Below are 57,671 nucleotides of genomic sequence, written 5' to 3'. Positions count from 1 at the left end.
GGTTTCCGGGCTGAAGGGTTTTTCCAGAAAGTCGTAGGCGCCGTCGCGCATGGCTTCGACCGCCATCGGCACATCGCCGTGGCCAGTGAGCAGAATCACCGGCAGGTCGGCATCCCGGCGCTGCACCTCGGCCAGCAGTTCAAGACCGCTGAGGCCAGGCATGCGTACGTCGCTGACAATCACCCCGGCAAAATGCGCCGGCAGCGCCGCCAGGCATTCCTCGGCGCGGCTGAACAGTTGCACCTCGAAACCGGACAGGCTCAGCCACTGTTCGACGGCACTGCGAATGCTGCTTTCGTCATCGACCACCATCACCGCATTGAGCATCAGATGTGCGCCTCCAGATCGATCGGCAGGGTCAGGCTGAACACTGCGCCGTTGTCGCCATTGTCGGCGCTCAGGCGCCCGCCGGATTCGTGGACGATGGCAAACGACACCGCCAGCCCCAGACCGAGGCCGTCACCCACCGGTTTTGTGGTGAAGAACGGATCGAACACCTGGCCCAGATGCTCTTCGGCAATGCCGCCGCCGTTGTCGATGACACTCAGGCGCCACAGTTGCTCGTCGGCTTCCAGACGGATTTCCAGACGCTTGCAAGGTTTGCCCTGCATAGCGTCGAGGGCGTTGCGCAGCAGGTTGATCAGCACTTGTTCGAGACGGATCGCATCGCCGCGCACCCAGGCCGGGCGGGTCAGATGCAGCACAAGGCTGACCTGTTCGTCGCGCATTCTTGCGTCGAGCAATTGCAGGGCCTGATCGACCACTGTCGCCAGATCCAGCCGCTCGCGCAAACCGCTGGGGCTCTTGCGGGCGAAGGTTTTCAAATGACCGGTCAGGGCCGCCATGCGCGTGAGCATTTCATCGACCGGTTTGAGCGCCTTGTAGGCGTCATCGACGCGGCCATGATCGAGCAGCAGGCGCAAGGTCGCCAGTTGCATGCGCTGAGCGGTCAGCGGCTGATTGATTTCGTGGGCCAGCGCGGCGGACATCTGCCCGAGTGCCGCCAGTTTGGCCGACTGCACCAGACCGTCCTGGGCGGTACGCAAGTCGCGGGTACGTTCTTCGACCAGTTGCTCAAGCTCTTCGCGGCTACGCTGGCGCATCTTCGCCAGGCGCCAGCGCTGGTTGAGGAACAACAACAGGAACACCAGCGCCAGCCACACCCCGGCAGCGGCGAGCCCGGCATTGCGCTGGTCTTCGAAGGACAGTTGCGGGCGTCGCAGCAGGTGCAGGGTCCAGCCTTCGGCGGTCAGCGGCAGCGATTCCCACAGGTAATCCGCTGTGCCTTGCGGGCCTTCGACACGGCGCAGATCACTGTTGTCGTCGAAGCGACGCAGCGACAGATGAGTCAGCGGCACCAGCGACTGTTTGTCGTATTGGCGGGTGGCCTTGATCTCTTTGTAATCGGCCGGGCTCAGCGGGTGCAGGAGGCGATAGCGCCAGTCGGGCTGGTTGGCGATAAAAATGATTCCGCGCGCGTCACTGACCAGCAGGGTGTCGCTGCCCTGGCTCCATTCGCGTTCAAGTTCCGGGAATTCGAGCTTGACCACCATCGCCCCGAGGAACTCGCCGTTGTCGCCGAGCACCGCGCTGGACAGGAAATAACCGGGAATCCCGCTGGTCACGCCGACTGCGTAGAAACGCCCGGTGCCCTGGGTGCGGGTCTGACTGAAATAGGGGCGAAAGCCATAGTTGTGGCCGACGTAACTGCTGGGCAGACGCCAGTTGCTGGCCGCCACCGCGAGGCCGGTGTGATCGAGCAGTTCCAGCGTCGAGGACTGCGCCGCACCGTTGATCTTTTCCAGTTTCAGGTTGAGCGCCGCTTGCTGTTCGGCGTCGACCGGGCCGGCCAGTGCCGCACGCAATTGCGGGTCCAGCGCCAGCACGGCGGGCAGGGCGCGATAGCGGTCGATCAGGGTGTGCAGCGAGTTGGCGTACAGCGCCAGTTGCTGATTGGCCCGCGCGGCGTCTTCTTCCAGTGCCTGGCGCTCGGCATGGCGGATCGCAAGCGTCGCGGCGAGGGCGGCACCGGCGATGATCAGCAGGGTGTACAACGACAGACGCAAGGTACGGGAAGTCGGCAGCATGCTGGGGCAAACGGATGGCAGGACGGGCGGGCACGATACCACGACGTCGAGCGGCTACAGTGCTATCGCTGCATAAAAGCCGATTGGTCACACGACCGCTTTTGAGTCAGGCATCCTAGGTGCGACGAGTCCTTGTATGGAATCGTCGGCGACGGATTGGCAGACCTCAACTGACATCAGCAGTCAGGGAGCATGTGTGCCGTTAGATTTGGTCCACCAGTTGTAAAACCTTGAGTGTTTTTCCGGGGTATGACGCAGCTGGCGTTGCAAAAACAGGTTATCGGTGGACCTCGACTCCCTGTAAGCGGCAATGGAAGCTTTCGCCCGGCTGATGTTGGCAAGTGTCTCGCGGGTTTGCTGTTGCAGGTCTGAGCGGCTGATCGGAGTATTTCCGTCCGGGTTCAGAACATCGATGCCTAATGCATCAAACGCTCCCTCTGCTGTGGCGGAATAACTTTCGACGGCCGCTTGCCAGTCAGAGAGCATTGTCTCGATCTTGCCAATCTTCACCGGATCGAGCCCGTTCTTGATGTCTTCGACTTCCACTGCTCGAGCAAACATGGCGAGAGTGGCGGGGATAATCGATATCCACGACGCCATCACTCGGTTCATGAGAAATTCAGGCATCTGACGGGTCAGATCATCCGAGGTCTCTCGCCACGTTCTGCTTTGTCTTCCGGGATCCGTGATCCCTAACCCGTTATTGATTTCACTGACTGACATTGTCGACGTTTGCGGGATCTGCGGGCCGAGAATAATCCCGGTTCTGGAGGCGATTTCGTTTGTGAACGGGTCAATCATCGCGCCGGCGATGTCACCGCCGATGTTTCCACCAATCAGCCCGCCAGTTGTCAGGTAGGGGATAAAGGACTGGGGGCTCGGAAGCGCCAAGTCAACGAGCCCTCCGCCGAAAACGCCTGCTTCGTAGCCAGCAACACCTTTGACCGTCTCGACTGCGAGGTTTGCCATCAGATTTCTTTTGATGTTTTTCTTATGACTGATGTTGTGAAGCTGCAGGAGCAAATGTTCGGAGTGTCCGGAGACGACGGAAATGAAGTCTGAATAATGTCTGATTGCGCTTTCCGATTTGGATGATCCGACGGTGTCAACGTAACGCAGCGGGTTATTCCCTACAAACGCATACCGGTTCAGCCCGTCCACATCCCCCGCCGGATCGGCACTCACCCAGCGACACAACCACGGCGCGTAATACCGCGCTCCGTAGTAATAGAGCCCGGTGACATCCATTTCCTTGCCCGAATAGCGGATGAACTTGTAGTCCGCTTCGATCTGCGAGCGGGCAGCCATCGTCGCGGTGTTGCCAAAGGCGTAGTAGCTTTCGCGGCTGATCACCTGCGCCCGTTGATCAATCTGCGTCACGCTCGATCCCAAGTGATCGGAATGGGAATAACACACCTGATCAGCATCGATACCGGGTGGTTTGCCCGCGACCCAGTGCAGACACATCACCTCGCCGACACCGGTGGCGACGGTGATCCGGTGTAACTCTTCTCCGCTGCTTTTGGTGCGGATTTCCAGACTCCCTACGTAATGCACTTCAGCGATATGGCTGACTGTGCTGGCGTGGGTTTCATGGCGTTTGTAGACCCTTGCGCCCTGGCTGTAGTGATACAGCTCCTGGTCGGGCGGACCGCTGGTGTGCTCTACGAGGATCAGCGATTGCAGCTGATTGCGGCTGTTCCAGTCCATCGGCTGGCCGGGTTGTAGGGCTAAAAGACTGCCGGCGCGATCGAACAGGGCCCTGAAGTCAGGCGCCGGATCCCCCGGTTTCCAGCGCACACCGCGATTGCTGGCGGTGTCGATGAACATCTCGCGGGTGTAGGTGTTGCCGTCGCGTACGTGGGTCAGTTTTTTCAGGTTGTTGCCGTCGTCGTATTCGAAAGACTCGACATAGTTGCGTCGGTCATTGGGATCGGTGGGTTGCGGCCGACCGGGATTGTCCGCGGGCGGGGCGTCGCTGTAACCGGTGGCGCGGGTCAGGCGGTACACCGAGTCATAGCCAAATGTGCGCTCACCGTCGACCCGCTGGTTGCGGAAAAACGTCGGTGTGTAGGTGTGGTCGACAATGCGGAGGGTGTTGCCCACCAAGTCATATTCATACTCGAGATCCTGAATCGCCGGCTCGGAAGCCTTTTGCGCGTACTGCCGAAGCAGGCGACCGTCGGCCTCCCGGTAATGCCAGTGGCTGGTCACACCATTGCCGAGCCGTTGTTCGGTGATCTGGCCGGCGGCGTTGTAATCTGCGCCGTTCAGAATGTCCTGGAAGGTTTGCCCGCGGAGTTGCAGTTGCACCCGGACAAGTTGTCCGGCGATGTCGTAGGTCGATTGTTGTACATGCCCGCCGGCGTCGGTGGTTTGCAGCAGCGCACCGACGGCGCTGAAGCGCTGGCGGCTGGTGCAGACCTTGCCGTCCTTGAAGGTGCGTGTTTCTTCCAGTGACGGGCCGCTCATGGTGAAACTGTTGAATTGCACTGTGCCCGATGGATCATTCAGCGCCGTCATTTGTCCGCGCAGGTTGTGTGACGGATCGGCCGAAGCCGTTTCATAGCTGAACGTTTCAAAGCCGGTCACCCCGATTTCTGTGACGCTCCGCAAACGCAGTTGCAGGTCGTAGGTCATCTCCCGGTGATTGCCGTTTGCATCCCAATTCTGCAAAAACTCGCCGCCGAGTCCAGGCAGAACCGTGTTTTCGCCACCGTCAACGTTGTGGGTCTTGAGCGCCATGCCGTCCAACCGGAACACCGTTGTTGTATTGGGCGTGGGCAGACGCGGGTCCCGCTGTGCAACCAGGTGACCGGCAGCGTCATATTGCAGCTGGCTGATGAGCGCTCGCCCCTTTTCTCCGGCCATCGTGCGCAGGTAATCGATTTGTCTGACGGCTTCGCCGCGCGGGCCGATAACCGACATCGTCGGTGTCAGATGGTGCACGCTGGCGTTCATGACTTGACCCGTTTTGCAGGTTTTTCAGGTTTTGAAGGCCTTGCAGGTATCGGTTTTCTTGCGGGTGTGGCCGGTGTCGGTTCTTCCGTGTCGTTGTAGTCATAGCTGAGCTTGAACCATGGATGCAGAATCTCGAACGCCAGATGACCGAGTGCATTGATCGTCTGGATCGGCCGCCCCAAAGCGTCGTAGAACATCTGGTCGTGGTAGCCGTGCTCACGCATCGCACTGTCATTGATGCAGCGATGGGTATTGAGGAAATACGAGCGATAGACCCGGATCGTCTCACCCTTGTGGTTGTATTCGACACGACCCTGGACTCGCCAGCGCCGGGTGGCCGGCAGTTCGATCGGCTTGCCGTCGGCGCCGGTCGCGAGGTCGTCCTCGGGGGTGGCGACAAAGGCATCGCCCGGCGGGACGAGCTGTTTGCTTTGCAACGGGCGGCCGAAGCCGTCGACGTAGGCGATGGTCTTCTGAATCTGTTGCAGAGGGTCGTCGTGGTAGCGGTCGGCGACCATGCTGAGGCTGTGCACCGGCTGCCTGAGGGCCGTGTGAATGATCTTGAGCAGGGTCTGCTCGCTGGCGGTGCGTTTTTTTCGCTGGTTCAGCCAGCGCAGTGCCGAGGCGCGTACGTGGCCGTCGGGCAGAATCAAGCCGTTGGCGATCCATTGCTTTCTTTTTAGTCGTGCCGTTTTGTGCGGGAGCAATGGCATCCAGCTGAACAGTTCGGTGCGTACCGCGCTGGCGGCGGACGCGAGCACGGTTTTCGGATTGGCGAGGGCAAACTCGACGCTCGGATCAAGCTGTGGCGGATAAGCGGACAGCGGTTCGAAACCGGCGCGCACTCCCTCTTCGGTGCCATGGAAACTGTGGGCAATCGGTTGACCGCCCGGTTCGTACAGCACTTCCTGAATGTTCTCGTTGGGGTCTGTGACGCTCTGCGGCAGCAGGGTGTGCGGGTCATAGGTCACTGTCGTGACGCAGCGGTCCGGCTGGCTGATGGCAATGACATGGAGATGGTTGGCATCCCATTTGATATCGGTTTTACCATGACTGGTGGTCTGCCGTACTGCGGTGACGTGGTAAAAACCGCTGGCGTCGGCGTAGGTGAAAAGGCCGCTCCAGGCTGACCACAGGTTCAGCAGCAGGTCCTGTGCCGGGTCCGTCGGGAAGAACAGCTTCATGGGGGTGTAGCCGATTTTTTTCAGCTCATCCCGGATGACAATCGGGACGTCGCGGTAGGCCTCCAACGCGTCTTTATCGAACACGGCCTGCTCGGTCGGCCCCGGCAACGGCGGGTAGCACATCTTGCCGGCCTCCTCCTGATACGTTTGTTGCGAAAGCGAGGTCAGTTCGCGCGCGGCTGTCCATTCAGGGCTGTCTTTATGTCGATCAAAGTTTTCGAAACTGATGTCCGCTGAGCGCAGCCCGCCCGGCAGTGCTCCCTTGGGTAGCATCAGTGCATTGCTGCGCTGGCGCCAGGGCAGGCCGAGCAACCAATGACCTTCATCGGTCAGGTGAGTGAACCCGGCGAGGGCTTCCGTCAGATAAAAGAACTGCTGTTGCTCATCGAAGCTGTCCACCCAGGCGCACCGCTGATCTTCTGGATCGAAGGGCGGTTCATCAGTCTCGGTGCGGCGGCGAGCACAGGCGACCGTGACACCGTGAATCAGATGACCGAATACGTCCCATGCCAGATTGACCGTGTGTTCAACGCGTGGGTCGTCCATGAAGCGTTCGTATTGATGGCTGCGGTTTTCCAGTTCCAGCACTAGCAGGCTGGACGGGCTTTCGTCTGCCACCCGAACCAGATAGCGAAATTCGCTCAGGGAAAACAGTCGAACGGGGGCGGGGTCGTCCGCCTGACAGATCTCGGTGCGAAGCAGACGGCCGGCCAGGGCGTAGGCGATTTCGGGATCGTCACTCTTGCGCCGTTTACGAATTCGTTCCTTGCGGCGTTTGGCGTCGAACGCTGAAACGACTGTGGGCCCCAGTGGCGTGATTTCACCGTCGAGTTCGCAGACAGCTTTCAAGACGGGATCGATGCTTTGTCCGGTGTGAAACCAGTGCGTCGTCAATTTCGGCAGCGTATGGCCACGTTTGGCCGTGCCCGGTTCCAGTTCGCTGTCGATCTGACAGACCTGCCCGAATCCACGAAACTCTCGCTCCCTGCCGTCGTAATAACCTTCACGGTATTCGAATGACTGCTTCAGCTGACTGCCGGTGATTTCGTCGTCCTGCTGCAACCAGCCAAGCACCATTTGCGGAAACGGCAAATGGCACACCGGTTTTCTGCGGGCGACCAATCCCCGGCGTTTTTCATCCAGCCAGAATTGTGCGCTGCTGCGATAACTCAGTGTCGCGCTGTACCCCATATTGTTATTGCAACCGGTAAGCAGGTACGGCCGCTCGCTGACGAAGTGATAAACAAAATGCTGCGGTTTCATGTGCGGCAGGGTCAGCAGCAGGCTGGCACAACCCCGGCCTTGCAGGTCGGCGAAGGTGACCTGGCAGAGGTTGTCGTAGCGCACGCCTCTGGGCCATGGAACGCGCACCGGCGTCGAGGCCAGGCCATTGCCGCCGTGGTTGAACCAGATTTCGAAGTAATCCGAGGAAAGGTAAATGAAGGCAGGTGCACCGGAGCCGTCGAGATCGGCAATGCGGACCCGGTCAGCGTCGAACTCGCCATAGTTGAACGGCAAGTCGCTCAGCTTGAAACCTTCTCCAAACCGGCCATGACCCAGACTGATCCAGCAGCGAATTTCATCATGACGAATCCGGCACAGCTCCATGCCACTGGCGCCCATGCCGCTGAACGACACCAGTTCGCTACGGGCGTCACTGAACAGCGGCAATCTGTCCGGGGCGTGGGGCACATCCTGGCCGGGAGCAAAGCCTTTTTCCCGCAGGTTGGCATACACCCGCACGCTGGTCGGACCGATCAGGGCCGTGGAGTTCAGCCCGTCCCCGCTCAAGTCACCCAGTCGGGCCAACTGATGAAAAAATTCCACGGGAAACTGGCTGAATGGTTTGAACGGCGACCAGGTGCCATCCGGGTTGAGTGTGTAATAACCACTGCCGCCGGGTTGCGCGACGATCCAGTCCAGACGCCCGTCGCCGGTGAGGTCCATGAGGATCTGCACCACCGGTTTGCTGCTGTCGGCGTTCGGAATCAGTGGCAGCAAGGTCCAGGGACCATAGATGATTTCGTCCGTGCCGGGTGTGCCGCGCATGGGCTCTCGGTAATACCAGGCGTTGTTGTACTGGCAGAGAATTCCGGGCACGCCTTCGCCGAAGAGATCGACGCAATGATAGGGCTGGCCGTCGTTGAGGCCGGGCATATGATCTAGCGCCAGGAACGTCTGGGGAAAGGTATTGAGCTTGAACGCTTCATAAAAGTACTCAAGCGGAGGGGAGTGCTTGACCCGGCCGGCGGCGTCGTAACTCATGTAATGCGCGGCTTTCAGCTGGTTGTAATTCAGCGGCGTGGTTTCGTGTTCCAGCAACAGGCGATTGACCAGTACCGGATCGGGGCCGATGTGGTTGAACAACAGAAACTGCCGGCACAGGCGCCGGGTGCCTACCTCGAAACCGAAACGATGGTTGCGAAACGGGTCGCTGCGAAGCGACCATCTATGTTCCGGGGCTAAAAAGGATGGGATCGCCTCTCGCCGGGTGACACGCTCCCCGTAGTCAACGATCAGTCGGAACAGCCAGTCGAGTAATTCGGGTTGCGCGTGATCCAGACAATACAGGCCTGTACTGGCTGTCTTGTTGCAATAGCAGACCTGCCGCAGATAACGCTGGGCCTGATAATCAAAACGTGCGTCGGCGACTTTGTCATCGGCCTTGTATTCGAAAAAGATGTTTTCCCCCACCGCGTTCCTGACTTCCACCAGCAGCCACGCGGCGATGCGTGTCGGGTCTTCTGGGTCGTAAATGCATGAGGCCGGGGTGTTGCCGTAGCAATGCTGCGAGCCGTCGGCGCGGGATACCACCCAGAAGGGGTTACCGTCGACAGGTGTCCAGAGTTCATAGCGGTCGAACGTGCTTTCCAGGCGTGGGATGTAACGCACCACGGAAAGCTTTCTGGCCCGCCGGCCTTTGCCTCGTGTACGCCGGGTTACCTTGATCTTTCCGCGAGTTGTCCGCTCGGGTCGAAGGTCGGTACCGTCCGCCTGCATGACGTCGTCGGCGGCGTATTTCGGTACGCCCTTGCTGGTCTTGCGGGAGATGGAGGAATACGGCAGATCCCAGCCAAGGCCGCATTTGCCGTTGCCGGAATTACCGTCGTAGACCAGATCTAACTCGGGATTGAGCGTGCGTGCGTTCAGGATCGGTAATGGCAAGGTGTAAGACCGTTGCCCGGTCGCACCGATCTCCCCCCAACTGCGTCCGTTGGTGGCAATGGACGCCGTCTTGGCAATGGAAGGAGGAGTGACGAGTGCATCCGCATCAAGAGCCATGTCAACGCAACCTGTGGACGTCGAGGTTTCACGCTAACAGAGCGGATCAAGCCCGGCACCTGTCAGATCTGACAGGTGCCGGCGCCTGCACTTTATGGCAGACGAAAAAAAGGCCGGGCGATCATTGCTGACTGCCCGGCCTTTTTACCAACGGATGAAGCGCTTACTGCACTTCCACCGCCAGGCTCTCGCTGATCTTCTGTTGCCAGATCGCAGGACCGGTGATGTGGACCGATTCACCTTTGCTGTCCACCGCGACGGTGACCGGCATGTCCTTGACCTCGAACTCGTAGATCGCTTCCATGCCCAGTTCGGCGAACGCCAGTACCTTGGACTTCTTGATCGCTTGTGCCACCAGATAAGCGGCGCCGCCGACGGCCATCAGGTACACAGCCTTGTTGTCCTTGATCGCTTCGATCGCAGTCGGGCCGCGCTCGGATTTGCCGATCATGCCCAACAGGCCAGTCTGCTCGAGGATCTGACGGGTGAACTTGTCCATCCGCGTGGCGGTGGTCGGGCCAGCAGGGCCAACCACTTCGTCACCGACCGGATCAACCGGGCCGACGTAGTAGATGAAGCGACCTTTCAGGTCCACCGGCAGGGTTTCGCCCTTGTTCAGCATCTCGACCATGCGCTTGTGCGCGGCGTCGCGACCGGTGAGCATCTTGCCGTTGAGCAGGACGGTTTCGCCCGGCTTCCAGCTCTGCACGTCTTCCGGGGTCAGGGTGTCGAGGTTGACACGACGGGCCGACGGACCTGCTTCCCAGACGATTTCCGGGTAGGCGTCCAGCGGTGGCGCTTCCAGCGAGGCCGGGCCGGAACCGTCGAGCACGAAGTGCGCGTGACGGGTGGCGGCGCAGTTCGGGATCATGCACACCGGCAGCGAGGCGGCGTGGGTCGGGTAATCCATGATCTTCACGTCGAGCACGGTGGTCAGGCCACCGAGGCCCTGGGCGCCGATGCCCAGCTGGTTGACCTTCTCGAACAGCTCCAGACGCATTTCTTCGATGCGGTTCTGCGGGCCACGGGCCTTGAGCTCGTGAATGTCGATGGATTCCATCAACACTTCCTTGGCCATCACAGCGGCTTTCTCGGCGGTGCCGCCGATGCCGATGCCCAGCATGCCCGGTGGGCACCAGCCGGCGCCCATGGTCGGAACGGTCTTCAGCACCCAGTCGACGATCGAGTCGGACGGGTTGAGCATGGCCATTTTCGACTTGTTCTCGGAACCGCCGCCCTTGGCCGCCACGTCCACTTCCACGGTGTTGCCCGGGACGATGGAGTAGTGGATGACCGCCGGGGTGTTGTCCTTGGTGTTTTTACGAGCGCCCGCCGGGTCGGCAAGGATCGAAGCGCGCAGGACGTTTTCCGGCAGGTTGTAAGCCTGGCGCACGCCTTGGTTGATCATGTCGTCCAGGCTCATGGTCGCGCCATCCCAACGCACGTCCATGCCCACACGCACGAACACGGTCACGATACCGGTGTCCTGGCAGATCGGCCGGTGGCCGGTGGCGCACATGCGCGAGTTGATCAGGATCTGCGCCATCGAGTCACGGGCCGCTGGCGATTCTTCGCGCAGGTAGGCTTCGTGCATCGCCTGGATGAAGTCCACGGGGTGGTAGTAGGAAATGAATTGCAGGGCGTCGGCAACGCTCTGAATCAGGTCGTCTTGCTTGATCACGGTCATGAGTCGCGCTCCTCTAAAAGACGGGAACATTCAATAAGGTGCCTGCGGCTTGGGTGCATCGGTCGGTCGCAGACACCTTTCAAGGCACGCCGGGGCTGCTGGCGCGACGCTAAAAAGGCGCGGCAGTATACCGCGCCTCCCTGGTGGTGACACGCGCCGGTAGTCATTCGTTGGTCGCATGGCGGGAGCTGGTCGATGTGGTCTGCAAGCGCTGCGTCCGGTTCGCTGTTTGCGGACGGCGAAGGCCGACAAAAAATCACGCGCGGCCGGCGCTATTGGCGGGCGCTCCGGGAACCCGGGAGGGACGGGCCCAAGGGCTTTTTTGACGCCAATTATCCGGCCCGAAAATCAATGGTCATTTATCGACTACGCCACTAAAGTGGCAGCCGGTCTGTAGAGTAGGACACTCGGTCAGCCTCTTATCGCACGGTGAGTCAACGATTGACCCATAACGCCATTCAACGTCTTTTGCTCAAACGCTTCGCCCTCGCTGCAGCCACCTATGGATTGGCCTTGCTGCTGCTGTGGCTGGCGTATTTCACCGGACACTACGAAGATTCGCTGACAGGCGTTGCCGTCGGCAGCGCCCTGGTGGTCATCAGCCAGGCGACCCTGTTCGCGGTGTTTTTCTCAGGCGCCAACCTGCGGTTCTCCGACCCGAGCCTGACCGAAGCGCAAGTGCTGCTCGGCCTCGGCTGGCAGACATGGCTGATCGCGCATCTGGAAGAAGCGCGGGGCGAGTTTCTGGTCTTCTATGTGCTGATCCTGCTGTTCGGCCTGTTCCATTTGTCGCGGCGGGCCTTTGTGCGCTGCGCGATGCTGGTGTTCTTCAGCTTCTGCGCCATCACGCTGTGGGACGGTTATCACTTCCGCTTGCACGATCCGGCGCTCTCCGCGTTGCAGGCGTGCATTCTGTTGATCGTGCTGGCATGGCTGGTGATTTACGCACGTTTCGTCCAGACCTCGCGCCAGCGCATGCGCCAGCGCCGGTTTGCCTTGCAGGCGCATCAGGACACCCTGCGCGGGATGATGCGCCAGCTCGAAGACCTGGTGGCCACCGACGAACTGACCGGGCTGTTCAACCGCCGACATTTCCTGCGCCTGGCCACCCGCGAATTGAACGCGATGGAAGCCGACGTGGTGCACGGTCTGGCGCTGATCGACCTCGACCATTTCAAACGCATCAATGATATACACGGTCATGCAGCCGGCGATCAGGTGCTGCAAGCCTTCGCCGGAGTGGCCGGTGCCTGTCTGCGTGACGGTGATGTGCTGGCCCGTTATGGGGGTGAAGAATTCGTGGTGTTGCTGCCCGATTGCAACGCCGAGCGGCTGACCGCCTGTTGCGAACGGCTGCGCATCGCCTTCACCGACGTTGAACTGGTGGGCCTGAATGTGAAAAACCTTAGCCTGTCTGCCGGCATGACCCTGCTGGAACTGGGCGATGATCTGGATGACGCCTTGCAGCGCGCCGATCAGGCGCTGTACCGGGCCAAACGCGACGGGCGCAACCGTTGCGCAGCCGCGTGGGAGAAAGTCGATGCCTGAACTGCGGGTCGGTGAACGACAGTGGTCGGTGGCGGCGGGCAGCAACCTGCTCGATGCCCTCAATCAGAACGGTGTGGCGGTGCCTTACAGCTGCCGCGCCGGCAGTTGCCATGCGTGTCTGGTGCAATGCGTGCAGGGCTTGCCCGCCGACAGTCGGCCTGATGCCTTGAGCGCCGAACAGCGTGATCAGGGCTGGCGCCTGGCCTGTCAGTGTCAGGTGATCGAGGACTTGCAGGTGCATACCTTCGATCCCGTCACCGATGGTCGCCCGGCCTCGGTCGAAGCGCTGGACTGGCTCGGCGACAGCGTGCTGCGGTTGCGCCTGACACCCCAGCGACCGTTGCGCTACAGCGCCGGCCAGCATCTGGTGCTGTGGGCCGGCCACGTTGCGCGGCCGTATTCGCTGGCGAGCCTGCCGGAAGAAGACCGTTTTCTTGAATTTCACCTCGATTGCCGCCAGCCCGGTGAATTCAGCGATGCCGCGCGCCGCTTGCAGATCGGCGACCCGATCCGCCTCGGTGAACTGCGCGGCGGTGCGTTGCATTACGACCCGGACTGGCACGACCGGCCGCTGTGGCTACTGGCGGCGGGCACCGGACTAGGCCCCTTGTTCGGTGTGTTGCGCGAAGCCTTGCGTCAGGATCATCGGGGCGCCATTCGCGTCATTCATCTGGCCCATGATGCCGACGGGCATTACCTGGCCAAACCCCTTGAAGCACTGGCCGCGCAGCGGGAAAACCTCAGCGTCGAATTGTGGACGGCGGCCGAGTTGCCGGCCGCTTTGGCGCAACTGCGCCTTGTCTCCCGACAAACGCTGGCCTTAGTCTGCGGCTCGACTGCCAGCGTTGACGCGTTTGCCAAGCGTCTGTTCCTGGCCGGACTGCCGCGCAATCAACTGCTGGCCGATGTCTTCCTGAGCCGTGGTTGAGCGCTGATTCTTCAGACGCGAGACCTGCCATGCCCGAAGCCATCCTGCTGCACCGCGAACGCGGTTTGCTGACCCTGCGCCTCAACCGCCCCGACAAGAAAAACGCCCTGACCCGCGCCATGTACAGCCAGTTGGCCGAGGCGCTCAAGCAGGCCAATCAAGACCCCGAGATCAACGCGGTGCTGATCACCGGCAGCGCCGAGTGCTTCACCGCCGGCAACGACATCGCCGACTTTATCCAGCAACCGCCGAGCGACCTCGACAGCCCGGTGTTTCACTTCATGCTTGAACTCCTCGAATGCCGCAAACCGGTGATCGCCGCCGTGGCCGGGGCGGCGGTGGGGATTGGCACGACGCTGCTGTTGCATTGCGATCTGGTGTACGTGGCGCGGGATGCACGGTTGCGCATGCCGTTCGTCAATCTCGGGTTGTGCCCTGAGTTCGGTTCCAGCCTGATCCTGCCGCGTTTGCTCGGGCAGGCCAAAGCGTCGGAGCTGTTGCTGCTCGGTGAAGGCTTTACCGGTGAGCAAGCGGCGCAGTGGGGGATCGCGACTGAGGCACTGGGCAGTGGCGAAGCTGCGTTGGCCAAGGCGCGGGAGATGGCACTGCGGTTTGACGAGCTGCCGGCCGAGGCGGTGCGCATCAGCAAACAGTTGATGCGCGCGCCGGATCGCGAGTTGATCCGCAAGGTGATCGAGGAAGAGGGCGCGCTGTTCACCCAGCGGCTGCGCTCGCCGGAGGCGTTGGCGGCGTTGACCGGGTTTATCAAGCGGCATTGAAAGTCCTGAAATGAAAAAGCCCCGCCATTCACATGGCGGGGCTTTTCGTTTTCAGCAACCGGTCACTCAGACCTGCGGGTCGCCCACGTGCAGGATCTTCATGCCGTTGGTGCCACCGGTGGTGTGGTAGCTGTCGCCCTTGGTCAGGATGACCCAGTCACCCTTCTGCACAACGCCGCGCTTGACCAGCTCGTCGATGGCTTTCTGGCTGACTTCGTTCGGGGCCAGCGAAGCCGGGTCGAACGGCACGGTGTACACGCCACGGAACATCGCTGCGCGGGCCTGGGCTTCGCGGTGCGGGGTGAAGCAGTAGATCGGCACCGACGAACGGATACGCGACATGATCAGCGGGGTGTAGCCGCTTTCGGTCAGCGCGATGATCGCTTTCACGCCCGGGAAGTGGTTGGCGGTGTACATGGTCGCCAGCGCAATGCTCTCGTCGCAGCGCTCGAATTCCTTGCCGATGCGGTGGCTGGAGGTCTTGCTGGTCGGGTGCTTTTCAGCGCCGACGCAGATGCGCGCCATCGCCTGTACGGCTTCCAGCGGATAAGCGCCGGCAGCGGATTCGGCGGACAGCATCACGGCGTCGGTGTAGTCGAGCACGGCGTTGGCCACGTCGGACACTTCGGCGCGGGTCGGCATCGGGTTCTGGATCATCGACTCCATCATCTGGGTCGCCACGATCACAGCCTTGTTGTGGCGGCGTGCGTGCAGAATGATTTTCTTCTGGATGCCCACAAGCTCGGCGTCGCCGATTTCCACACCCAGGTCACCACGGGCAACCATCACGGCGTCGGAAGCCTTGATCAGACCGTCGAGGGTTTCGTCGTCGGCCACGGCTTCGGCGCGTTCGATCTTCGCCACCAGCCAAGCGGTGCCGCCGGCTTCGTCGCGCAGTTGACGGGCGTAGTTCATGTCGGCGGCGTCACGCGGGAAGGACACGGCGAGGTAGTCGACTTCCATTTCCGCGGCGAGCTTGATGTCGGCCTTGTCTTTCTCGGTCAGGGCCGGAGCGGTCAGGCCGCCACCGCGACGGTTGATGCCTTTGTGGTCGGACAGCGGACCGCCGATGGTCACGGTGCAGTTCAGTTCGGTGGCGGTCGCGGTATCAACGCGCATCACCACGCGGCCGTCGTCGAGCAGCAGCTCGTCGCCCACGCCGCAGTCCTTGACCAGGTCCGGGTAGTCGATACCGACAACCTGTTGGTTGCCTTCGGTCAGCGGATGGCTGGTGGAGAAGGTGAACTTGTCACCGATCTTCAGCTCGATGCGCTTGTTGGCGAATTTGGCGATACGGATTTTCGGGCCTTGCAGGTCACCCAGCAGGGCGACGAAGCGGCCGTGCTTGGCAGCGAGGTCACGCACCAGCTTCGCGCGAGCCTTGTGCTCGTCGGGGGTGCCGTGGGAGAAGTTCAGACGGGCGACGTCCAGGCCAGCCAGAATCAGCTGTTCGAGAACTTCCGGCGAGTTACTGGCCGGGCCAAGGGTAGCGACGATTTTGGTACGACGGACGGACATGCAAAGACTCCTCAGGTTCAAGCGCTCGCAGAGGCTACTACGCTCGATGGGTGTAGTCATTGTTCGTTTGCACTACTTATTGGTTTCTTTCTTGAAACGAACATTTTTGAACATTGGTTCGCTACGAGCCGACCGCTCGTCGAGACTGTTATTTCTAACAGGTGGCGTGGTTTTTTCGGATCGGTATAAGAAACCGATCTCGCCAATGGTTGGCGAGCCTCCGAGGTAAATGATATGACCACCGAAAACGATACTCAGGTGAAAAATGAGCCTCCCCATGTTTTGGAGCCATCGAACGGGTCTACTCCCGGAGTGTTTTTTGCCGTGCGAGGAACTGGCACACCAGGAAATGTGGCGGTTTGCTACAGCACAAAAGACTCACTGAATCCGATTTTTGGGCAGGCAATTGGCGACACTGGCCAGTGGCAAAGCCACATTGACCTTCGTAAATTTGGTTTCTATATGGTCGAAAAGACCAAAGATGGCACTGTTGTCTCCCCCCGCTCGGAGGTTGTGAACATCAATTTGGGATGAGACGGCAGCTCGATTGGCAGCAAAAGGGACCCTCGACACGACAGCGTGCATTGAAGATTTCCGGCGGCAGGTCGATACAATGCACAAGACAGGAGACTCCCCCATGCGATTGTTGCCCATTGCCGCCCTTGCCCTCGCCGTTGTCAGCGCCACGGGTTGTACCCGTTGGTCGATGAACCATCATTTGAACAACGCCTACAGCGCCTACGACCGGGGCAACTGCGAGCAGGTGATGCTCGAACTGTCCAAGGTCGAACGCGCCAGCCGTGCCCGCCCTTACGTGTGGCCGGAAGTGTCGATGATGCGCGGCCAGTGCCTGGAACGGCAGAAAATGTTTGTCGATGCAGCGCAGACCTATCAGTTCATCATCGCCTCGTACCCCAACAGCGAATACGCCTACCGCGCCCGTGCGCGTCTGGAAACCTTGCAGAGCCTGGGTCATTACCCGACCCGCAGCGCAGCGGCCGTTGTACGTCCAACCCGCTTTTGATGGCGGTTGTCATACAAAAGCTGGATCCCTGTACAACCTGAGCTATAGTCCACAGACACCGGTGCAGATGCACTCTGTACCGGCGCAACACCTGCGACTGGCATAAGAAGTACGTGGCAAGCGCCACACCGGAAGCGGGGAGAGCGGACCTGTCGGGCAGGTTCGTTCCGAAGCACAGTGCGGCCCAATCCTCGGGCCTGGCATGGCGATACGCTCATGTTTACCGACCGTCGAATCGAACGGCACCAGTTGCCGTATTTTCTGCGAGTGTTCAACAGCGTCACCGACAAACCCATCGGCTTTTTGGGCAACGTCTCTGAAGACGGTTTGATGCTCATCAGCCAGTTGCCGATGATGATCGGTGCCGAATTCAAACTGCGCCTGAAAATTCCCCTGGGCGAGGGCTGCCAGCAGGTCATCGACCTGACGGCGTGCTGCCTGTGGTGCCACGAAGACGCGACCCCTCAACATTACGACGCCGGCTTCAGCCTGTACCGGACGCCGCCCGAATATGGGCAACTGGTCGAGGCATTGAAGCAGTACTTCAGTTTTCAGCCGTTGCCGGCTTCGGCCTGACTAAACGAAAGGGTCATGACCTGCCGCAGGTCATGACCCTTTTTCGTTACGCGCCTATCGCAATCGCCCGCTCGTTATCCAGCGTCTTTTCCGCCAGCAACAACCCCATCTCGCTCAACTGATAGATCGCCATCGCCAGATGCCGCGGCTTGTCGTCCAGGCTGTCGGCCAGGTCCAGCAAGAGAATGCTCACCGACGAGAAGGTCTCGTAGGTCTGGATGGCGATCGCCTCGGAGTTGATCTCGGGATCAACCTTGAACATCTGCATGCCGCGATCCACGGAGTTGCGCGGTTTTTCGGGCGAGGGATTGAGGTAGAAGTCGAGGGCCTTGTGGGCTGCGTCGTGGAGTTTTCTTGAATCGATTGAAGCGTAGGGGGAGACCGGATCGGGTTGATCGGTCGGGTCCTTTGGATCGGTGTCCGCAGGGGGATTTGGAACTGGCTTTTTCATGTATTTCGTACTCGTCGTTAGGGCCACCATCTGGCTCGCGACTAAACGAGAAAAAGGGTGGCGGCTGTAAGCAGGTTAGTCGACCGGGAGTACGTACCGGTGCGCCCGAGGGCGCCCTGCGAACAGCCACCATCGAGTGCGGGGATAGGGAATACCCGACTGGATGACGCTTATGCGCAACGTACTGAGACCCCGGGCGACTAAACCCGGCCGCTGATTGGCAGCGACGGGGATCAAGTTACGGGGCAACGCCAAGGCGCACAAGCCGGCGGATTCTGAGGGATTTGTAGGCAATGGCACAAGGCGTCGTAGCCCGTTGTTACGACTTGCAGGACGCTGCCGGACCGGGCTGTGGGAAGAGTTACCGTTTGTCGGGACTGTCAGAAGTGTCAGGTGTTGCGCTTCAAGGTATTGGATTCAATGGATGGGCAAATGTTTGTGCGTGAATTAACACCTTTAACCACCATGGAGCCAGTTATGAATACATCAGATGATGTTGGAGATGAGGCTACGGGCGAGTCACCACATGACCAAGAGGTAACTGGCGAACCTGGAAATACTGTAGTAGCGATAGAGCAAACAGAGAATGGTGTATTGATCACGCACGATATCTATGCCGAAAAAGACGGATATTGGGCGTATCTGCGCGTTGAGTACTCGTACCATGAGGATGGTCGATCTCTCACATGCAATGCGACGCACTACAAAGCCAAGAGCAATGGCAGGACCTCAGGAAACGTATGGATGCATGTTGCCCTGACGGGGAGTGAATGGAATCCGACCGAGTTGACGAATGACAATGCCAGGCAGACTGGCAATTGGGAGCCCATCAGTGGAGGTAAAAGCATCCCAGCCGATACCAAGAGCGTAACAATCGGATTTGGTTACATGTACGACAGAGCGGATGTATCGGATGTCTGGCTGACAGGGTCTTTGACAGTACACTTCAAACCTCACTCGCCCAGCATCAACCCGATCAAGAATTTTTCCGCCTCACCAGTGCGTGTAACCGGTACTCGAGGAATTCCCGGGTACACCTTGCACGTTTATAGAAGTTTCGACTATGAGAAAGCTAGCGCAATCATTAATTATCAAGACAAAACATGGTCTGCTGATCTTCAAATTCCTCCTCAAGTAAATTTATTGAGTATTAATTCCAACCAGTTTTCTGGTTTGGCGGTCTCCGATTATTCCAACGGTTTTGAACTGTATCGGGCGGCTCTTACTTCACCGGCAGCGGGCGAAATCGTGCCTTTAAAAGATCTCGCCTTCAGTGGAATCGCCGGGCCCGGTACTTCAATGAAAGTTGTCCTGGGAGGCGTCGGAACTCCCCTGTCTGTCTCGGCCAATACAGGAGCAGGAAGCAGTTGGCAGGCATCTGCGCTGGCAAACCTGACTCTGGGCAGTGGCAATTTGTCGGTGACGGCTGAAATCGATGGCGCGCAGAATTACACCAATCATTACACCATTCAGATATTGGGTTATCCGGTCATTACCAACACCCAATTGACTGTACCGCTGGGCTTCACACTGACAGGCCGTAACCGTCTATCCGGTGCCACTCTGATTGCCTACATAGGCGCCTCTAACACGGCAGTGGGAACGGCGGTGGCGGCGACAACGGATACGTTTTCCATCACGACAACCAATCTGGATCCGGGCGCTCACGCGCTCACCGTAGAGCAGTTCCATTCAGGCAAGGGGTCCGGGCGTAGCGAGGCCGTCACATTCAATGTCAAACCAAACCCGCCAACGGTGACCTCCACCACCACAGGCGAACGGGTCAGACTGCATGGCACCGGATTCAAGGGTGGAGAACTCCACTTTCATCAGCCCGGGAACGGTGTTACTCCATTATTCAGTGTCCCCATAAAAAGTGACGGTACATTTGAATACGATGTACCACTAACTCAGCTGCCGGGAACATTGACATACAGCTGTCGGCAAAGTGTTCTCGGTGTTCCGCCAGCGCGTATTTACAGTGATGGGTGGGTTCAGTTACAGACTAAAGTCCCGACACCCGCGCCCACACAACTGACCGGCACTCGAGACGGCCACAAACTGAAGTTTTCGGGTCTTGGGCAGAACTGGGGCACGAGTCAGGTAGTGGTGGTCATATTCAACAACGGCGTGGACATGCGTCCCGGGGTACCTGCCGGTACCGTCACAAACCAGGCGTGGTCCATTGTTTCCACCCTCGACTTTGACCCAGGAACCTACAATCAATTAACCGCCAAGATGTGGGTCAATAATCTCTATTCGCTACCTGCGAACGTGCCTGCTGTAATCATCCCGTCACCCCCGCCCGTGCTCACCCCCATCACCGCACCCACCGACCAACGTCCGCGGATCGGCGGCACCATGTGGAAAGGCTCGGTGGTCAAAGTCAGTGTCAATGGAGGAACTGCTCAAGCCGCTACTACAATAGGTGCCAGTTTTTATTTGAACGCGACGTCGGACTGGGAACCTGGTACTTACACGGTCAGCGTGACGGCGGAATTCGGCGGGCAAACCTCAACTGCCTCCACACAATCGCTCACCGTTCGCACGCCGCAGCCAAAAATCGAAACCTCTGGCTCGGTTCCCCTCATCGCGACCATCACCGGCAAAGGCTGGCCGGGCTGCCGGGTCATAATCCGCACGACCATCGGCAATCAGGAGTTGGGCGCAGACGACGTGAAGCACGATGGTACCTTTGATATAACCCTGTTGAAGCAAGCCGCGGGTGACCAGACCTTGTATGCCGTGCAGTACGAGTCGAATAACCCTGCGAACGCATCGATCGAGAGTGATCGTGTGGCGGTGAAGTTCGGCGTACCGACCGCCGACGTTACCGTACCGGCCGAGGGCGGCAGAACGCCGCGAGTATCGGTTTTCAGCGGCACAACGACTGCACAGAGCGGTACCGTCGAGTTGTGGCTTGAAACCACGCTGCTCCGCAACAATATTGCGATAACCAACGGTGCCTGGGGCACGTCCGGTATCACGCTGGGCGTAGGGCCTAAAGCGGTGCTTGTTTATATTCGTGACGGTATTGATCTCAGCGCACCGACCACTCGCAACGTGATCGTGGTACCTGAGAAACTGAAGATTGATTCGCCCCTGACGAATCAGAACTTCGGTCGTCAAATGCGGGTCTCCGGAGTCGGCGCTTTCCCAGGGGATCAGGTGATTGTCAGACGGTTGGGAGCGCCGCACAACTTTCCTCCCGTCACCGCGAACGAACACGGTCAATGGACGACGAACCTTCAGCACAATATGGTCGCCGGCAACACCCTCGCTGCCATTGCACGAGCCGGTGCGGGTCTGGATTCCGACGTGTCCGAACCGATCATTCCAAAATTGCTTCATGCACCCCAGCACTTCACACAGCCACAGGCAGGTGACAGAACCGGAACGAAGCCGGTTTTTGCCGGGCTGGTCAGGCCGCAAGCAACGGTCACCATTGCCCAGTGGTTCAACAGCGAGATCGTGTTGGCGACGACTGTGGCCAATGTCGATGGTTACTGGGAAGTGCAAAGTACAGTCGCGTTGGCCGAGGGCGGGGCCTGGGTTCAAATGCGCGACACCCTCGACGGTCAGCATTCAGAGTGGCGCAAGAGCGAGCGATTTGAGGTCAAGTCGGTAGCCCTCCATTTCCCTGCACCGACTCTGATTTACCCGCATGAGGGGGAAAAGGTAAGTCGCAGAACCCTAGTGTCCGGGAGAGGATTGGCCGGTGCATTGGTTCGGGTCTACCGGCGCGGCGTAGGGTCTGATGTGCTGGGAGAGTTTTTGGTGGGCCGCGCCGGGAACTGGAGTGGGCATTTGAACAAAGACATTGCGACAGGGAGTTTTGTAATCTCGGTGTGGCAGTCCCGTGATGGATTTGATTCAGATTGGATGGTTCCTGATCGAACGGTAGAAGTGGTGGAAGTGCCACTAGATTTCGGAACGCCAATCTTTCTGGAGCCGCCTCCCGACACAACACTGCCACTCGAAATTCGGCCCGGGTTTCGAGGAACGGGCTATTCAGGTGCTGTAGTCAAGGTGTTTGAGGGCGAGACGTTTCTAGGTGAGGCAACAGTCGATGCACGAGGTGACTGGTCGTTGCGTTGTGCTATCGATCTGGCGGTGCAGACGGATCCCCACACCGTTAGGGCTCGGCAGTATCTGGGCGACCATGTTTCCGACTGGTCAAGCGAGGCTACCCAATTCTCGGTCTCCGGCCGAACCCTTTATCCGCCGATCGCTGTTGATCCGATGAACAGGGATTATGTTTCCCCCAATCCAGTGATCTATCTGACGGCCATGCCGGGGTCAATGGTGTCGCTCTTTCCGGAACTGACCACCAATAAAATCGGCACCGGTTTTGCCGATGCGTCCGGACTCTGTGTGATACCGCTGTATGACTTGCCGCCTGGTCGGTACGTGGTGCGAGGCAAGACCGAAAAAGAAGGGATCGTGACCGGCTGGATGACACCTCTTGAGCTCGACGTAGTGGATATTGGCTAACGCTCGAACTGAACTTTTCAGGCCCTCCATCGAGGGCCTTTTTTCAGATACTCACGCAACCTCCAATACCCGACAAACGGTCATAAAACCTGTCAGATCTGACAGTGGTCATTTTATCCAGCTCAGCGCTAAATCACTTGAAACCAACAAAAGCCCACTCACGCGTCCGTGGCATTTGTTTCTCCATTCAAGAGGAAGCGCCTGAATGAAAGCATCGCAAACGAGCCCCGTGCATCAACTGGTCAGGGCCGTGCTGGGCCAAGGCAAGAAACGCTTGTCTGTGCCGCGTAAATTCGATCGTTACCTTTCGGAGTTTTCCAGCGTATTCGACCTGATAAAACACAGTGTGAGCGAGTTGCAGGCATTGGGCCTGACACAGGCTCAGGCCGAGACCATGCTGGCTCGTGGCAGAGCATTGGCGCTGCAGATCACCCGGTTATACCGCCAGCAAGAACTGCGTGCCGCGCCGCGTCGAGGCGACAAAAAGGCGGCGGTGACTTTGCCTACCTACGAACAATTGTTCACCCCCAATATTGACGAGGCGGCGCCACAGGGCAGCCCGGAGCACAGCGCCTCTCCGGTGGCCTATCTGGTCAGCCTGCGCGAGTTTGTCCGCGACGAAATCGAGAAACACGCGGGGCCGGATGCTATTCCGTTGCAAGAGCGACGCCCGGATGTCGATCAACTGATGATTGACCCTGCGGCCATCAACGAGGTGAAGTCGCGAGTCGACATCCACAGCCGGATACTTGAATCGGTCCTTTCGGAAAGGCTGCCTCACGAGTACTCGACGGTTCAAGAGTTTCTGGGTTCCACACGTGTTCCCCTCAGCATGCCGTTCGAGATGAATGCGGTCGGCATCTGGCAGGTAACAGGCCAGGTCATGGCAAACGGCTCATTAGGTGAAGTCATTCGCTGGATGGACAGCGATTACCCGTATTTCATACGCCCCGGTGCTCGGGGTGCTCGTGATCACACCGCCTGGCAACTGACCTTGCCAATGGGGCGTGAAGCGATGGCGTTGCAGCTTGAGGACTCGGTGTTTCCGCTGAGTGTTGAACCGACCCGTCTGTCTTTGGACAGGGTTGATCCTCTGACGGGGTGCATCGATTCTGAACCGCAAAAATCCGCCGAAGATTTTTATCGCCGTAACTATGGGCCGACCATTTTCGCCAATCAGGATCTTCAGCGGCTGTGGCTGTTCAAGATTGCAACCAGCCTTACCCAGCCAGAGGTGGACAGCTTGCTGGCGTGGGATAAATTTACCCCCAAGCTGTCGCCTAATGTCCCTGCGATAGGCGACCCGGACGAGCTTCTGACAGGGGAGGTGGCCGGGGCACGTTACGTCAATGGCGGAGAAAAACCGGCGATCGGGCGCGCTATCGGGGAGATTGATGCAAAGCATCTGCTGACACATATCGGTGAATTCCCGACGGTTGAGCTGGAGCACCGTGCCGAGCGCATTCACCGCAAGGTGCGTCTGGATTACATCCTGAAACTGAAGAGCCATGATGTGGACAGGCTCATTGTTGCCGCAGTAAATGCCGAGCATCGCGGAGGCGCCAGTGCATCACTCTGGATTCGCCCGGCCACATTGAGCTGCCTGGGATTGTTCCTGGAACTGATCACTGTTCACGGCTGCACCGCCGAGGAGTGCGCGGGTCTGGTGGATGTGCTGTCGGTCTATGGTCAGAATGGATCTTCTGCGTTCTTCGATCAGGTTTACAGCGAACTTCTTCCCAATGATGACCCCCTGCGCATTGATGGCAGTCCGTTGGCGATCATTCCGGTCACCGCAGCCGAGCAGCACAAGGTGCATCAGATTTGCACAGCGCTGCGCATTAAAGGCGAAACCTGTCGTTACCTGAGTACCGTTATCGCCGAAGCCAAGGGCAAAACGACGTCTCTGGATTGCGACCTGCCTACTCTGTCGGCGTTGTGGCGGCTGGTGCGGCTCGCCCGGCTGAGTGAGCTGACGCCGATCGAATACACGGCACTGGCGCAAACCCTGGGACTGATCACCCAATTGGCAGCCGAGCCCGTGGTGTCCGATTCGGGGTCCACGGAAGGCGCGGATGTGCTGAGCGCCATCGATGGGTTGATCCAGTGCTCGAAGTGGGCCAAGGAGTCAAACTTGTCCGTGCTGTGGTTGGTGCAACACGTCAATCCGATTGTCGTCCCGAGTGTCTGGAGTGAAACCCAGGAGCAGTTTCTCCGGCAATTGGCCAGCCAGACGCAACCTGTGTTGGTACAGACCGCCACATTGCTGGCGGCAGGCGCACCGGTGCGTTTCCCTCACAGCGAACAGATCATCGACTGGATGTCTTTGCTGGGCTTGCTGGTGGACGAGTACGGTCTGGTGATCGGCGAGTATGACCAGACGCAAGAGCAATATCTGGCGTTCGCCGAAGAACAATGCGAATCCGTTGCATCGGTTGTCTATCAGGATCCGGCTGATCCGACTCAGGAGGCGAAGAGGGACGCGCTGAAGGCGTTGTTGCTGTTGATCGTGTTGCGTTGTCGGGATGAGCAGCGCGCGTTGGTTGAAGAAAATCTTGCGGTCTATCTGCAGATCAGTTCTTTACTGACCCGCCAGATCCTGGCTTGGGCGCAGGGGCACCCTCACAGGTTTCTGTCACAGGCGCTGAGCATGCCCGAAGTGCCCAATCGCCGGGTCTTGAAGAATACGCTGGAGGAACCGGACCAATTTCTGCGACTGTTCGCGGAGGTGGAGCGTCGCGCCCGGATTGCCAGCAAGCTCAACGTGAGTGCAACGTTGCTGGAGGTCATCCTGGCAGACGAAAACCACCAGTGGTTCAGCCTTGGGGACCGCTATGAAATTTCGATCCAGAGCTTTTATTACCTGAGCTTGTTCGGTCGGTTGGTGGAACAGGCGCGGGAGCCGGAAGAGAAACTACTCGACTATCTTATTCAGGTTAACGTCTTCGATTCCGAGCTGAGCGAGGATGCGCGTCGGCTATTGCGCGATGCAGCCGCGGACAAACTGGCCCGATTCTTCGGTTGCGGTATCAAGCACGTGCTGACAGTGGTGAGCCATCTCAAGGGCGAGGTCCAGGACAGCGAACAACTTCCGTTGCTACAGAATCTACAGGAGTTGGATGTGCTGCGACGCACGCTTGAACTGTCTGCCAAAGGACTGGATGCAGCCGCCGCCGTAAGTCTTGGCAATCTGAGTCCGCTGGATACCCAGGCTCAATACGCAAAGGCTGCGCATAATTCGCTGGAAAGTTATGACCGCTTCATCAATCTGAAAATGCAGCCGGAATCGGCCGAGGCCGGCCAGAGCTATACCACCTTGTGCACGGTAGACAACCGCTACCTTATCGCAAACGTGGATCAGGAAGTGGCGGAGTTTCTGCTGCAGTTGAAAGATTTCTTCGGTGTTCCCCTCAAGGGAGTACCGATTCAGTTCAAGACCGATATCGGCGTCATGCTCACGCCCGAAGTCAGGACAGACAACCAGGGTCGCGCGGTCGCGCGGTTGCAGGCCGGGAAAACAATGGGAGCCGCCCATATCAGCTATAACCTGCCGCTCAGCGATCCGATCCACGGTCCGACCGTCACCATTGGCCCTGATATGGAGTCCCTGAGACCCGAGCCCGAGTTGAGCTCAAGACTCAGGTCAATCCCGCCGCTTCTGGCAGGCAGGCTGGAAGAAGTCGAGTTGTTCACTGTAATACTCGACAAATACGGCAACCGTCCCGCCAGATTTCCGCTGGAGTGGCGAACCACGCTGGGCGAGATACGGCCACGCCAGACTGTTACCGACAAGAATGGACGAAGCGCCGTGTGGGTATCCAGCCTGTCGGCAGGTACCGCCAAGTATTCAGTCGGCCCTGTCGATCGCTCCAACACCATGACCTTCGCTGATTCGCTCCTGTTCAAGGATTCGCCGCGGATCGCTGATGTCCCTTTTGTGACCGAGGTGGCAAGAATGGGTGCCACATTCCTGGTTAGATGCAAGGTCGTCGGGCTTGACGGCATGCCTTCAGATGGAAAGGTCGTTTCGTGGCGTACGGAGCCTTCTACGACAACAGATGAAGTGGCCACCGATAAAACAGGCATCTCCCGGTTTGCCGTGCTCAGCTCAACGTCTGGCGCACTGACGATTTTCGCCAGGTTGGGCAGCGACGCCGAGGTCCGGCTCACTGTCGAGGTGATCGACACCGCCGAGATCGTGCTTTTCCTGGCTAATCCCCCGATAGCGGTGGTCGGCGCACGCCCCACTTTATTGTGGGTGGATGTGGCGGATAAGTCGGGCGTGGATGGTAAGCCCGTCGGGCTTTATCCGGTCGAGTGGAAGGTCCATTCAGTTCCCCCTGTCACCGACACTGTCCTCACTGATGAGCAAGGTCGTTCCGTCTATCCGTTCGAGGCAGCAGCGGCCGGTACGCACACGGTGACCGCGACCCTGCAACATCATCCGGTGCAAGTGCAGAGTTTTTCGGTTGAAGCCATCAGGGCGTTCGGGTGGCGCGTCGTTCTTTTCACTCTGGCACCCAACGGTGACGAATTGAATCGCGAGACGATCCTCCCGGTTCCGGAAGGATCGGGCCGCCTCGATTTGTTCAGAGGCACGCGTTACCGCATACAAATCGAGGCAAGTGAACCAGAACAACTCGATGGCAGTCGCGGCGCTGTGGGATGGAGTTCCCAGTACTCCACCAGAGCACTGGGGATGGATTTCCAGCCACCCATGGCCGAGTCCTTTACGTATGGAGTCGCCCCTCACGTAATCGAACTCATGATCGGCGACGTGCGCAACGGCGACTTCGAGATAAGTGTGCATGCCGACAAGTTACCGCAGGCTTTGGTGATGCCAGGAACCCTGCGCAAACGACCGCTCACTCCGCGCCCTTCAAACAAGGCTTGAACTGACCGATTGCCCACGGTCGTCTGCAGTCGGATCACCATTGCGTGACAGGGAGAAAAACAATGTCTACGTCCCGTAATACTTCGTTAAATGAGCGTTACCTGAAGGCAATGGTCGACACGATGGTGGGCCACCGACTGATGCCCGTCCCCATCGCCGTTCCCACCACGGAAACCTTGAGCGATGTGCTGCTGACTGATCTTGAGGACAAGGCGCAGGCACAAGCCTCGGAAGTTTCCTCGACGGTGCGCACTTTGCAACGGTATATCCATGGTGTTTACGCAGGCATGGAGCTCGGTTACAAAAACGCTGTTTTCGATCCGGACGACCAGGATTACTGGTGGAAGATCCTGAGTAACTACAGCTCATGGTCGGCCAACGTGTTGCTCAAGGATCATGCGGCCAACTACATCGAGCCGCCATTGCGCCTGAACAAAACCGAGCTGTTTCGTGCACTGGAAAGTGAGGTGATGCAGAGGCGCTTGTCTGACGCTTCGGTACAGGCGGCACTGATGGCGTACACAAGCAGTTTCGAGAAGCTCAGCAATCTGGAAGTCAGGTGCTGTTACATCGACGAGACCAAAACCCGCAAAGCGAATTACTTTCTGGTCGCAAGAAGTCGCACGCAACCGTTCGACCATTACCTGCGCAAGGTCAAGGTCGAGGTGGACGAGAACAGCACGAAAATCAACCCGGCGAATTGGGATGAGTGGCGTAAGTGCAATATCGACACCGCTGGCACGGTCATCGACATCCGCTGTGTGCTGTGGCTCGGCCAGTTGGCGCTGGTGTGGTGTGAATGGATCGATCGCCAGGTCGATGGCAACGGCGTGGTGCAGTCACCCTGGACCTTGAACATTAAATTGGCATTCAAGTCGGTTGACGAGACATGGTCTGCTCCGTTGACGTTGCATAGCCGAAGATGTGAATCGGACGTTTCTGATGGTTGGCTGACGGCTTTCTCCGACGGTGACGGCAGTCCGAACGATGATCGGCTGCGGGTGTGCTACACCAACCGTCACAGCGCGGATTTCAGCGCTGCTCCGGGCGGAATCGAGATACATGAGGTACGCGATCATTTGATGCGAAAGGTGGAAGGCGACATTTCCACCTCGCTGGCGATGGTCTTTGGACGCTTCAGAAACCGCTACGGCGTACAACAGAAAGTGGTGCCAGCCGATTATCCGAAAATCGAAATCGAGTACGCGATTCCACCTGTTGGCCCTATCGCTCAAGGTATGGAGGTTGACGTTGTCTTCAGCCGTGAAAGGCTGACAAACGGTAGTTGGTCTCAGGTGCTCAGAGTTCGCGGTCGCTGCACTGCGGTGCGCGAGACCGGACGGGTTTTGCAGCGTTTGTCGATCAGTTGGAGGGCGCTGCATGCCGGCACTTATACCGATGTCAGTATCCAATACGCAGACGATAAGTACATCACGATCACCCTGACTACGCGGCGCAGACCTGTGGCTGCACATAACGTACGACTGCCCAAGGTTAACGCCCAGTACGAGCCTGTCCATTCCTTTACAGTTGCGGACTTCAAAGAGACCTCAGAAGGCGATGGGATCTGGGAGGCGCAAGCTCTCGTAGTACTTCAAGACTCTGCATTGCGCTATCTCGTCGAAAGAACCTCGGAGGAAATACGTGCCGGCGCCGGTTTTACCGTCGACGTGCTGGGTGCGGCGCAGGTCAACGATGACAATCGGCTTGAGCAGAAAATTCTTTATGAAGCAGTGCCATTCAGCATAGGCCTTCAGAATCCGTCTGCGACCGATCCTGCCCCGTCGCAATTCACCGCCCCGCTGGACGGAACCATCATATCGCCGTGGGTTGTTTATTCGAGCGGTACCTTTCCTATCAACATTGACATCCCTGTGGACTTCAGTGCGGATGGCGCGATCGTGACGTTCAACGTAAAACTAACGGCCCAGCCCAAAGATTACCTGACCCCGACCATCGGCGAGACCAACGCTCAAGGTGCGCAATTTCTAAGCTTCAACGACCCGAGCCAGACGCTCAAGCACCTTCGACTGGGTTCCCAGATCGGTGCGATTCTGACCAGCCGCGCGTCGCTTTCGGTGGATGCGCTACTGGACTGGGACACCCAGCACGTCGAGGAAGACCCTCTGCCGGATGGCACTGTCGAGCGCAACGGTCCGTTCGACGGTTGTAATGGCAGGTACTTCTGGGAGCTTTTTTTACATGTGCCGCATCTGGTGTTCTGGCGCCTGTCCGAAGAGGGCCGCTATCAGGAAGCACAACGCTGGCTGGAGTACATCTTCCACCCGTTGTCTCCTGAAACTGCGAAAGGTCGCGGGGGGCTCAAGGCGACTGCAAGGCAGGCTTACTGGCGCTGCCGTCCGCTGAAAATCGATCATATCGATTGCTCGTATGAGCAACTGGCGCCGACGGATCCCGATGCACTCGGTTATTGCGCGCCGATTCACTTCATGATTGCGATCTTCCTGCACTACGTCCAGAACCTGATCGCCGAAGGCGACGATCTGTTCCGACGGCTCGATTACGACAGCATGGTTCGTGCCGGGCTGCTTTACAGCAAGGCCTGGAGAATGATCGGCGAAAAAACAGGAACGGATACGGCCAGTACCTGGCAAGCGAAAACGCTGGATCAATTGCTGAGCACAATCAAGGGGCGGGATCCGCTCAAAGCGTTCGAGGCCCGACTCAACCTCTCACTGGCAGACATACCTTTATCGATGAAGGGCAAACCGCGTCTGGATCTGACCGGTAGCGGCGTCTTCAAGGCGGGGGTCAACGAACGGCCCGCCGCTTTGTGGGACCTACTCAAATCGCGTCTGGACAATTTGCGTTCGAACCGCTCGATCGACGGTTACGATCTGGCTCTTCCTCTCTTTCAACCGAAGGGGGATCCGAGGCAACTGCTGATTGCTCAGGGGAATGGCACATTGGGGGCGTCACGCAATCCGGGTGGGCAGGTACAGGTAGTGCCTTATAGATTTCAAACGGTCTACGAGCTGGCGCGGGACGCTGTCGAGTTTCTGATCCAGCAGGAGGACCAGCTCCGGTCGTGGCTGGAAATGCGTGACCGCAACAAGTTAGAAGAACTGCAACATGAGCACTTGATCGAGCTGGCCGACCATACCCGTTCGATCCACGAGGCAACCATCGCCCAGCTTGAGGCCACGGCCGCCTCTCTACGTCAGAGTGAGAGCATGGTCAACGAACGGGTCCAGCATTACGAACGCCTGGTCAGGGAAGGAGTCTCCGAGGCCGAAAACAAGGTTATCGAGAAAAACCGCGATGCCCGTCAGATTGCTACGGGGGCTGCAGCACTTGAGACCGTCGGAGCGGGACTGAGGTTGGTGCCCAATGTGTACGGGATGTCGTGGGGGGGCTTTGATCTGTCGGCGATTCCCTACACGGGCGCACAGTTGCTTCATTTGGTCGCCCAGCAGTGGCGAGGTGAAGCCGAAGAGGCTGGCATCAACGAGGCTTATCGTCGGCGAGCGGAAGAATGGACGCTTGAACACAATCAAACCCGCGCTCAGGCACGGGTCTTGCGCGAACAGATAGTGTCCCAGGAACACGGGATCAGGGCGGCCCGCGCTAGCCTGGAACAGTCCGAGGCAGCTAATAACCAGTCCAAGGCAATCTACCGATTCTACAAGGAACGCAGCACCGGCCCGGATCTGAGCAACTGGATCGTGGGGCAGATCAAGACTTCGCTCTACCAGCTCAATGACCTTTGCGTCAGTCTTTGTACGAATGCCGAGCACGCTTTGCAATATGAAACGGGCGTCTTCAAAACCAACATCATCCGTTCCGATGCATGGAATGACACCCGCCATGGGTTCACGTCCGGTGCTGCATTGAAAATGGGCTTGTTGCAACTGTCGGCCGCTCGGGTCCAGCGTCATGAGCGCCAGATGGAAATGACGAAGACGTTCTCCCTCAGGCAACTCGTGGGCGAGGATGAATGGAGCAAATTCATCGGATCGGGAAGCCTGGATTTCAGGTTGAAGGAAAGCCGCTTCGCAGATGACTATCCGCAGCACTACTGCCGGAAGATAGTGGAACTGACATGCACTTGCCCAGGATTGCAGAGGCCATACGAGAATCTTTGCGCCATCCTGATGCAACTTGGCAGTTCGACAATGCTGGAACCGGATATCGGCACGTTCAAATACTTGCACGATGAAAGTGGCGAACCGGCTCCCGGGGCGTTGGTGCAAAACCTGCGGCCGTATCAACAGATAGGCCTGTCTCGAGGCGTGGATGACAACGGTATTGTCGACCGGGTACCCAGCGATCGCCTCCTGCCTTTTGAGGGCACCGGTGTCCATGGGAATTACAGGCTCACGTTTCCCAGGCCTGGCCGGGAAAGCCAGTTCAACCTGCTGCGGTCTTTGACTGATTTTATTTTGACCGTGAGTTATCGCGCTCGCGATGGCGGCCCGCTTTTCGGTAGTGCTGTAGAAGCCGTGCTTGCAGCACCGCGCCAGTCACCGAAAAAGCGCGGCGCTGCTCGCGCAGGGACGGTGCGGCCATGAACTATAACTTTCTGGTGAATGGCGGCTTCATCAATACTCTGGATCCTTGGGTAACCAATGATTTAGGCGCGGTAAATCACAACATTGATAAATGGCACGATGACGATATCCACCTGATGGTTGCCAAGAATCTGGGGGAAGGCTGGCAAACGATAGTGCTGCCAGACAAACCGCGGCCTAAGGAGGGCAAGGCGGTCTATTGGCTTCACTTCTGGTATGAGGCCACAGCGCTCATTCCTGGCGCGCACGGAACTGTTCGGATCACTGGCGCCGAATCGGGCCAGGCGGATCTCAAACTCGTCAACTCACTCAGGGCGCCAACGGAAGAAGAGCCACAAGACGTCTTTTTGAAAAAGTGGGAGGAGGAACTGAAGCTCGTCGAGAGTGAAGCGCAAATCGAAGTCCGGGTGATGAGTCCTTCGAATGGAGGAATCGGTCCGGGTGCCGTACGTTTCACGCTCGCACAGTTTCTATTGCTGCTGGAGGACCTGGTGTTGGCGGGTTTGACGGTCGACGGCGTGCTTCAGGCCCTCGGTGAAATCTGCCTGTGCATTGGTGGGACTCAAGAGATCAAGTTTACAGTGGCGGATGACAACGCCTGGGACGGAACAGAAGCAGCATTGGTGTCGATATCTGATCGGGATGACCTCCTGCGTTCATCGCCAATGTTGGAGCAAGAACAATCCATCGACAATGCCTGGCAGCTTTCCTGCAAGGATACGGGGGCAGACACGCAAGTCATTGCCACCCTGGCCATACGCAGCAAATACACCGCTGAACTGTATGAGTTGAAAGTGATTTGTGGTCATCATTGGCTGGACGTGATTGCGGTGGAGGAGCCTTGGTTTTTTCCGGTTATCGACTTGGCTCAGTCCGTGACTTTGATTGTGCAAGTAGTCAGCCACTTCACCCGGTTGCCCTTGGCCAATCGCAAGGTCACTTTCAAACTGGGCGATACGGTGTTGTTGGAGCAGGACTCGGATGCGAACGGCAAGGTTTCTTTTCCATGGTTGCCGACAGCCTCGGGCAATCACGAAATCAAAGCATCGGTCGATAGCTACTACCATCCGGATGAGGCCCTGCACACGTTCAGAATCCATGCAATCCAGAGTGATCCCTGGAAGAGCTTCAAGCTTCAACTGGACGAACTTCCTGAGGGGAGCTGGGGGAGTAACACAACCTATCTCAACCGTGGTGCCAGCCATGTGATGACGGCGACGTTTGCTGATGGCGTATTGAACGAAACTTCGTTGACGACCGAGTTTCAGGGAGACGAGACGCCGGAGGCGGTGGGCATCGCGATCACGCCTGAGGTCCAGCCTGTCGACGGGGACAAAGTGCAATTGGAAGTGGTTTGTGAAAACCGGAGAAACGGTGAAGTCTCATTGTTACTCAGGTGTTCGAAGCTGCTGCTGGCGTCTCCATTGCTGAAACTGGACCTGGGTCATCACTGGTTATCCATCGTCGATCCGAAGGTTTTAACGAAATTCCCTGTGGCGGGTGGCCCTGACGTGCGGCTGTCTGCGCGAATTGAATCGCGAGTGCCCGGTGTTGGCGGCGTTCAGAATGTCATCTCTTACTGGAGTGACAACAGCAAACCGGAAACCATGGAGCCGACGGGCCCCGGCGGCAATATTCTGACCTCGTTCGAACCAGGTCTCGAAGGCGATTCTGAAATCATTTTAAGAGTTGCCAGTCCTTACGATTGCGAGGATTGCACATACAAATACAACTTTAAGGTGTTTGGAGAGAGTATCTGGACTCAGTTGGCGACGGTGACGCTCGATGGGCGAGAGCAAGGGCGTGTGGGTCTGCTCTGTTTTCGCAATGTCGAGGCAGTGCCACTGAAAATCGAACCGAAAGACAACCTTCTTGTAGGCGAATTCATTTCCATAAAGGTGTCAGCTGAGGATGGGACTGATCTTGAGTTTCACGCTGACCCTGATCTGATCACCCCACGTCAAGTGACCGAGGATGGGTTGATCTATAGGGTCAGCTCCACGTCGCCGATCAGTTCCTTTTTCCAATTGCAAGTAATCCACCACTCAGAGGATCCGGATTACGGGCTTCCACCCTATGATCTGGAGGGGCGATTGATATCGACCGTTCTGTCGGAGGAAGGGGAGTTGAAATTCGATGACCGGGTGATGGCTGCCGGGGAGTCGATACCGGCCTGCCTCGGCGCGCGCCATAAGCTGCTATTTACGCCATTCACGCAAAGCCCCGTGACCGGGCTTTCCATGTCTGCGAAATTGCAAGAGGGCGACGACCTCAAGATGAAACTGACGGCCAAGGATAACGAACCTGTCCCTATCCCCGGAAAAGAGTGGGAACTCGATGCCCGTGCCAGCACCGAAAAGGGCGCGCAAGGCATTGTGTTTACCCTCGATGAGGCTGGGTTTGGCTTCCAGTCTTTAGATCTTCCGTTAGCACACAACCGAATCCTGGCGCAGGCCGAAGGGCCTGATGTTGATCTGGAAGTGGGGCAGTCAACATGGTTGTATCTGATGGCTAGTTCGTTTTACACCGAGGAGTCTGTTTCGAAGCTGTCAGTGACCTATGAAAATGCAGACGATGAAAAAACGGTGCTCACCGATGAGTCGGGTGAGGCCCGGTATCTTTTCACAGCTGTGACGCCGGGAGAGTTCGAGGTTTCCGCAACGCCCGACAGCCCTTATGACGCTACTCCTCAGGTCGAAACCTTCAACGTACTGGTTATTGGCTCCCGCACTCAGGACGCCGATCCAATCGGTGAACCATCTATTCCAACTTTTCGGAAAAGGGACTGAGTCATGTCTAACACAATCATGCAGACAACCACGGCTGGTGAGATTGTCGAGGTGGAGCAGGCTTCATACGATCCTGAGGTTGGACAATCCGTACGCTTGGCAGTCCGGTTAGCTACTGCTGTCACAGGGGGAGAAATGGCCAACGCAAGCGTTGTATTCGAGACTCTGCCAGGTCCGGTGCAAGTACGGGTAACGACGGATGGCGATGGGTGGGCACGGTTTGTCTACAAGGCCAATGTGCCAGGGAACGCGCAGGTCACGGCTGTAGTCGAGGGGAGCAATGCAAAATCTGCGTCACATACTTTCGATATCGCGGTCGTGAAAGCTGGTGTCTGGGACGACGCCACGATGACTCTCAATAGCGTCGCCGCGAGCGAGGCTCGCTGGGGTGCAGAAAGCAAGTTTCCCCGAATCACTCCGGCAGCTCACACCATCACATTGAAGGCTGCCGCTGGAAGCGCCTTGCTCAATCGTAATGTGCAACTGGGCGTCATAAGCGAGTCGACGCTGGCTGAGCTGGGTATCACGAACGTGAACCCTGCATTGGGTTCCGCACGGTTATTCACTGCCGACGGGCTGAGTTGGACATTCACCGCCAGTACAACGGCCGGGGGGACCTACTTCCTGGTTTTGGCGGCGGATCGCCTGATCAATCAATCGGCAGAAAATCACATGTCGCTGGGGCCAAATCCACCTGCGCCGGTTTTGGCAGCCTAAAAAACACCCACCTTCTTCCAGGCAAGATACCGCGTTACCACCCCGGTCCCCAGTTCTTCGGGCCGGGCCTGCACCACCGCAACACCTTGAGAGCTCAAGCGCTCATGGTGTTGCGCGCTGGCGTTGAGGTAATCCACGGCCGCGCAATAGGTCAACGCTTCATCTAGCGTTTGTACCGATCGATGGCGCAGATCATCCAGCGTGGTTTCGCGCAGACTGGCGACCAGAACCCGGTGTTGCTGGCTCAGGTGCTGGACGGCATTCAGCAGTTCCTCATCTACCTCATCCCGCAAGTTGGTTACCAACACCACCAGCGCCCGACGTTTCTGCCTCGCCAGCAACTGATCCACCGCCGCCCGGTAGTCCGCCGAACGCCGTGTGCTATCCAGATCATAAACACCGTTGAGCAACACCTTGAGCTGCCCCGCACCTTTGACCGGTGCAATAAACCGTGGCTGATCACTGGCAAAGGTGGACAACCCCACCGCATCCCCCTGGCGCAACGCCACATAACTCAACAGCAAACACGCATTCAACGCATGATCGAAATGCGACAGCTCGCCGTCCTGACTGCGCATCTGTCGCCCGCAATCGAGCATGAAAACAATCTGTTGATCTCGTTCGTCTTCGTACTCCCGGGCAATCGGTGTGCGATGGCGGGCGGTGGCTTTCCAGTCGATCTGGCGCAGGCTGTCGCCTTCGCGAAACTCTCTTAGCTGATGAAATTCCATGCCCTGGCCACGGCGTTGACGCTGGCGTACGCCGAGCTGGCTGAGCCAGTTGTCGACCGCCAGCAACTGGCCGCCGTAGAGGCGGGCGAAGTCGGGGTAGACGCGGGTGTGGTCGGTGATGTTCAGCAGGCGTTTGCCGGACCACAGGCCGAAGGGGCTGGGCAGGTTGAGTTCGCAGGTTTCGAAGGTGAAGTGGCCACGCTTGAGCGGGCGCAGGCGATAGCCGATCAGGCTGCGCTGGCCGGGTTGAAGCTCAGTGTCGAGCGGCAGGTTTTCGAAGCTCAGGCCATCGGGTACGTGGTCGAAGATTTGAATGGTGAGTGGTTGGTCGAAATCGTGTTCGACTTCCAGCCGCACTTCGCTCCAGCGACCGAGCGCCAGGCTGCCGGGCATTTGCCGATGTACGCGGGGCGAGGGCTGGCGCTTGAGGCGCAAGGCGTCCAGCAGGCTCAGCGCAAACAGTGCCAGCAACAATCCCCAGTTGATCGACAACAGGCTCGCAGGCACCTCGACATCCAGCGCCTGCAAAGTGCCCAGCACAATGCCGATGGCCAGCAGGATCGCCAGCCAGATCAACAGCAGGCGCGAGGGTTTCACAGGCGCGGCGCCGGTACTTGATCGAGCAGTTGCTGAAGAACCTGATCGACTTGCAGCCCTTCGATGTCCAGCTCCGGTGCAAGGCGTACCCGGTGGCGCAACACCGCCAGTGCGCAGCCCTTGATGTCGTCCGGGATCACGAATTCACCGCCGCGCAGCAGGGCCCGGGCGCGGGCGCAGCGCACCAGTGCAATGGAGGCGCGTGGCCCGGCGCCGAGGCTCAGCCCCGGCCAGGTGCGGGTGCTGCGCGCCAGTCGCACGGCGTAGTCGAGTACCTGATCGTCCAGCGGCAAATCACTGGCAATGCGTTGCAAGGCTTGCACGTCCTTGGCCTGCAACACGGTGCGTAGCGGCTGCACATCGAGCATGTCGGCGCGGGTCGAGCGGGTGACCTGGCGCACCATGTCCAGCTCCTGATCGGCGTCGGGGTAATCCATGCGCACCTTGAGCATGAAGCGGTCGAGCTCGGCCTCGGGCAACGGGTAAGTGCCTTCCTGTTCGATCGGGTTTTGCGTGGCGAGCACCATGAACGGTTGGGCAATCGGCAGTGCCCGGCCTTCGAGGGTGACCTGACGTTCCTGCATCGCTTCGAGCAGGGCGGCCTGCGTTTTGGCCGGGGCGCGGTTGATCTCGTCCGCCAATAGAAGATTGGTGAACAACGGGCCTTTGCGCAGTTTGAACTGTTCGGTCTGCAGGTCGTAGACCGCGTGGCCAGTGACGTCGCTGGGCATCAGGTCCGGGGTGAACTGGATGCGGGCGAACTCGCCGCCGAAGCATTTGGCCAGGGCGCGTACCAGCAGGGTTTTGCCAAGGCCGGGAACGCCTTCGAGCAGCACGTGACCGCCGGCGATCAGCGCGGTCAGTACATCGTCGATCACCGGGTTCTGGCCGATCAGCGCCTTCTGCAATTCACCACGTACTGCTTGCGCCAACTGACTGGCGCGGTGACGTTGCTGGGCCGCGTGGCTGGGCGAGCCGGGTTCGATGTGTTCGGTCATAGCGAGTTCCTCAAGGCTTGCAGGTGGGCGACCTGACGGCAGAATTCGGCGCTGGACAGGCGCCGCTTCGGTGCCGGACTCAGGGCCTGGCTGATGGCACGGGTCGGCTGGCGGGTCAGGCGTGACAGGGCCAGCCATTGTTCGGCGACGTTCAACTGGTCGAAACCGGGGTGACGATGGCGGGCGCGGCGCAGGACGTCCTGCTGCAAGGCTTGCAGCAAGGTCTGTTGACCGTTGTGACGCAGGATGAAATCGGCACTGGCGCGCAGGTGTTCCATCAACTGACGACGACCGCTCGGGGCAGGAGCCTGCACCGGCCCGTGACGCACGCCGACATGCCACAAGCACAGACCGATCAACGCCAGCAGGGCAACGATGGCTTGTGGGAAATAGCGCCAGAGCAGGGTCAGCAGACCGTCATGTTCGGTGTTGTACAGCAAGGTCACGGCGGTGTCGGCGCTCAGGTACCAGAGCAGCCAGGCATTGTCGTGCTGCGCAATCGCCGGGGTTTTCCACAGATCGGCATCGGTGACCACGGTGATCGTGCCGAGGCCGTAGGGCAGTTGCATCATGTGCGTGGCGCGGGCGCTGTTGGCCCAGGCTTGCGCGAGGTTTTTCGGATCGTCGAGGTGGAACGCGGTGTCGAACCCGGCGTAGGCGGGAGCGTCTTCGTCTTCCAGATAGAGCTTGGTCAGGTTGGGGTAGGGATCGTCGTCGGCATCCGGCGGCGGGTCTTTCAGATCCTTGCTCAGGGATTGATGCAGTTGCACACGATCGAGCAGCAGGTCGTTGCTCTGGCCGGTCTTTTCATCCCAGATCGATTCGGCGACGAATACCAGCCGCCCGCCGGCCCGGGCCCAGTTCAAGACTTGGTCGACCTGGCGCGGGGTCATGTTCGAGCGGTCGTTGAACAGCAGCAGCGTGTGGCGGCGAGGGTCGATCTCGGGCAGCACGGCGAGACTCTCGGCATGACTGACGGCTATCCCGCGACCGCGTAGAAACATCTCCGCCGCCAGATAGGGATTGGCTTGCGCGGCGGGGGAAGGGCCGTGATCGACCACGGCCTGGTAAGGCGTGGCCTTGATGTACAGATAAACGCCCAATGCGCCCAACAGGGCGACGATCAGCGTGCCGACCAGCCAGAGTGCGCGCCGGTTCAACGGGCGACTCCATGGCCGAACAGGGACCGCCAGCCATCACACAACTCCCGTTGCAGATGCGCCGCCGGTACGCGATGCCCATAAGCGATGTTCTGCCAGTGCCCCGTTAGTTGACGGCTATAGGCGAGCAGATCGGGACGCTGCAAATGTTCGATCCGCGCCAGCACTTCGCTTTCGGTGTCGGAGGGTTTCAGGGTCAGGTTGAAGTCGTGCAGCAGATGACTGAGCAACGCCCGATACAGCAGGCCGAGCGCCGCACGGGGTTGGGTTTGCCAGAGTTGCTCGGCGCTGGCGGCGATGTCGTCGGGCAGGGTTTCCCGGCTAAGGTCGAGGCCGAAGGCTTGCTGTGGCACGGGGCGCTTTATTCGTTCGGGCAGTCGCGGGCGACGGCTGACGAACGTTTGCAGAAATTCGCGGTAGCGCCAGATCAACCAGCCGAACGCTCCGATCACCACGGCCCACAGCAACACTTCAATCGCCTTGGCCAGCCCGTTCAGGTGCTGGCCGTTGAGCCAGCCCAGCAAGGTTTTCAGCCATTGCGGCGCCTTGCCGTCCTTGGGTTTTTCGGTGGTGGCGGGGTCTTCGCCAAAGCGATAACGGGTGACGGTTTCCTTGTTCTTGAAGGGTGGTTGTTCAAGCAAGGCCTTGATGCTGTCGCGGGATGCCTGACTGGTCAGTGGCTGATTCAGGAGTCGGGGCGCCTCCGGAGCGGTGGCGGGGGCGGCTGCCCATGCCGAAGGCACTCCCGGCAGCAAAAGACACACCACCAGCAGCAAACCGAGTGCGCTGCTGTTCAGGCGCTGACGCAGGCGGCGGAACACCAGTTCGATGTCCCAGGCTTCGAGCGCGGTGCGCCGGTTCAGGTAGAGGCTGAAACCGCAGGCGACGTAGATCGGTTCCCAGATCACCAGTATCAGTGCATAGAAGGCATTGGTCAGGTGCTCGAGCCAGCGCCATTGGTGGTCGGCCGCGAAGATCAGGCTTTGCCAGTCCCAATCGGTTTCGACCTGTTGTGGCAGAAGCAGGTAGAACAACACCATCAGGCCGATCCACAGCGCCGTTTCCAGATGGACGCCGATGATCGTCAGCCATTGGGCCGCGCCGGCATTGCGTTGCAGCAGCACCCGCAAACGCTGCTGGCGTGCGAGGCCGCCCAGGCCTTCAAGTTGCACCACCGGCATCAGGAAACTGCGACTGAAGCTCAGGCGTCGCCAGGACAGGCTCGCCAGCAACTGTGGTTTAAGCAGTTTTGGCCATTGGCGTAACGCCTGTTTCAAGGTGGGCGTTTCGCCGAACAGGGCTTTGGACAGGATGTACAGCGGCAGGCGCTCGTACGCCGGTTTCAGCCACCAGAAGATGAACACCGCGAGCGACGGCGAATCCCACAGAAGCAGGCTGAGCACCACGAACAGCGGCAGGGTGACGATGGCCCAACTGGTCATCAGCAGGCGCCGATGTTGCTGGCTCATGAGCACGCCCAGGTCCATGGCTTCCCAGGTGGTACGCGGGCGGATCACCACAGTCGCGTCACTCAGGCGCATGGCGGGTCCTTCCGGCGAACAGCAGATAGGTCGCCACGCAGAGCCAGAGTCCGGAACCGACCAGGTATTTGGTCTGCGGTGTGACCCCGGTGCGCGACGACCAATAAGCCTCGATAAACGCGGCGATCAACAGGAACAGCATCACGCCGCAGATCAGCAGTACGCTCTGGCGCGCCGCGTGTCTCAAGGCCTCACCGCGTGTCAGGCGTCCCGGCGCGATCAACGCCCAACCCAGTTTCAGTCCCGCCGCGCCGGCCAGGGCAATGGCGGTGAGTTCGAAGGCACCGTGGCCGATCACAAAGGACCAGAAGGTCTGGCCGAATCCGATTTCACTCAGGTGCCCGGCCACGGTGCCGATGATCAAGCCGTTGTAGAGCAGGAAAAACGCACTGCCTACCCCCAGCAGCAAACCGCTGGCGAAGGTCTGAAAGGCGATGCCGATGTTGTGCATGATGTAGTAGCCGAACATCACCCAGTCTTCGCTGGCCGCACGTTCGGCCGAGCGGCCGAGGTGGCCGGCGGCGGGGTCGTACATGCTCTGCATCTCGCGCACCTGATCGGCGGGGATCAGGTTGTAGACCAGCTCCGGGAACAGGTACACCAGCAATCCGAAACCGGTCAGGCTGCCGAAGAACAGCAACCCGGCGGCGAGTACGAAGCGCCATTCGGCGCGTACCAGCCGTGGAAATCCGGCCAGGATGAAACCCAGTACGTTAGCGCCGAGCTGGCTGCGGTGACGGTAAAGTTGTTGATGACCGCGCAGCACTAACTGCTGCAACGAATCGACGAGAAAACTGCTGTAGCCACGTTCCTGCGCCAGGGCCAGATGTTGGCAGAGTCGGCGATAGGCCTTGGGAAATTCGGCCACCTGCGAAGTGTCCTTGCCTCGTTCCAGACGTTCGAGGGCGAGCGTGAAGCGCTCCCATTCGGCCTTGTGGCGGGTTTCGAAAAGGCTTTGCTTCATGTCGGCCCCAACAGGCCGCGGGCGATGCCGTTGAGTTCCCTGACGGCTTTCGGCGCACTGATGTGCAGTGGCTGAGCGAGCAACGCCGCGAGTTCATTGACCCGCGCCGTCGACAGTTCGCCCTGACGCTCGGCGAAAGCGAGCAGGGCGCGTTGTTCAGTCAGGGTCAGCGGGATCGGTGAGCGACGGGGCTCAGCATCAGGCAACTGCGGACGCTTGAGCGGGCGTTCGCTGTAGATCACCAGCGTGCCGGCGGCAATGTCGCCGAGGCGTTTGAAGGTCGGGTGTTGCAGGCAACTGATGGCGCCGAGGAAATAGCCGAATGGCATCAGGTCGACAAAACGCAGCAGGTTGCGCAACAAGGAGGCCGACCAGCCCACTGGCGTGCCATCGTCGTGCACCACCCGCAGGCCCATCCATTGCTTGCCCGGCGAACGGCCCTGACGCAGCACTTCGAACAGCACCATGTACCACCAGCTCACCGCGAACAGCAGCAGTGACCCCAGTCCGATACCGAGTTTGCCGAGCAACGCCAGCAGCATGAACAGCAGCCCCATTATCAACCCGCGCAAACCCAGATCGATGGTGAACGCCACGGCACGCACCATCAGGCCGGCGGGGCGCAGCGGCAGGTCGATGCCTTCCGGCGTTTCGACCTGGTGCCGCGTGTCCAGTGGCGGGGCCAGCGTTGCTTTCCTTGGCGGTGCTGTGGTCTCGAGCATGGGCTACCTGATGTTGCCGGATCGGGATGCAAGTGAGTCCGATGCTAGCAGTCTCTCGGGGGAAAACGACATAACTATGTCATACACATCGTTCAACCAAATGTGCCTGAATGATGCCGCGCTGGCCGCGACCGCCGTCGAACGCCTAGACTTTGCCGATCTTCAGTTCAGGAACCGCCCGTGACTTCCATCTTCTGGTACGACTACGAAACCACCGGCATCAATCCCCGAAGTGACCGTCCGTTGCAGGTGGCCGGGATCCGCACCGACCACCAACTCAACGAAATCGACGAACCGGTCAATCTTTATTGCCAGCCCAGCGAGGATATCCTGCCGCACCCGGCGGCGTGCGCAATCACCGGTATCACCCCGAGCCGTCTCGCCGAGCACGGCTTGAGCGAAGCTGATTTCATGACCCGGGTTCACGCCCAGCTCGCGGCTCCCGGCACTTGCGGTGCGGGGTACAACACCTTGCGCTTCGACGACGAGATGACCCGCTACAGCCTGTATCGCAACTTTTTCGATCCGTATGCCCGTGAATGGCAGGGCGGCAACAGTCGCTGGGATCTGATCGATGTGGTGCGCGCTGCTTATGCGTTGCGTCCGGATGGTCTGGTCTGGCCGACCGATGATGAAGGCAAGGTCACGCTCAAGCTCGAGCGCCTGACCGCCGCCAACAACATCGATCACGGCAATGCCCACGAGGCGTTGTCGGACGTGCGCGCCACCATCGCCCTGGCCCGGTTGATCCGCGAGAAACAGCCGAAGCTCTACGACTGGCTGTTCCAGTTGCGCAGCAAGCAGAAGGTCATGGACCAGATTCGCCTGTTGCAGCCGATGGTGCACATTTCCGGACGCTTCTCGGCGGCGCGCAGTTATGTCGGTGTGGTGCTGCCATTGGCCTGGCATCCGCGCAACAAGAACGCGTTGATCGTCTGTGATCTGCACCTGGACCCGCAGGGCCTGCTCGACCTGGATGCGCAGACATTGCGTCAGCGTCTGTATACCCGTCGTGATGATCTGGCCGAAGGCGAGTTGCCGGTGCCGCTCAAGCTTATTCACATCAACAAGTGCCCGGTGGTGGCGCCGTTGTCGGTGCTGAGAGCTGAAGATCAGCAGCGTCTGGGTCTGGACATGGCGCTGTATCAGACGCGTGCATTGCGACTAAGTGACGCACAACAAGTTTGGAAAGATAAAGTCGCGGCGATTTATGCCAGCGAAGATTTCACCCCGAGTGAAGATCCCGAACAACAGTTGTACGACGGATTTATCGGTGATCGTGACCGGCGACTATGTGAGCAAGTGAGGACGGCAGATCCTGCTCAATTAGCGCGAGAGCAATGGCCGTTCGATGACGAACGTTTGCCTGAATTGTTGTTTCGATATCGAGCGCGTAACTTTCCGGATACGTTGAATTTCGAAGAGCAAGAACGCTGGCAAATCTTTTGTCGGCAGCGCTTGTCCGAGCCTGAATGGGGGGCTCCTAATACCTTGCAATCTTTTACAGAGGCCGCAGAGCAATGGCTGCTTAGTGCCACGCCATTACAGCGCGAGGTGCTGGTTGAATGGCAGAATTATGTCCAGGCATTGCGCAAACGTTTGAATCTTTGAAATCGAACATGCCCGTCGCTTGAACGACGGGCATAAAAAAACGCCAGCGGATGCTGGCGTTTCTTTTGGTGTCGCAGACGGGTCTGCGACAAGGGTTGCGGCTTAGCCCAGCAGGGTAGCCCAGCCTTCAACCACGTCACCGCCCCACTTGGCTTTCCACTCTTTCAGAGTCTTGTGGTTGCCACCTTTGGTTTCGATGACTTCACCGTTGTGCGGGTTTTTGTATTGTTTAACTTTGCGAGCACGCTTGGTGCCGGTAGTTTTTACTGCGCCGCCACGTGGGGCCTTGGTTTTGGACTCTGGATCCAACAGCGCGATGATGTCACGCAGGGATTTGGAGTATTCGCCCATCAGGGTGCGCAGTTTGCCTTCGAATTCCAGCTCGGTTTGCAGTTTGTCGTCTTGCGACAGGTTCTTCAAACGGGCTTGCAGCTCTTTGATTGCTTCTTCGGTGGCACGATATTCGTTGATCAAGGACATGATTACTACCTTATTGGGAGTGCACGATGGCAGGGGACAGTGCGGCAATAATAGTCAGGCTGTTTCATCAAGTAAACATTTAACAGGGCTTTTTATTTGAATTAGTTGCGTTGAAAAGCCCTGAATTGAATATTCAGTTAAATAATGTGATGCAGTCTTCACAGATATTCACAGAGATTCGTTGGTGCATGGCTATTGCTGCGCCATCATCCTGACGGTTGTCCGCGTCAAAAAATCTGTGGCGAGGCCTGCCGGGGCTCAAGGCTCATCAATACTGCAGTTTTGCGGCGTAGTCGCTAGAATGGCCGCCTTTGCGAAGTTCTGGAGTTTCCCCCTCATGCGCACTTTTCGGCTGGTGATTTCTTGCCCGGACCGCGTTGGCATCGTTGCCAAAGTCAGTAACTTTCTGGCGGCCCACAATGGCTGGATCACCGAAGCGAGCCACCACTCGGACAATCAGGTCGGCTGGTTCTTCATGCGTCACGAAATCCGTGCCGATTCCCTGCCTTTCGGTATCGAGGTGTTGCGCGAGAAGTTTGCACCGATCGCCGAAGAGTTCTCGATGGACTGGCGCATCACCGACACCGAGCAGAAAAAACGCGTGGTGCTGATGGCCAGCCGTGAGTCCCACTGCCTGGCCGACCTGCTGCACCGCTGGCACAGCGATGAACTCGATTGCGAGATCTCCTGCGTGATTTCCAACCACGACGACCTGCGCAGCATGGTCGAGTGGCACGGCATTCCTTATTACCACGTCCCGGTCAACCCGCAGGACAAGCAACCGGCCTTCGACGAAGTGTCGCGCCTGGTCAAACAGCACGATGCCGAAGTGGTGGTGCTGGCGCGCTACATGCAGATCCTGCCGCCGGACATGTGCCGCGAATATGCGCACAAGGTCATCAACATTCACCACAGCTTCCTGCCGTCGTTCGTCGGCGCCAAGCCGTATCACCAGGCGTCGCTGCGCGGCGTGAAGCTGATCGGTGCGACCTGCCACTACGTGACCGAAGAGCTGGACGCCGGCCCGATCATCGAGCAGGACGTGGTGCGTGTCAGCCACAGCGACAGCATCGAAGACATGGTGCGTTTCGGCCGTGACGTCGAGAAGATGGTGTTGGCCCGCGGCCTGCGTTATCACCTTGAAGACCGCGTGCTGGTGCACGGCAACAAGACCGTCGTGTTCTGATCGAACCCTTTACGGTTGAAAAACAAAGGGCCTGGGCGTTCAATCGCTTCAGGCCCTTTTTTTCGCCCTGTTTCAGCCCTTGAGGACATGCCCATGAGCGATCCACTGGACAAAGCCACCTCCAAAGCGCCCGCCACCTTGGGTGAAGGCTGCCTGAGCCGCTATGACCCGGATGACCTGGGCCCGGAGGATGGCACGGACTTCCCCGACGCCGCCGCGTTGTGGGAACAGCTCAATGAAGAGAAACCGGACGACGCTAAGCCTGGCGCACCTTCATCAGCTTCCTGAGCAGCGGACGCCCGAGCATCAGCAGAAAAATCGGCCCGCCCACCAGCAGGTAGAAGTAAAACGTCATCGCCCGCCAGATCAGAATCGCCGCCGCAGCGGTCGAAGCCCCGACCATGGGCGCCAGCAGCGCCGCCGAGGTCAGCTCCGCCGCCCCGGCACCGCCCGGCAACAGGCTGAATTGTCCTGCGCCCAGTGAAAGCATCTGAATCAGGAACGTCCAGGCCCACTGCACGTCCGCCCCCAGCCCGCGCAGCGCCAGATACAGCACGCTGTAACGCAGCGACCAATGCACGCAGGTCAAGGCAAACACCTTGAACAGTGTTTGTCGAGGCAGTTTCAGGGCATCGGTGAACGCCGCGAGAAAATGCAGCAGCTTGCGCGCCCAGCGCCACCTCGTAGCGGGTTGCACGTTCATGCGCGCCAGCAGCCGGCCACTCAAGCGAATCAGCGTGCGGTGATAACGCGCCACCAGCACACAACTGAACAGCCCGCCGAACAGCGATATGGCGCTGACAGTCAGCAGCCATTCCATCCGGTCGCTCAGATGCTGGAACAGCGCATAAATCAGAATCCCGCCCAGTGCACACAGGAAGAACAGCAAGTCGCTCAGCTGATCCATCGCAAACACCGCGCTGCCCCGGGCCGGGCGCACGCCGCTACGGGCCAGCAGCGCCATGATCGTCAGCGGCCCGCCAGTGCCGCCGGGTGTGGCGCACCAGGCGAACTCGGCGGCCATGACCACGCCGAGGCTTTTCAGCAGTGTGACCCGTTCATGCTGATCGCCGAGCAGCAATCGCAGGCGCAAGGTGTTGATGCCCCAGCAGAGCAGAATCATGGCCAGCAGGATCGACAGCCAGTGCAGAGGAAAGGCTTGCAGCCGGGTCCAGGTTTCACCGCCGCCCAGTAAAGAAGGGATCAGCACCGCCGCCAGCAGACCGATCAGCAACAGAATGCCGCGACTCATGCGTGAAGTCCGTGTTGGCGCGCCAGCGTGGTTTCAGCGATATGCACAGTGAGTGCCCCTCCGCGTGTTGATGTCCCGTGTTGACCTTTCTCCAGAATAGATGTTCGGTCGGGATATGCGGCGGGGTGGGGGAGGTTTTGCGGGAGGTGAAGATGTCTTCGCGGACTGAACCGCGAAGACATCCGGGGGGAGCAGCTTAAATTCGGAAGCTGCCGACCAGTTGCTTCAGGCGCGAAGCCTGTTGTTCCAGATCGGAACAGGCGCGCAAGGTCGCCTGCAGGTTCTCCACGCCTTCCTGGTTCAGCGTATTGATCTCGGTGATGTCGACGTTGATCGATTCGACCACGGCGGTCTGTTCCTCGGTGGCGGTGGCCACCGACTGGTTCATGCCGTCGATCTCGCCGATGCGCTGGGTCACGCTGTTCAGGCGCTCGCCGGCGAGGTTGGCGATGTCCACGCTTTCCTGGCTGTGGCGCTGGCTGTCGCTCATGGTGCTGACGGATTCGCGGGCGCCGACTTGCAGCTCCTCGATCATGGTCTGCACCTGTTGCGCCGATTCCTGAGTGCGGTGGGCAAGGTTGCGCACTTCGTCCGCCACCACCGCAAACCCGCGCCCGGCTTCACCGGCCCGCGCTGCTTCGATGGCGGCGTTGAGCGCCAGCAGGTTGGTCTGCTGGGAAATGCTGGTGATCACTTCCAGAATCTGGCCGATGTTCACGGTTTTGCTGTTCAGCGATTCGATGTTGCTGCTCGACGCGCTGAGCATGCTCGACAGTTGATTCATTGCCTTGATGCTGCGATCCACCACTTGCTGGCCGTCTTCGGCCAGGCCACGGGCGTCGCTGGCCTGGGTCGAGGCTTGCGCGGCGTTGCGGGCGATTTCCTGAGCGGCGGCACCGAGCTGGTTGATCGCGGCGGCCACGCTGTTGGTGCGCGAGGCTTGTTGGTCGGAGTTGTACATCGACGAGTTCGAGGCTGCGACGACCCGCAGGGCGACTTCGTTGACTTGCCCGGTGGCGGACGACACTTCGCGAATCGAACCGTGAACCCGTTCGACGAAGCGGTTGAAGGCAGTGCCGAGTACGCCGAATTCGTCCTGGTTCTGGATGGTCAGGCGCTTGGTCAGGTCGCCTTCGCCGTCGGCGATGTCTTCCATGGCGCGGGTCATGACGTGCAGCGGCTGGATCAGGATGCGGATCAGCATGCCGAGCAGGGCGATGATGATCGCCACCGCAATCACGGTCGCAATCACGGCCGAGGTGCGGAACTGGCTGAGCATCGAAAAGGCTTTGTCCTTGTCCACCGACAGGCCGATGTACCAGTTCACCGACGGCAGGCCCTTGATCGGGGTGAAGGTGACGATACGGGTCTTGCCGTCGACGGTGATTTCACTGAAGTCGCTGCTGATGCGCGGCGTGTCCTGCGGGTAGGCTTCCTTGAGCGATTTCATCACCAGGGCCTTGTCCGGGTGCACCAGGATCTTGCCGTCGGCGCTGACCAGGAACGCGTAGCCCATGCCAGAGAAGTCCCGGGCGCTGAGGGTGTTGATCAGGGTTTGCAGGCTCAGGTCGCCGCCCACCACGCCGACGCTCTGGCCGGCCTTTTTCGCGGCAGTGGCGATGGAAATGATGGTCTGGCCGGTCGCCGCGTCGATGTACGGTTCGGTCAGGGTCGAAGTGCTGCTGCTTTCGGCACCTTTATACCAAGGGCGAACCCGTGGATCGAAACCGTCCGGCATCTTCGCATCCGGACGGATGGTGAAGTGACCGGTGGCATCGCCGAGGTAGGAAGCCATGAACGTCGAGGTCAGGGCTTTCTGTTCCAGCAGGCTGGCAACGGCGGCAGGCTCGGGATTGATGGCGATGTTCTGTGCCGCGTTCTCGATCAGCAGGATGCGCCCGCTGAGCCAGGTCTGGATGTTGTCGGCAGTGACCTCGCCCATCTCGTTGAGGTAATTGTTCAGGTCATCGCGGATTGCATTGCGCTGCAGCCAGTCGTTGTACAGCGTGAACGAGGCGAAGGCGGCAATGACGATGAGGGCGGCGGCAAGCAAAATTTTATGGCTGAAGCGTAGATTTTTGTTCATGGCTTGGGGTTCCGCTAAGGTCTTAATGTCCAGGGCGTGCTTTTATAAAGGCGCGCAAAATGGGCAGGTGTGAAAGCTGAGTGATATTTCCGTCTCTCCTTAGGGAAATCACGGACCGGACTTTTGATCCGGTCTCTCACTTCTCTCTATCGGCCATGCTCGACAAAGATTAACTATTGGGTGACCAAATGCCTGACTCCTCGCAACTCGTTATCGGCGCTGATCTCGCCGGGCAACCGATCGCCCAGGCGATGCGCCTGGCCAACCGTCATGGACTGGTGGCCGGCGCGACCGGCACTGGCAAGACCGTCACCCTGCAACGGCTGGCTGAAGCGTTCAGTGACGCCGGGGTCGCGGTGTTCGCCGCCGACATCAAGGGTGACCTGTGCGGCCTCGGCGCCGCCGGCAATCCCCAGGGCAAGGTCGCCGAGCGCATCGCCGGCATGCCGTGGCTCAACTACAAGCCTCAGGCTTATCCCGTGACCTTGTGGGACATTCACGGTGAGTCCGGTCATCCGCTGCGCACCACGCTGAGTGAAATGGGGCCATTGTTGATCGGTGCCTTGCTGGAATTGACCGACAGCCAGCAGTCGGCGTTGTACGCGGCGTTCAAGGTCGCCGACCGCGAAGGCCTGTTGCTGCTGGATCTGAAAGACCTGAAAGCGCTGCTCAACCACCTCAAGGACAACCCGCAGCTGCTCGGCGAAGACGCTGCGTTGTTCACCACCGGTTCCAGTCAGGCGCTGTTGCGGCGTCTGGCGATCCTTGAGCAGCAGGGCGCCGAAGCCTTGTTCGGCGAGCCGGCGCTGCAACTGGAAGACATTCTGCAACCGGCCGCCGACGGTCGCGGGCGGATTCATTTGCTCGATGCCAGTCGTCTGGTGCATGAAGCGCCGAAGGTCTACGCGACGTTCCTGCTCTGGTTGCTCGCCGAGCTGTTCGAGCAGTTGCCGGAACGGGGCGATGCCGACAAACCGTTGCTGGCGCTGTTTTTCGACGAAGCACACTTGTTGTTCGGTGATACGCCCAAGGCCTTGCAGGAACGTCTGGAACAAGTGGTGCGGCTGATTCGTTCCAAGGGCGTCGGGGTGTATTTCGTCACCCAGTCACCGGGCGACCTGCCGGACGATGTGCTGGCGCAGTTGGGCCTGCGGGTCCAGCACGGTCTGCGGGCATTCACCGCCAAGGAGCAGAAATCCCTGCGGGCGGTGGCGGATGGCTTCCGGCCGAATCCGGCGTTCGATACGTTGTCGGTGTTGACTGAACTCGGGATCGGCGAGGCGCTGGTCGGCACCTTGCAGGAAAAAGGCACGCCGGAAATGGTCCAGCGGGTGCTGGTGGCGCCGCCGCAATCGCGGATCGGGCCGTTGACCGAGACCGAACGCACCGTGCTGATTGCCGGTTCGCCGTTCAAGGGTCGCTATGACAAGCCAATCGATCGAGAGTCGGCCTATGAAATCCTGATGGGGCGCAAGGGGCTGGCGCCGGAAGGTGAAGCGGCACCCGGCAAACCGGCAGTCGCGGAGCCAAGCCTGGCGGACAAGGCCGGGGAGTTCCTCGGGACGGCAGCGGGGCAGGCGCTCAAGTCGGCGATGCGCCAGGCAGCGAATTCGCTGGGTAAACAGTTGGTGCGCGGCCTGATGGGTTCTCTGCTCGGTGGCAGTAAACGTCGATAACACCCGTGGGAGCGTGCTCCCACAGGTTTTTGGTCAGGATTTGGCTTTAGCGTGCGCCGCCAGACGCTCCAGCGCCGCACGCAGGTTCGGATCACTGATCCCGTCGGCGGTCGACTGAATGGTCGCCGCCGCATCCGTCGAAAGATCCATCGTGTGCCCGGCTGCACCGCGCTGCACCGTTGGCGGCTGGACCTTGAACTGAATCCGCGTCAGGTTGGCGAACTCATCGAACATCTGCAGTTGCCGTTGCAGGCGTTTCTGCTGGTAGCGCAGGCGTGTGGCCCAATGGCCATCGGTGACAATCAGCAACAGATTGCCTTCGCGCCACGACGCGACATGACAGTGCTCGCGGGCGGCGGGTTGCAGTTGGCTTTCGAGCAGGCGTTGCAGACGGCCCAGACGTTGGGCATGGCCGAGGATGGCTTTCAGCGGCTTGGCTTCGCGAAGCAGAACGGCGGGCGCTCTGGCTGTAAGAGGGCGAAATGCCATGATCTAACACCTGAAGTAACAGAGGCGCCATGGTAGCAGATAGCACCCATTTCACTCGCCCATTGCTTTTGTCCCTGCTTTGCCCATTAAATCAACGACTAACTTCTGCCTCCAACGGCTTGAAGTTGAGCAAAACGCCCCTATTTTAAGTGAGCCCCGTCAAAGCGCAGTGCCAGCATCGTGGAATATCGCCACTTTCCTCACCACCGTTTCCGGGTAGAATGCTCGTTCGCATGCGGCCATGAGGGCTGCACGGGCGACTCACGGGGCCGCCCTCCATCCCTTTAGTGTGGAAGATCCTGCCGATATGTTTGCGCCTTTGTTAAAGAAACTTTTTGGAAGCAAGAACGAGCGTGAAGTCAAACGCATGCTCAAGACGGTGCAGCTCGTCAATGCCTTCGAAGAGAAGATGGTCGCCCTCTCGGACGATCAACTGCGCGCCAAGACCGCAGAGTTCAAGGACCGCATCGCCAAAGGGGAAACCCTCGACAAGCTGTTGCCGGAAGCTTTTGCGGTCGCCCGCGAAGCCGGCAAGCGTGTTATGGGCATGCGTCACTTCGACGTCCAGCTGATCGGCGGCATGACCCTGCATGAAGGCCGGATTGCCGAAATGCGTACCGGTGAAGGCAAGACCCTGGTGGGTACCCTGGGCGTTTACCTCAACGCGCTGTCCGGCAAGGGCGTGCACGTTGTGACCGTGAACGATTACCTGGCCCGCCGTGACGCCAACTGGATGCGTCCGCTGTATGAATTCCTCGGCCTGACCGTCGGCATCGTGACGCCGTTCCAGCCGCCGGAAGAGAAACGTCTGGCCTACGCCGCCGACATTACCTACGGCACCAACAACGAATTCGGGTTCGACTACCTGCGCGACAACATGGCGTTCAGCATGGAAGAGAAATTCCAGCGCGAACTCAACTTTGCCGTGATCGACGAAGTCGACTCCATCCTCATCGACGAAGCGCGTACCCCGCTGATCATTTCCGGTCAGGCCGAGGACAGCTCCAAGCTGTACATCGAGATCAACAAACTGATCCCGAAACTCAAGCTGCACGTCGAAGAAGTCGAAGGCGTCGTCACTCAGGAAGGCCACTTCACCGTCGACGAGAAGACCCGTCAGGTCGAACTCAACGAAGCCGGTCACCAGTTCATCGAAGACCAACTGACCAGCATCGGTCTGCTGGCCGAGGGCGAGAGCCTGTACTCGGCGCATAACCTGAGCCTGCTGACTCACGTCTACGCCGGCCTGCGTGCGCACAAACTGTTCAACCGCAACGTTGAATACATCGTGCAGGACGGTCAGGTCGTACTGGTCGACGAACACACCGGCCGTACCATGCCGGGTCGTCGTCTGTCCGAAGGCCTGCACCAGGCCATCGAAGCCAAGGAAAACCTGAACATCCAGGCCGAGAGCCAGACCCTGGCATCGACCACGTTCCAGAACTACTTCCGTCTGTACGACAAGCTGTCCGGCATGACCGGTACGGCTGACACCGAAGCGTTCGAATTCCATCAGATCTATGGTCTGCCGGTCATCGTGATCCCGACCAACAAGCCGTTGGCCCGTAAGGACTACAACGACCTGGTGTTCCTGACCGCCGAAGAGAAATACGCGGCGATCGTCAATGACATCAAGGAAAGCATGGCTGCCGGCCGTCCGGTGCTGGTGGGTACTGCCACCATCGAAACCTCCGAGCACATGTCCGCATTGCTCGTGAAGGAAGGCATCGAACACAAGGTCCTGAACGCCAAGTTCCACGAAAAAGAAGCCGAGATCATCGCGCAGGCCGGTCGTCCGGGCGCCCTGACCATCGCCACCAACATGGCCGGTCGTGGTACCGACATCCTGTTGGGCGGCAACTGGGAAGTTGAAGTCGCGTCGCTGGAAAACCCGACCCCTGAGCAGATCGCCCAGATCAAGGCCGACTGGCAGAAGCGTCACCAGCAAGTGCTGGAGTCCGGCGGCTTGCAGGTGATCGCGTCCGAGCGTCACGAATCCCGTCGTATCGACAACCAGCTGCGTGGCCGTGCCGGCCGTCAGGGTGACGCCGGCTCCAGCCGCTTCTACCTGTCGCTGGAAGACAGCCTGATGCGTATCTTCGCCTCTGACCGGGTGAAGAACTTCATGAAAGCCCTGGGCATGCAGTCCGGTGAAGCGATCGAGCACCGCATGGTGACCAATGCCATCGAGAAGGCACAGCGCAAGGTTGAAGGCCGCAACTTCGACATTCGCAAGCAATTGCTCGAGTTCGACGACGTCAACAACGAACAGCGTAAAGTGATCTATCACATGCGTAACACGTTGCTGGCCGCGGACAACATCGGCGAAACCATTGCCGACTTCCGTCAGGACGTACTGAACGCCACCGTCAGCGCTCACATTCCGCCGCAATCGCTGCCAGAGCAGTGGGACGTGGCCGGTCTGGAAGCGTCGATCGCCAGCGACTTCGGTGTGAAACTGCCGATCCAGCAATGGCTCGACGAAGACGATCACCTGTACGAAGAAACCCTGCGCGAGAAGCTGATGAACGAGCTGATCGCCGCGTACAACGAGAAAGAAGACCAGGCCGGTGCCGACGCACTGCGCTCCTTCGAGAAACAGATCGTGCTGCGCGTTCTGGACGACCTGTGGAAAGACCACCTGTCGACCATGGATCACCTGCGTCACGGCATCCACCTGCGTGGCTACGCCCAGAAGAACCCGAAGCAGGAATACAAGCGCGAGTCCTTCACGCTGTTCTCCGAGCTGCTGGATTCGATCAAGCGCGACTCGATCCGTGTGCTGTCGCACGTTCAGGTTCGCCGCGAAGATCCGGCCGAGGAAGAGGCGCGTCTGCGTCAGGAAGCCGAAGCGTTGGCCGCGCGCATGCAGTTCGAACACGCCGAGGCGCCAGGTCTGGAGCAGCCGGAAGCACTGGTCGGTGAAGAGGTCGATGTGGCCCTGGCCACCGCGCCGGTTCGCAACGAGCAGAAGCTGGGCCGCAACGAACTGTGCTACTGCGGTTCGGGCAAGAAATTCAAGCATTGCCACGGGCAGATCCAGTAAAACCCGTTTCAATCGCTGAAATACCCGCGCCGCGACCGGCACCAGCCGTCGCGGCGTTTTGCCATTTACACCACCGTCACTACGCTTGGCGGTGCTGACATCATTGAGTAAGGAGCGCATTCATGGCTGTTGGTCTTGGTCCTTTGCCAACGTTGCACCCGGTTGCCGGTTTTGAACTCGGTATCGCTTCGGCCGGCATCAAGCGCCCTGGGCGCAAGGATGTCGTCGTGATGCGCTGTGCCGAAGGTTCCACCGTGGCGGGCGTGTTCACGTTGAACGCTTTCTGCGCCGCGCCGGTGATCCTGGCCAAGAAACGCGTGCAGAACGCTGTGCGCTACCTGTTGACCAACACCGGCAATGCCAACGCTGGCACCGGCGAGCCTGGCCTGGCCGCCGCTGAGCGCACGACCGCGAAACTGGCTGAACTGACCGGCGTCGATGCCAGCCAGATCCTGCCGTACTCCACCGGCGTGATCGGCGAGCCGCTGCCGGTCGAGAAGATCGAAGGCGCCTTGCAGGCCGCGCTGGACGATCTGTCGGAAAACAACTGGGAAGCGGCCGCCACCGGCATCATGACCACCGACACGCTGCCAAAAGGCGCGAGCCGCCAGTTCCAGCATGACGGCGTGACCATCACCGTCACTGGCATCAGCAAGGGCGCGGGCATGATCCGTCCGAACATGGCGACCATGCTCGGCTACATCGCCACCGACGCCAAAGTTTCCCGCGACGTGTTGCACAACCTGATGCTGGACGGCGCCAACAAGTCGTTCAACCGCATCACCATCGACGGCGACACCTCGACCAACGACTGCTGCATGCTGATCGCCACCGGCAAGGCTGCACTGCCGGAAATCACCCGTGCCGAAGGCGAGCTGTTCGCCAAGCTGAAACAGGCCGTGTTCGAAGTGTGCATGGACGTGGCTCAGGCCATCGTGCGTGACGGCGAAGGCGCGACCAAGTTCGTGACCGTTGAAGTCAACGGCGGCGGCAATCACCAGGAATGCCTGGACGTCGGCTACACCGTGGCCCACTCGCCGCTGATCAAGACTGCACTGTTCGCTTCCGACCCGAACTGGGGCCGCATCCTCGCCGCTGTCGGCCGTGCCGGCGTGCCGGATCTGGACGTGAGCAAGATCGACGTGTTCCTCGGTGAAGTGTGCATCGCCAGCCGTGGCGCCCGTGCTGCGACCTACACTGAAGCCCAGGGCTCGGCGGTGATGCAGCAGGAAGAAATCACCATCCGTATCGAACTGGGTCGCGGCGATTGCAGCGAAACCATCTGGACCACCGACCTGTCCCACGAGTACGTGAAGATCAACGCCGAATACCGCACCTGATCCCTGCCGAAGAGGGAGGTCTGCGGGCCTCCTTTTCTTCTGTCCCATGAAAGGACCCGAACATGAGCCTTCACCTGATCATCGGCGACAAACTGCTTTCCTCCTGGTCCCTGCGCGCGGCACTGGCGCTTGAACTGACCGGCGCGCCCTACACCGAAGAGCTGATCAAACTCGGCAAGCCCGACACCCGCGAGCGCCTGCTCAAGCATTCGCCCACCGGCAAGGTGCCGCTGCTGACCACCGCACGGGGTACCATCGCCGACTCTCTGGCGATTGCCGAATACCTGGCTGAACAGTTTCCTTCCGAACAGCTCTGGCCGACTGATATCGCGGCCCGCGCTCAGGCGCGTTCTGCCTGCGCGCAGATGCACAGCGGCTTCTTCGCCATGCGCAATCACATGCCGTTCAACCTGAGCCACGACGCGCCGCTCAATCCGGTACCGCCGGAAGTGAAGGTCGATGTCGAGCGCATGCTCGCGCTGTGGGCCGAATGCCGTGCCGTGGCCACCGAGCCGGGGCCGTTCCTGTTTGGTCGCGTGTCGTTGGCGGATGCGTTCTTCGCGCCGATTGCCGTGCGTCTGCGCACCTATCAGGTGCAGTTGCCGGCCGTGGATCAGGCCTATGTTGAAACCGTTTATCAGTGGCCGGCCTTCAAGGCCTGGCAAAAGGCAGGACTGGAGGAGTTGCAGTCGTGAAACGCGTACACGTCGCTGCTGCCGTCATCCGTGACGACAGCGGCAAAATCCTCATCGCCCGCCGGGCCGATACCCAGCACCAGGGCGGTCTGTGGGAATTTCCCGGTGGCAAGGTCGAGGCCGATGAGTCGGTTGAAACTGCGCTGGCCCGTGAGCTGCACGAAGAATTGGGCATTGTCGTCGGCGCTGCTCGCCCGCTGATCAAGGTTCGCCACGATTACCCGGACAAGCAGGTGTTGCTGGATGTCTGGGAAGTCTCAAGTTTCACCGGCGAACCCCACGGCGCCGAAGGCCAGCCCTTGGCCTGGGTGTCGCCCAAGGAACTGGCAAATTACGAATTCCCGGCAGCCAACCAGCCGATCGTGGCGGCGGCGCGTCTGCCCGCTGAATACCTGATCACCCCGGAAGATCTGGAAACCCCGGCCTTGCTGCGCGGCATCCAGAAGGCTATTGCCGGGGGCATCAAGCTGATCCAGCTGCGTGCGCCCAATGGTTATGACCCGAAGTACCGCGATCTGGCAGTGGACGCGGTCGGCCTGTGTGCCGGCAAGGCGCAGTTGATGATCAAGGGCCCGTTCGAATGGCTGGGCGATTTCCCGTCCGCCGGTTGGCACATTACCTCTGCGCAACTGCGCAAGTACGCGGCAGCGGGGCGTCCGCTACCGGCGGAGCGTTGGCTGGCGGCGTCCTGCCACAATGCTGAAGAACTGGCGCTGGCCGAGCAGATGGGCGTGGATTTCGTCACTCTTTCGCCAGTGCAGCCGACCCTGACTCATCCGGATGCGCAGCCGCTGGGCTGGGAGCAGGCTTCGACGCTGATCGAAGGCTTCAGCAAGCCGGTATTCCTGTTGGGCGGTGTTGGCCCGGCCGAGCGCGAGAAAGCGTGGAATGCCGGGGCTCAGGGTGTGGCGGGGATTCGGGCCTTCTGGCCTGAGGCCTGACTGGGCATCTGAACACTCCCGCGCCTGGCGTGGGAGTGATCAGTTTTCGGGTTTTGCGGCGGGTTGCCACAGAATTTCAGCAATGCCCTGGCGCCGGGCAATCAGCCTCGCCGCCACAAACAACAGATCCGACAACCGATTGATGTAAGCCAGGCCCACCCCGGCCAACGGTTCGATCGCATTCAAATGCTGGCAACGCCGCTCCGCACTGCGCGCCAGGCTGCGGCAGACATGCGCCTGGGCAATCAGCATCGAACCGCCGGGCAGAATGAAGTTCTCCAGCGGCCCCAATTCCTCGTTCCAGACATCGATGGCCGCTTCCAGCCGTTCGATTTCTGCCGTGTTCAGCGCCTGATATTCCGGCATCGCCAGCTCGCCACCGAGGTCGAACAAACGGTGCTGACAGGGCGCCAGCACGTCGATCAATTCATTCAGCCCTGGACAGGTTTCGCGTTCGGCGAGCAACCCGGCCAGCAGCACGCCGACCTGACTGTTCAGCGTGTCGACCTCGCCAATGGCTTCGATGCGCGGGTGATCCTTGGGTACGCGGCGACCATCGCCGAGGCCGGTTTCGCCTTTGTCGCCGGTGCGGGTGTAGATCTTCGACAAGCGAAAGCCCATGGTTTACCTCGGTAGTTGATTGGTTTCTGCGGCAATGGGTGCAGGTTGCGTCAGCGGCAGGCGCAGGGTGAAGCAGGTGCCTTG

At 59.5% G+C, this 57,671-nt stretch carries 38 protein-coding genes and 1 pseudogene (2 of these 39 running past the window's edge); 19 read left to right on the top strand and 20 right to left on the bottom strand.

Annotated features, from left to right (window positions below):
• From AC1RME_RS17270 to AC1RME_RS17250, 5 genes are all read right to left on the bottom strand, one after another.
• Positions 1 to 327, bottom strand: the beginning of a protein-coding gene (locus tag AC1RME_RS17270; RefSeq protein ID WP_493091571.1) for a sigma-54-dependent transcriptional regulator. It extends 1,002 nt beyond the left edge of the window; 327 of the gene's 1,329 nt are visible here — the first part of the coding sequence; its start codon is at positions 325 to 327; its stop codon lies beyond the left edge, outside the window.
• Positions 327 to 2,087, bottom strand: a complete 1,761-nt coding sequence (locus AC1RME_RS17265) for a sensor histidine kinase (protein ID WP_096818368.1) — start codon at positions 2,085 to 2,087, stop codon at positions 327 to 329. The genes AC1RME_RS17270 and AC1RME_RS17265 overlap by 1 nt, the downstream gene beginning before the upstream one ends.
• Positions 2,088 to 2,270: 183 nt before the next feature.
• A complete protein-coding gene (locus tag AC1RME_RS17260; protein ID WP_493091570.1) occupies positions 2,271 to 5,048 on the bottom strand; it encodes an RHS repeat-associated core domain-containing protein in 2,778 nt (925 codons plus the stop codon).
• Positions 5,045 to 9,514 (bottom strand): SpvB/TcaC N-terminal domain-containing protein, encoded by a 4,470-nt coding sequence (locus AC1RME_RS17255; protein ID WP_493091569.1) that lies wholly within the window; start codon positions 9,512 to 9,514, stop codon positions 5,045 to 5,047. The genes AC1RME_RS17260 and AC1RME_RS17255 overlap by 4 nt, the downstream gene beginning before the upstream one ends.
• A gap of 163 nt (positions 9,515 to 9,677) precedes the next feature.
• Positions 9,678 to 11,201 carry a fumarate hydratase gene (locus AC1RME_RS17250; protein WP_249490631.1) on the bottom strand — a complete coding sequence of 508 codons (1,524 nt, stop codon included), beginning with the start codon at positions 11,199 to 11,201 and terminating at the stop codon, positions 9,678 to 9,680.
• Positions 11,202 to 11,642: 441 nt separating this feature from the next.
• Here AC1RME_RS17250 and AC1RME_RS17245 point away from each other — a divergent pair, with 441 nt between their 5' ends.
• From AC1RME_RS17245 to AC1RME_RS17235, 3 genes are read left to right on the top strand one after another with little or no spacing between them, the layout of a single operon-like run.
• On the top strand, positions 11,643 to 12,749 hold the full coding sequence (locus tag AC1RME_RS17245; RefSeq protein ID WP_493091568.1) for a GGDEF domain-containing protein: 1,107 nt from the start codon (positions 11,643 to 11,645) through the stop codon (positions 12,747 to 12,749).
• Entirely contained in the window at positions 12,742 to 13,677 is a 936-nt protein-coding gene (locus AC1RME_RS17240; RefSeq protein ID WP_096818359.1) for an iron-sulfur-binding ferredoxin reductase, read from the top strand. The genes AC1RME_RS17245 and AC1RME_RS17240 overlap by 8 nt, the downstream gene beginning before the upstream one ends.
• A 29-nt stretch (positions 13,678 to 13,706) precedes the next feature.
• A complete protein-coding gene (locus AC1RME_RS17235) occupies positions 13,707 to 14,456 on the top strand; it encodes an enoyl-CoA hydratase-related protein (RefSeq protein ID WP_096818357.1) in 750 nt (249 codons plus the stop codon).
• Between the two features lie 66 nt (positions 14,457 to 14,522).
• Here AC1RME_RS17235 and pyk read toward each other — a convergent pair whose 3' ends face one another.
• On the bottom strand, positions 14,523 to 15,974 hold the full coding sequence (gene pyk / locus AC1RME_RS17230; RefSeq protein WP_096818355.1) for a pyruvate kinase: 1,452 nt from the start codon (positions 15,972 to 15,974) through the stop codon (positions 14,523 to 14,525).
• 234 nt (positions 15,975 to 16,208) lie between these two features.
• On the opposite strand from pyk, the gene AC1RME_RS17225 reads away from it, so the two are divergent.
• From AC1RME_RS17225 to AC1RME_RS17215, 3 genes are all read left to right on the top strand, one after another.
• The gene (locus AC1RME_RS17225; RefSeq protein WP_141401756.1) at positions 16,209 to 16,508 is read left to right on the top strand and encodes a hypothetical protein; all 300 of its coding nucleotides are present in this window, start codon (positions 16,209 to 16,211) and stop codon (positions 16,506 to 16,508) included.
• A gap of 103 nt (positions 16,509 to 16,611) precedes the next feature.
• Positions 16,612 to 16,998: a tetratricopeptide repeat protein gene (locus AC1RME_RS17220; protein ID WP_096818353.1), complete on the top strand. Its 387-nt coding sequence runs from the start codon at positions 16,612 to 16,614 to the stop codon at positions 16,996 to 16,998.
• 216 nt (positions 16,999 to 17,214) lie between these two features.
• Positions 17,215 to 17,574 carry a PilZ domain-containing protein gene (locus tag AC1RME_RS17215; protein WP_096818351.1) on the top strand — a complete coding sequence of 120 codons (360 nt, stop codon included), beginning with the start codon at positions 17,215 to 17,217 and terminating at the stop codon, positions 17,572 to 17,574.
• Between the two features lie 46 nt (positions 17,575 to 17,620).
• Here the strand turns inward: AC1RME_RS17215 and AC1RME_RS17210 are convergent, their stop codons facing one another.
• Positions 17,621 to 18,025: a DUF6124 family protein gene (locus AC1RME_RS17210; protein WP_096818349.1), complete on the bottom strand. Its 405-nt coding sequence runs from the start codon at positions 18,023 to 18,025 to the stop codon at positions 17,621 to 17,623.
• Positions 18,026 to 18,457: 432 nt separating this feature from the next.
• On the opposite strand from AC1RME_RS17210, the gene AC1RME_RS17205 reads away from it, so the two are divergent.
• The 5 genes from AC1RME_RS17205 to AC1RME_RS17185 all read left to right on the top strand — a co-directional run bounded on the left by AC1RME_RS17205 (position 18,458) and on the right by AC1RME_RS17185 (position 35,451).
• Positions 18,458 to 22,519: an Ig-like domain-containing protein gene (locus AC1RME_RS17205; RefSeq protein ID WP_493091567.1), complete on the top strand. Its 4,062-nt coding sequence runs from the start codon at positions 18,458 to 18,460 to the stop codon at positions 22,517 to 22,519.
• A gap of 205 nt (positions 22,520 to 22,724) precedes the next feature.
• A complete protein-coding gene (locus AC1RME_RS17200; RefSeq protein WP_096818345.1) occupies positions 22,725 to 27,413 on the top strand; it encodes a Tc toxin subunit A in 4,689 nt (1,562 codons plus the stop codon).
• 62 nt (positions 27,414 to 27,475) lie between these two features.
• Positions 27,476 to 31,945, top strand: coding sequence for a Tc toxin subunit A-related protein (locus AC1RME_RS17195; protein ID WP_096818344.1), 4,470 nt, complete (start codon positions 27,476 to 27,478; stop codon positions 31,943 to 31,945).
• Positions 31,942 to 34,734, top strand: a complete 2,793-nt coding sequence (locus tag AC1RME_RS17190) for a hypothetical protein (RefSeq protein ID WP_493091566.1) — start codon at positions 31,942 to 31,944, stop codon at positions 34,732 to 34,734. Before AC1RME_RS17195 ends, AC1RME_RS17190 begins: the two co-directional genes overlap by 4 nt.
• Positions 34,735 to 34,737: 3 nt before the next feature.
• Positions 34,738 to 35,451: a hypothetical protein gene (locus AC1RME_RS17185; protein ID WP_176504803.1), complete on the top strand. Its 714-nt coding sequence runs from the start codon at positions 34,738 to 34,740 to the stop codon at positions 35,449 to 35,451.
• On the opposite strand, the gene AC1RME_RS17180 is transcribed toward AC1RME_RS17185, so the two are convergent.
• The 6 genes from AC1RME_RS17180 to AC1RME_RS17155 are packed head-to-tail and all read right to left on the bottom strand — an operon-like array spanning position 35,448 to position 42,164.
• The gene (locus AC1RME_RS17180) at positions 35,448 to 36,779 is read right to left on the bottom strand and encodes a DUF58 domain-containing protein (RefSeq protein ID WP_096818341.1); all 1,332 of its coding nucleotides are present in this window, start codon (positions 36,777 to 36,779) and stop codon (positions 35,448 to 35,450) included. The two genes, AC1RME_RS17185 and AC1RME_RS17180, sit on opposite strands and share 4 nt — an antisense overlap.
• Positions 36,776 to 37,777, bottom strand: a complete 1,002-nt coding sequence (locus tag AC1RME_RS17175) for an AAA family ATPase (protein WP_096818339.1) — start codon at positions 37,775 to 37,777, stop codon at positions 36,776 to 36,778. Before AC1RME_RS17175 ends, AC1RME_RS17180 begins: the two co-directional genes overlap by 4 nt.
• Positions 37,774 to 38,937, bottom strand: coding sequence for a DUF4350 domain-containing protein (locus tag AC1RME_RS17170; protein WP_493091565.1), 1,164 nt, complete (start codon positions 38,935 to 38,937; stop codon positions 37,774 to 37,776). The genes AC1RME_RS17175 and AC1RME_RS17170 overlap by 4 nt, the downstream gene beginning before the upstream one ends.
• Complete coding sequence (locus AC1RME_RS17165; RefSeq protein WP_096818335.1) at positions 38,934 to 40,478, bottom strand: DUF4129 domain-containing protein; 1,545 nt, start codon at positions 40,476 to 40,478, stop codon at positions 38,934 to 38,936. Before AC1RME_RS17165 ends, AC1RME_RS17170 begins: the two co-directional genes overlap by 4 nt.
• Complete coding sequence (locus AC1RME_RS17160; protein WP_096818656.1) at positions 40,465 to 41,442, bottom strand: stage II sporulation protein M; 978 nt, start codon at positions 41,440 to 41,442, stop codon at positions 40,465 to 40,467. Before AC1RME_RS17160 ends, AC1RME_RS17165 begins: the two co-directional genes overlap by 14 nt.
• Entirely contained in the window at positions 41,439 to 42,164 is a 726-nt protein-coding gene (locus tag AC1RME_RS17155; RefSeq protein WP_096818333.1) for an RDD family protein, read from the bottom strand. Before AC1RME_RS17155 ends, AC1RME_RS17160 begins: the two co-directional genes overlap by 4 nt.
• Positions 42,165 to 42,344: 180 nt before the next feature.
• On the opposite strand from AC1RME_RS17155, the gene sbcB reads away from it, so the two are divergent.
• Positions 42,345 to 43,775: an exodeoxyribonuclease I gene (gene sbcB / locus AC1RME_RS17150; protein WP_493091564.1), complete on the top strand. Its 1,431-nt coding sequence runs from the start codon at positions 42,345 to 42,347 to the stop codon at positions 43,773 to 43,775.
• 102 nt (positions 43,776 to 43,877) lie between these two features.
• On the opposite strand, the gene mvaT is transcribed toward sbcB, so the two are convergent.
• Positions 43,878 to 44,255, bottom strand: a complete 378-nt coding sequence (gene mvaT / locus AC1RME_RS17145; RefSeq protein ID WP_007933316.1) for a histone-like nucleoid-structuring protein MvaT — start codon at positions 44,253 to 44,255, stop codon at positions 43,878 to 43,880.
• Between the two features lie 337 nt (positions 44,256 to 44,592).
• Here mvaT and purU point away from each other — a divergent pair, with 337 nt between their 5' ends.
• Positions 44,593 to 45,441, top strand: coding sequence for a formyltetrahydrofolate deformylase (purU, locus tag AC1RME_RS17140; RefSeq protein WP_007912774.1), 849 nt, complete (start codon positions 44,593 to 44,595; stop codon positions 45,439 to 45,441).
• Positions 45,442 to 45,534: 93 nt separating this feature from the next.
• The gene (locus tag AC1RME_RS17135) at positions 45,535 to 45,729 is read left to right on the top strand and encodes a hypothetical protein (RefSeq protein WP_096818328.1); all 195 of its coding nucleotides are present in this window, start codon (positions 45,535 to 45,537) and stop codon (positions 45,727 to 45,729) included.
• Here the strand turns inward: AC1RME_RS17135 and gpgF are convergent.
• From gpgF to AC1RME_RS17120, 3 genes and pseudogenes are all read right to left on the bottom strand, one after another.
• Positions 45,698 to 46,693 carry a glucosaminyl phosphatidylglycerol flippase gene (gpgF, locus tag AC1RME_RS17130; RefSeq protein WP_096818326.1) on the bottom strand — a complete coding sequence of 332 codons (996 nt, stop codon included), beginning with the start codon at positions 46,691 to 46,693 and terminating at the stop codon, positions 45,698 to 45,700. The two genes, AC1RME_RS17135 and gpgF, sit on opposite strands and share 32 nt — an antisense overlap.
• Positions 46,694 to 46,889: 196 nt before the next feature.
• Entirely contained in the window at positions 46,890 to 47,654 is a 765-nt protein-coding gene (locus AC1RME_RS17125; protein WP_371858320.1) for a methyl-accepting chemotaxis protein, read from the bottom strand.
• A gap of 93 nt (positions 47,655 to 47,747) precedes the next feature.
• A pseudogene (locus AC1RME_RS17120) lies at positions 47,748 to 48,779 on the bottom strand (HAMP domain-containing protein); the annotation flags it as partial.
• A 188-nt stretch (positions 48,780 to 48,967) separates the two neighbouring features.
• Between AC1RME_RS17120 and AC1RME_RS17115 the strand changes: the two are divergent.
• Positions 48,968 to 50,455 (top strand): helicase HerA-like domain-containing protein, encoded by a 1,488-nt coding sequence (locus tag AC1RME_RS17115; protein WP_096818654.1) that lies wholly within the window; start codon positions 48,968 to 48,970, stop codon positions 50,453 to 50,455.
• A gap of 33 nt (positions 50,456 to 50,488) precedes the next feature.
• Here AC1RME_RS17115 and AC1RME_RS17110 read toward each other — a convergent pair whose 3' ends face one another.
• Entirely contained in the window at positions 50,489 to 50,944 is a 456-nt protein-coding gene (locus tag AC1RME_RS17110) for a DUF721 domain-containing protein (RefSeq protein WP_096818322.1), read from the bottom strand.
• A gap of 307 nt (positions 50,945 to 51,251) precedes the next feature.
• Here AC1RME_RS17110 and secA point away from each other — a divergent pair, with 307 nt between their 5' ends.
• From secA to AC1RME_RS17090, 4 genes are all read left to right on the top strand, one after another.
• Positions 51,252 to 53,990 (top strand): preprotein translocase subunit SecA, encoded by a 2,739-nt coding sequence (secA, locus tag AC1RME_RS17105; RefSeq protein WP_096818321.1) that lies wholly within the window; start codon positions 51,252 to 51,254, stop codon positions 53,988 to 53,990.
• Between the two features lie 122 nt (positions 53,991 to 54,112).
• On the top strand, positions 54,113 to 55,330 hold the full coding sequence (argJ, locus tag AC1RME_RS17100) for a bifunctional glutamate N-acetyltransferase/amino-acid acetyltransferase ArgJ (protein ID WP_096818319.1): 1,218 nt from the start codon (positions 54,113 to 54,115) through the stop codon (positions 55,328 to 55,330).
• A gap of 62 nt (positions 55,331 to 55,392) precedes the next feature.
• Positions 55,393 to 56,025 carry a glutathione S-transferase family protein gene (locus tag AC1RME_RS17095; protein ID WP_096818317.1) on the top strand — a complete coding sequence of 211 codons (633 nt, stop codon included), beginning with the start codon at positions 55,393 to 55,395 and terminating at the stop codon, positions 56,023 to 56,025.
• Entirely contained in the window at positions 56,022 to 56,966 is a 945-nt protein-coding gene (locus AC1RME_RS17090; protein WP_096818315.1) for a Nudix family hydrolase, read from the top strand. Before AC1RME_RS17095 ends, AC1RME_RS17090 begins: the two co-directional genes overlap by 4 nt.
• A gap of 39 nt (positions 56,967 to 57,005) precedes the next feature.
• On the opposite strand, the gene AC1RME_RS17085 is transcribed toward AC1RME_RS17090, so the two are convergent.
• On the bottom strand, positions 57,006 to 57,587 hold the full coding sequence (locus AC1RME_RS17085; RefSeq protein ID WP_096818312.1) for a cob(I)yrinic acid a,c-diamide adenosyltransferase: 582 nt from the start codon (positions 57,585 to 57,587) through the stop codon (positions 57,006 to 57,008).
• A gap of 3 nt (positions 57,588 to 57,590) precedes the next feature.
• On the bottom strand, positions 57,591 to 57,671 hold the final stretch of the coding sequence (locus AC1RME_RS17080) for a sensor histidine kinase (RefSeq protein ID WP_096818311.1). It continues 1,956 nt past the right edge of the window; 81 of the gene's 2,037 nt are visible here — the last part of the coding sequence; the start codon falls outside the window, past its right edge; its stop codon occupies positions 57,591 to 57,593.

This window comes from Pseudomonas sp. GW822-FHT03F08 (assembly GCF_058801265.1).
This window is presented reverse-complemented; position numbering and strand designations above follow the sequence as displayed.

Coding starts and splice junctions, on each gene's coding strand:
- AC1RME_RS17255 (WP_493091569.1), bottom strand. CDS start 9,514: ATGGCTCTTGATGCGGATGCACTCGTCACTCCTCCTTCCATTGCCAAG.
- AC1RME_RS17220 (WP_096818353.1), top strand. CDS start 16,612: ATGCGATTGTTGCCCATTGCCGCCCTTGCCCTCGCCGTTGTCAGCGCC.
- AC1RME_RS17135 (WP_096818328.1), top strand. CDS start 45,535: ATGAGCGATCCACTGGACAAAGCCACCTCCAAAGCGCCCGCCACCTTG.
- AC1RME_RS17115 (WP_096818654.1), top strand. CDS start 48,968: ATGCCTGACTCCTCGCAACTCGTTATCGGCGCTGATCTCGCCGGGCAA.
- AC1RME_RS17165 (WP_096818335.1), bottom strand. CDS start 40,478: ATGCGCCTGAGTGACGCGACTGTGGTGATCCGCCCGCGTACCACCTGG.
- mvaT (WP_007933316.1), bottom strand. CDS start 44,255: ATGTCCTTGATCAACGAATATCGTGCCACCGAAGAAGCAATCAAAGAG.
- AC1RME_RS17190 (WP_493091566.1), top strand. CDS start 31,942: ATGAACTATAACTTTCTGGTGAATGGCGGCTTCATCAATACTCTGGAT.
- AC1RME_RS17260 (WP_493091570.1), bottom strand. CDS start 5,048: ATGAACGCCAGCGTGCACCATCTGACACCGACGATGTCGGTTATCGGC.
- AC1RME_RS17235 (WP_096818357.1), top strand. CDS start 13,707: ATGCCCGAAGCCATCCTGCTGCACCGCGAACGCGGTTTGCTGACCCTG.
- AC1RME_RS17240 (WP_096818359.1), top strand. CDS start 12,742: ATGCCTGAACTGCGGGTCGGTGAACGACAGTGGTCGGTGGCGGCGGGC.
- AC1RME_RS17210 (WP_096818349.1), bottom strand. CDS start 18,025: ATGAAAAAGCCAGTTCCAAATCCCCCTGCGGACACCGATCCAAAGGAC.
- AC1RME_RS17200 (WP_096818345.1), top strand. CDS start 22,725: ATGAAAGCATCGCAAACGAGCCCCGTGCATCAACTGGTCAGGGCCGTG.
- AC1RME_RS17125 (WP_371858320.1), bottom strand. CDS start 47,654: ATGTACAACTCCGACCAACAAGCCTCGCGCACCAACAGCGTGGCCGCC.
- AC1RME_RS17160 (WP_096818656.1), bottom strand. CDS start 41,442: ATGAAGCAAAGCCTTTTCGAAACCCGCCACAAGGCCGAATGGGAGCGC.
- AC1RME_RS17175 (WP_096818339.1), bottom strand. CDS start 37,777: ATGACCGAACACATCGAACCCGGCTCGCCCAGCCACGCGGCCCAGCAA.
- AC1RME_RS17110 (WP_096818322.1), bottom strand. CDS start 50,944: ATGGCATTTCGCCCTCTTACAGCCAGAGCGCCCGCCGTTCTGCTTCGC.
- secA (WP_096818321.1), top strand. CDS start 51,252: ATGTTTGCGCCTTTGTTAAAGAAACTTTTTGGAAGCAAGAACGAGCGT.
- AC1RME_RS17225 (WP_141401756.1), top strand. CDS start 16,209: ATGACCACCGAAAACGATACTCAGGTGAAAAATGAGCCTCCCCATGTT.
- AC1RME_RS17195 (WP_096818344.1), top strand. CDS start 27,476: ATGTCTACGTCCCGTAATACTTCGTTAAATGAGCGTTACCTGAAGGCA.
- AC1RME_RS17095 (WP_096818317.1), top strand. CDS start 55,393: ATGAGCCTTCACCTGATCATCGGCGACAAACTGCTTTCCTCCTGGTCC.
- AC1RME_RS17215 (WP_096818351.1), top strand. CDS start 17,215: ATGTTTACCGACCGTCGAATCGAACGGCACCAGTTGCCGTATTTTCTG.
- pyk (WP_096818355.1), bottom strand. CDS start 15,974: ATGTCCGTCCGTCGTACCAAAATCGTCGCTACCCTTGGCCCGGCCAGT.
- AC1RME_RS17265 (WP_096818368.1), bottom strand. CDS start 2,087: ATGCTGCCGACTTCCCGTACCTTGCGTCTGTCGTTGTACACCCTGCTG.
- AC1RME_RS17205 (WP_493091567.1), top strand. CDS start 18,458: ATGTTTGTGCGTGAATTAACACCTTTAACCACCATGGAGCCAGTTATG.
- argJ (WP_096818319.1), top strand. CDS start 54,113: ATGGCTGTTGGTCTTGGTCCTTTGCCAACGTTGCACCCGGTTGCCGGT.
- gpgF (WP_096818326.1), bottom strand. CDS start 46,693: ATGAGTCGCGGCATTCTGTTGCTGATCGGTCTGCTGGCGGCGGTGCTG.
- AC1RME_RS17185 (WP_176504803.1), top strand. CDS start 34,738: ATGTCTAACACAATCATGCAGACAACCACGGCTGGTGAGATTGTCGAG.
- purU (WP_007912774.1), top strand. CDS start 44,593: ATGCGCACTTTTCGGCTGGTGATTTCTTGCCCGGACCGCGTTGGCATC.
- AC1RME_RS17155 (WP_096818333.1), bottom strand. CDS start 42,164: ATGCTCGAGACCACAGCACCGCCAAGGAAAGCAACGCTGGCCCCGCCA.
- AC1RME_RS17250 (WP_249490631.1), bottom strand. CDS start 11,201: ATGACCGTGATCAAGCAAGACGACCTGATTCAGAGCGTTGCCGACGCC.
- AC1RME_RS17085 (WP_096818312.1), bottom strand. CDS start 57,587: ATGGGCTTTCGCTTGTCGAAGATCTACACCCGCACCGGCGACAAAGGC.